The organism is Proteus sp. GOKU (assembly GCF_015475555.1).
GTDB lineage: Bacteria > Pseudomonadota > Gammaproteobacteria > Enterobacterales > Enterobacteriaceae > Proteus > Proteus mirabilis_B.
This window is the reverse complement of the sequence record NZ_CP034105.1, coordinates 2364530-2422200: the sequence shown is the minus strand read 5'-3', so window position 1 is coordinate 2422200 and position 57671 is coordinate 2364530. Positions and strand designations below refer to the sequence as shown.

At 38.0% G+C, this 57671-nt stretch carries 51 protein-coding genes (1 of these 51 cut by a window edge); 25 read left to right on the top strand and 26 right to left on the bottom strand.

Going from position 1 to position 57671, the window contains the following annotated elements; all coding sequences use genetic code 11:
* Both EHE21_RS11325 and EHE21_RS11320 read right to left on the bottom strand, forming a co-directional pair.
* A protein-coding gene (locus EHE21_RS11325; RefSeq protein ID WP_194950733.1) for an MdtB/MuxB family multidrug efflux RND transporter permease subunit crosses the window boundary here: on the bottom strand, positions 1–528 show its 5' portion. It extends 2604 nt beyond the left edge of the window; only the first 528 of its 3132 coding nucleotides appear in the window; it begins with the start codon at positions 526–528; its stop codon lies off the left edge, out of view.
* The gene (locus tag EHE21_RS11320; protein WP_088495282.1) at positions 528–1763 is read right to left on the bottom strand and encodes an MdtA/MuxA family multidrug efflux RND transporter periplasmic adaptor subunit; all 1236 of its coding nucleotides are present in this window, start codon (positions 1761–1763) and stop codon (positions 528–530) included. Before EHE21_RS11320 ends, EHE21_RS11325 begins: the two co-directional genes overlap by 1 nt.
* Before the next feature lie 561 nt (positions 1764–2324).
* Here EHE21_RS11320 and dtpA point away from each other — a divergent pair.
* Positions 2325–3791 (top strand): dipeptide/tripeptide permease DtpA, encoded by a 1467-nt coding sequence (gene dtpA / locus EHE21_RS11315; RefSeq protein WP_161711437.1) that lies wholly within the window; start codon positions 2325–2327, stop codon positions 3789–3791.
* Between the two features lie 131 nt (positions 3792–3922).
* On the top strand, positions 3923–4552 hold the full coding sequence (locus tag EHE21_RS11310) for a DNA-binding protein (RefSeq protein WP_161711438.1): 630 nt from the start codon (positions 3923–3925) through the stop codon (positions 4550–4552).
* Between the two features lie 23 nt (positions 4553–4575).
* On the opposite strand, the gene EHE21_RS11305 is transcribed toward EHE21_RS11310, so the two are convergent.
* Together EHE21_RS11305 and EHE21_RS11300 are read right to left on the bottom strand one after the other, a co-directional pair.
* On the bottom strand, positions 4576–5226 hold the full coding sequence (locus tag EHE21_RS11305) for an RES family NAD+ phosphorylase (RefSeq protein ID WP_228766672.1): 651 nt from the start codon (positions 5224–5226) through the stop codon (positions 4576–4578).
* Positions 5227–5457: 231 nt separating this feature from the next.
* On the bottom strand, positions 5458–6831 hold the full coding sequence (locus tag EHE21_RS11300; protein WP_088495286.1) for an MFS transporter: 1374 nt from the start codon (positions 6829–6831) through the stop codon (positions 5458–5460).
* A 772-nt stretch (positions 6832–7603) separates the two neighbouring features.
* On the opposite strand from EHE21_RS11300, the gene EHE21_RS11295 reads away from it, so the two are divergent.
* The gene (locus EHE21_RS11295) at positions 7604–7825 is read left to right on the top strand and encodes a hypothetical protein (protein WP_194950731.1); all 222 of its coding nucleotides are present in this window, start codon (positions 7604–7606) and stop codon (positions 7823–7825) included.
* 68 nt (positions 7826–7893) lie between these two features.
* On the opposite strand, the gene mgtE is transcribed toward EHE21_RS11295, so the two are convergent.
* The 6 genes from mgtE to purM all read right to left on the bottom strand — a co-directional run bounded on the left by mgtE (position 7894) and on the right by purM (position 15635).
* Entirely contained in the window at positions 7894–9357 is a 1464-nt protein-coding gene (mgtE, locus tag EHE21_RS11290) for a magnesium transporter (protein WP_088495288.1), read from the bottom strand.
* Between the two features lie 232 nt (positions 9358–9589).
* Positions 9590–11122, bottom strand: coding sequence for an exopolyphosphatase (ppx, locus tag EHE21_RS11285; protein ID WP_194950730.1), 1533 nt, complete (start codon positions 11120–11122; stop codon positions 9590–9592).
* A 4-nt stretch (positions 11123–11126) separates the two neighbouring features.
* Positions 11127–13208 (bottom strand): polyphosphate kinase 1, encoded by a 2082-nt coding sequence (gene ppk1, locus EHE21_RS11280; RefSeq protein ID WP_075671908.1) that lies wholly within the window; start codon positions 13206–13208, stop codon positions 11127–11129.
* 46 nt (positions 13209–13254) lie between these two features.
* The gene (gene speG / locus EHE21_RS11275; RefSeq protein ID WP_088495291.1) at positions 13255–13845 is read right to left on the bottom strand and encodes a spermidine N1-acetyltransferase; all 591 of its coding nucleotides are present in this window, start codon (positions 13843–13845) and stop codon (positions 13255–13257) included.
* Positions 13846–13951: 106 nt separating this feature from the next.
* Positions 13952–14581 carry a phosphoribosylglycinamide formyltransferase gene (gene purN, locus EHE21_RS11270; RefSeq protein WP_194950729.1) on the bottom strand — a complete coding sequence of 210 codons (630 nt, stop codon included), beginning with the start codon at positions 14579–14581 and terminating at the stop codon, positions 13952–13954.
* A 13-nt stretch (positions 14582–14594) separates the two neighbouring features.
* Positions 14595–15635 carry a phosphoribosylformylglycinamidine cyclo-ligase gene (gene purM, locus EHE21_RS11265; protein ID WP_194950728.1) on the bottom strand — a complete coding sequence of 347 codons (1041 nt, stop codon included), beginning with the start codon at positions 15633–15635 and terminating at the stop codon, positions 14595–14597.
* A gap of 231 nt (positions 15636–15866) precedes the next feature.
* On the opposite strand from purM, the gene upp reads away from it, so the two are divergent.
* From upp to hda, 4 genes are all read left to right on the top strand, one after another.
* Positions 15867–16493, top strand: coding sequence for a uracil phosphoribosyltransferase (gene upp / locus EHE21_RS11260; RefSeq protein WP_023581896.1), 627 nt, complete (start codon positions 15867–15869; stop codon positions 16491–16493).
* Between the two features lie 191 nt (positions 16494–16684).
* On the top strand, positions 16685–17986 hold the full coding sequence (gene uraA, locus EHE21_RS11255; protein WP_194950727.1) for a uracil permease: 1302 nt from the start codon (positions 16685–16687) through the stop codon (positions 17984–17986).
* Positions 17987–18272: 286 nt separating this feature from the next.
* Positions 18273–19478, top strand: a complete 1206-nt coding sequence (locus tag EHE21_RS11250; RefSeq protein WP_088495294.1) for a mechanosensitive ion channel family protein — start codon at positions 18273–18275, stop codon at positions 19476–19478.
* A gap of 222 nt (positions 19479–19700) precedes the next feature.
* A complete protein-coding gene (gene hda, locus EHE21_RS11245) occupies positions 19701–20408 on the top strand; it encodes a DnaA inactivator Hda (protein ID WP_006533048.1) in 708 nt (235 codons plus the stop codon).
* A gap of 210 nt (positions 20409–20618) precedes the next feature.
* On the opposite strand, the gene EHE21_RS11240 is transcribed toward hda, so the two are convergent.
* The 3 genes from EHE21_RS11240 to EHE21_RS11230 form a co-directional block, all read right to left on the bottom strand.
* Positions 20619–21869, bottom strand: a complete 1251-nt coding sequence (locus tag EHE21_RS11240; protein ID WP_088495295.1) for an MFS transporter — start codon at positions 21867–21869, stop codon at positions 20619–20621.
* Positions 21870–22561: 692 nt separating this feature from the next.
* Positions 22562–22918, bottom strand: coding sequence for an arsenate reductase (glutaredoxin) (arsC, locus tag EHE21_RS11235; RefSeq protein WP_194950726.1), 357 nt, complete (start codon positions 22916–22918; stop codon positions 22562–22564).
* A gap of 8 nt (positions 22919–22926) precedes the next feature.
* Entirely contained in the window at positions 22927–24399 is a 1473-nt protein-coding gene (locus EHE21_RS11230; protein WP_194950725.1) for a tetratricopeptide repeat protein, read from the bottom strand.
* Between the two features lie 154 nt (positions 24400–24553).
* Here EHE21_RS11230 and EHE21_RS11225 point away from each other — a divergent pair, with 154 nt between their 5' ends.
* Positions 24554–25630: an AI-2E family transporter gene (locus EHE21_RS11225; RefSeq protein ID WP_088495298.1), complete on the top strand. Its 1077-nt coding sequence runs from the start codon at positions 24554–24556 to the stop codon at positions 25628–25630.
* A 96-nt stretch (positions 25631–25726) separates the two neighbouring features.
* Here EHE21_RS11225 and bcp read toward each other — a convergent pair whose 3' ends face one another.
* Together bcp and EHE21_RS11215 are read right to left on the bottom strand one after the other, a co-directional pair.
* On the bottom strand, positions 25727–26197 hold the full coding sequence (gene bcp, locus EHE21_RS11220) for a thioredoxin-dependent thiol peroxidase (protein ID WP_088495299.1): 471 nt from the start codon (positions 26195–26197) through the stop codon (positions 25727–25729).
* 18 nt (positions 26198–26215) lie between these two features.
* The gene (locus EHE21_RS11215) at positions 26216–26773 is read right to left on the bottom strand and encodes a glycine cleavage system transcriptional repressor (protein ID WP_036912784.1); all 558 of its coding nucleotides are present in this window, start codon (positions 26771–26773) and stop codon (positions 26216–26218) included.
* 215 nt (positions 26774–26988) lie between these two features.
* On the opposite strand from EHE21_RS11215, the gene dapA reads away from it, so the two are divergent.
* From dapA to purC, 4 genes are all read left to right on the top strand, one after another.
* Positions 26989–27888, top strand: coding sequence for a 4-hydroxy-tetrahydrodipicolinate synthase (gene dapA / locus EHE21_RS11210; RefSeq protein ID WP_023581903.1), 900 nt, complete (start codon positions 26989–26991; stop codon positions 27886–27888).
* A 16-nt stretch (positions 27889–27904) separates the two neighbouring features.
* Positions 27905–28951 (top strand): outer membrane protein assembly factor BamC, encoded by a 1047-nt coding sequence (gene bamC, locus EHE21_RS11205; RefSeq protein WP_194950724.1) that lies wholly within the window; start codon positions 27905–27907, stop codon positions 28949–28951.
* A gap of 287 nt (positions 28952–29238) precedes the next feature.
* Positions 29239–29829 carry a phosphatase PAP2 family protein gene (locus EHE21_RS11200; protein WP_088495302.1) on the top strand — a complete coding sequence of 197 codons (591 nt, stop codon included), beginning with the start codon at positions 29239–29241 and terminating at the stop codon, positions 29827–29829.
* 525 nt (positions 29830–30354) lie between these two features.
* Entirely contained in the window at positions 30355–31068 is a 714-nt protein-coding gene (gene purC / locus EHE21_RS11195) for a phosphoribosylaminoimidazolesuccinocarboxamide synthase (RefSeq protein ID WP_088495303.1), read from the top strand.
* Positions 31069–31223: 155 nt separating this feature from the next.
* Here the strand turns inward: purC and EHE21_RS11190 are convergent, their stop codons facing one another.
* Both EHE21_RS11190 and EHE21_RS11185 read right to left on the bottom strand, forming a co-directional pair.
* A complete protein-coding gene (locus EHE21_RS11190) occupies positions 31224–31835 on the bottom strand; it encodes a glutathione S-transferase family protein (RefSeq protein WP_194950723.1) in 612 nt (203 codons plus the stop codon).
* 92 nt (positions 31836–31927) lie between these two features.
* Positions 31928–32626 carry a helix-turn-helix transcriptional regulator gene (locus EHE21_RS11185; RefSeq protein ID WP_194950722.1) on the bottom strand — a complete coding sequence of 233 codons (699 nt, stop codon included), beginning with the start codon at positions 32624–32626 and terminating at the stop codon, positions 31928–31930.
* Between the two features lie 224 nt (positions 32627–32850).
* Here EHE21_RS11185 and EHE21_RS11180 point away from each other — a divergent pair, with 224 nt between their 5' ends.
* The 3 genes from EHE21_RS11180 (at position 32851) to EHE21_RS11170 (ending at position 36300) form a co-directional block, all read left to right on the top strand.
* A complete protein-coding gene (locus EHE21_RS11180; protein WP_194950721.1) occupies positions 32851–33735 on the top strand; it encodes a neutral zinc metallopeptidase in 885 nt (294 codons plus the stop codon).
* A 61-nt stretch (positions 33736–33796) separates the two neighbouring features.
* Entirely contained in the window at positions 33797–34249 is a 453-nt protein-coding gene (locus EHE21_RS11175) for a DUF441 domain-containing protein (protein ID WP_006533030.1), read from the top strand.
* Between the two features lie 2 nt (positions 34250–34251).
* Positions 34252–36300, top strand: a complete 2049-nt coding sequence (locus tag EHE21_RS11170) for a tRNA(Met) cytidine acetyltransferase TmcA (RefSeq protein WP_194950720.1) — start codon at positions 34252–34254, stop codon at positions 36298–36300.
* On the opposite strand, the gene EHE21_RS11165 is transcribed toward EHE21_RS11170, so the two are convergent.
* Positions 36263–36472 carry a YpfN family protein gene (locus tag EHE21_RS11165; protein ID WP_075671870.1) on the bottom strand — a complete coding sequence of 70 codons (210 nt, stop codon included), beginning with the start codon at positions 36470–36472 and terminating at the stop codon, positions 36263–36265. The two genes, EHE21_RS11170 and EHE21_RS11165, sit on opposite strands and share 38 nt — an antisense overlap.
* A 97-nt stretch (positions 36473–36569) precedes the next feature.
* On the opposite strand from EHE21_RS11165, the gene EHE21_RS11160 reads away from it, so the two are divergent.
* The gene (locus EHE21_RS11160) at positions 36570–36953 is read left to right on the top strand and encodes a DUF454 family protein (protein ID WP_109393975.1); all 384 of its coding nucleotides are present in this window, start codon (positions 36570–36572) and stop codon (positions 36951–36953) included.
* A gap of 2 nt (positions 36954–36955) precedes the next feature.
* On the opposite strand, the gene EHE21_RS11155 is transcribed toward EHE21_RS11160, so the two are convergent.
* The 3 genes from EHE21_RS11155 to EHE21_RS11145 are packed head-to-tail and all read right to left on the bottom strand — an operon-like array spanning position 36956 to position 39128.
* Positions 36956–37624 carry a M15 family metallopeptidase gene (locus EHE21_RS11155; protein WP_194950719.1) on the bottom strand — a complete coding sequence of 223 codons (669 nt, stop codon included), beginning with the start codon at positions 37622–37624 and terminating at the stop codon, positions 36956–36958.
* Positions 37621–38751: a succinyl-diaminopimelate desuccinylase gene (gene dapE, locus EHE21_RS11150; RefSeq protein ID WP_088495310.1), complete on the bottom strand. Its 1131-nt coding sequence runs from the start codon at positions 38749–38751 to the stop codon at positions 37621–37623. The genes EHE21_RS11155 and dapE overlap by 4 nt, the downstream gene beginning before the upstream one ends.
* 5 nt (positions 38752–38756) lie before the next feature.
* Positions 38757–39128 carry an ArsC family reductase gene (locus tag EHE21_RS11145; protein WP_194950718.1) on the bottom strand — a complete coding sequence of 124 codons (372 nt, stop codon included), beginning with the start codon at positions 39126–39128 and terminating at the stop codon, positions 38757–38759.
* 206 nt (positions 39129–39334) lie between these two features.
* Between EHE21_RS11145 and EHE21_RS11140 the strand changes: the two genes are divergently transcribed.
* Positions 39335–39895 carry a hypothetical protein gene (locus EHE21_RS11140; RefSeq protein ID WP_088495312.1) on the top strand — a complete coding sequence of 187 codons (561 nt, stop codon included), beginning with the start codon at positions 39335–39337 and terminating at the stop codon, positions 39893–39895.
* Between the two features lie 79 nt (positions 39896–39974).
* Here the strand turns inward: EHE21_RS11140 and EHE21_RS11135 are convergent, their stop codons facing one another.
* The gene (locus tag EHE21_RS11135; protein WP_069368881.1) at positions 39975–40598 is read right to left on the bottom strand and encodes a response regulator; all 624 of its coding nucleotides are present in this window, start codon (positions 40596–40598) and stop codon (positions 39975–39977) included.
* A 556-nt stretch (positions 40599–41154) separates the two neighbouring features.
* Here EHE21_RS11135 and maeB point away from each other — a divergent pair.
* The 5 genes from maeB to EHE21_RS11110 all read left to right on the top strand — a co-directional run bounded on the left by maeB (position 41155) and on the right by EHE21_RS11110 (position 49923).
* Positions 41155–43437, top strand: a complete 2283-nt coding sequence (gene maeB, locus EHE21_RS11130; RefSeq protein ID WP_194950717.1) for an NADP-dependent oxaloacetate-decarboxylating malate dehydrogenase — start codon at positions 41155–41157, stop codon at positions 43435–43437.
* A 182-nt stretch (positions 43438–43619) separates the two neighbouring features.
* Positions 43620–44489: a ChaN family lipoprotein gene (locus tag EHE21_RS11125; protein WP_194950716.1), complete on the top strand. Its 870-nt coding sequence runs from the start codon at positions 43620–43622 to the stop codon at positions 44487–44489.
* Positions 44490–44534: 45 nt separating this feature from the next.
* The gene (locus tag EHE21_RS11120) at positions 44535–45317 is read left to right on the top strand and encodes an energy transducer TonB family protein (RefSeq protein ID WP_228766671.1); all 783 of its coding nucleotides are present in this window, start codon (positions 44535–44537) and stop codon (positions 45315–45317) included.
* A 27-nt stretch (positions 45318–45344) separates the two neighbouring features.
* Positions 45345–47513 (top strand): S9 family peptidase, encoded by a 2169-nt coding sequence (locus tag EHE21_RS11115; RefSeq protein WP_194950714.1) that lies wholly within the window; start codon positions 45345–45347, stop codon positions 47511–47513.
* A 166-nt stretch (positions 47514–47679) separates the two neighbouring features.
* Positions 47680–49923, top strand: coding sequence for a TonB-dependent receptor (locus EHE21_RS11110; protein ID WP_194950713.1), 2244 nt, complete (start codon positions 47680–47682; stop codon positions 49921–49923).
* A 105-nt stretch (positions 49924–50028) separates the two neighbouring features.
* Here EHE21_RS11110 and xseA read toward each other — a convergent pair whose 3' ends face one another.
* Entirely contained in the window at positions 50029–51411 is a 1383-nt protein-coding gene (gene xseA / locus EHE21_RS11105; protein ID WP_194950712.1) for an exodeoxyribonuclease VII large subunit, read from the bottom strand.
* A gap of 169 nt (positions 51412–51580) precedes the next feature.
* On the opposite strand from xseA, the gene guaB reads away from it, so the two are divergent.
* The 3 genes from guaB (at position 51581) to EHE21_RS11090 (ending at position 56141) form a co-directional block, all read left to right on the top strand.
* Positions 51581–53047, top strand: coding sequence for an IMP dehydrogenase (gene guaB / locus EHE21_RS11100; RefSeq protein WP_194950711.1), 1467 nt, complete (start codon positions 51581–51583; stop codon positions 53045–53047).
* 101 nt (positions 53048–53148) lie between these two features.
* The gene (gene guaA, locus EHE21_RS11095; RefSeq protein WP_194950710.1) at positions 53149–54726 is read left to right on the top strand and encodes a glutamine-hydrolyzing GMP synthase; all 1578 of its coding nucleotides are present in this window, start codon (positions 53149–53151) and stop codon (positions 54724–54726) included.
* A gap of 218 nt (positions 54727–54944) precedes the next feature.
* Complete coding sequence (locus EHE21_RS11090) at positions 54945–56141, top strand: tyrosine-type recombinase/integrase (protein ID WP_194950709.1); 1197 nt, start codon at positions 54945–54947, stop codon at positions 56139–56141.
* Between the two features lie 195 nt (positions 56142–56336).
* On the opposite strand, the gene EHE21_RS11085 is transcribed toward EHE21_RS11090, so the two are convergent.
* Genes EHE21_RS11085 through EHE21_RS11075 form a run of 3 tightly spaced genes read right to left on the bottom strand, consistent with a single transcriptional unit; the run spans position 56337 to position 57648 of the window.
* Positions 56337–56534 (bottom strand): hypothetical protein, encoded by a 198-nt coding sequence (locus EHE21_RS11085; protein ID WP_036936127.1) that lies wholly within the window; start codon positions 56532–56534, stop codon positions 56337–56339.
* A 2-nt stretch (positions 56535–56536) separates the two neighbouring features.
* A complete protein-coding gene (locus EHE21_RS11080; RefSeq protein ID WP_194950708.1) occupies positions 56537–57178 on the bottom strand; it encodes an MT-A70 family methyltransferase in 642 nt (213 codons plus the stop codon).
* Positions 57175–57648, bottom strand: coding sequence for a class I SAM-dependent methyltransferase (locus tag EHE21_RS11075; protein WP_194950707.1), 474 nt, complete (start codon positions 57646–57648; stop codon positions 57175–57177). The genes EHE21_RS11080 and EHE21_RS11075 overlap by 4 nt, the downstream gene beginning before the upstream one ends.
* Positions 57649–57671: the final 23 nt, after the last annotated feature.

Below are 57671 nucleotides of genomic sequence, written 5' to 3'. Positions count from 1 at the left end.
TGAAATCTTTTGCGAGATACGAGTTTCAACCATATCTTGCAACTGTGTCATCGGTAATGTTGAGCTAGTCACCGCTAAGGTTAGAATAGGCGGATCTGCTGGGTTTACTTTGCTGTAAATTGGTGGATAAGGTAAATCGGATGGCAGCAGATTAGTCGCCGCATTTATCGCAGCTTGTACCTCTTGCTCTGCAACATCTAATGGTAATGTTAATTGGAACATCAGTGTGATCACCGAAGCCCCACCAGAGCTTTGTGACGACATCCGTTTTAACCCAGACATCTGTCCAAATTGACGTTCTAGTGGAGCAGTAACCGCTGATGTCATTACATCAGGGCTTGCTCCGGGATAGAGAGTAACGACCTGAATCGTCGGATAATCAACTTCAGGTAATGCAGAAACGGGCAGCATACGATAGCCGACAATCCCGGCTAAGAGTATGGCGACCATAAAAAGGGTTGTTGCAACAGGGCGTAGAATAAATAAGCGAGATGGCCCCCCGCCTGTACCGTGTGTTTTTTCGGTCATTACGCTTTCTCCGCAACAACACGGTTATTTTCTTTCGTCTTTGGCGCTGTTGGTGTCACGATATCGACTTTCGCACCCTGAGTTAATCTATCCACACCATCGGTGACAACACGTTGATCTGCCGATAAACCGGAAGCTATCACGACTTTTTCCGCATTTTGTAAGGCAACTTCAACACGTAATTTACTCACTTTATTTTCGCTATCCACCACCCAAACAAAGTGACCTTCATTACCCATTTGTAGCGCTGCATTTGGAATAACAACGGCTTTCTCTAATGTGGTGACATAAAGACGAACATTGACAAATTGGTTAGGAAATAACGTCGTCTCTTGCTGAGGGAAGCGCGCTTTTAATTTAATGGTGCCAGTTGTTGCATCAATTTGGTTATCAACACTAAATAATTTTCCTTTAGCTAATTCAAATTGATTATTTCTATCTAATGCGGTGACAGGTAAATCTGCATTATTTTTACGTGCTTGAATAACATTCGCTAGATCTTGTTCTGGCAATGTAAAAAGTACATCAACAGGGTCCATTTGATTGATAACGACGATAGGCGTAGATGAACCACCAGAAATATAATTACCGATATCAACTTGTTTTAAACCCACTTGACCTGAAATAGGTGCTGTGATTTTGCTGTAAGTGAGTTGCAGTTGTGCATTACTGATAGAGGCTTCATCAATACGAATGCTCGCTTCAGACTGTTTTACTAAAGCTTGCTGATTATCTAGCTCTTGTTGTGAGACTAAATTGGTTTTTGCTAATTTCTGATAACGGGCTAAATCAAGACGCGCATTAGCTAATGTAGCCTGATCTTTTGCAAGCTGTCCTTTAGCTTGAGCTAATTGAACTTCAAATGGACGAGAGTCAATTTCAGCTAATAAATCACCTTTCTGAACGTGTTGTCCTTCCGTGAAATGTAATGCCATTAATTGACCTTCAACGCGGCTAGTAACCGTTACGCTGTTTGTGGCTTTTACTGTACCTAAAGCAGATAAAAATTGTGGCACATCTTCTTGTATTGATGTTGCAACTTGAACTGGAGGTAAAGGCGGGCGACGAGATCCAGATGTACCTCGACTTTGTGAGTTTGTTGCTTGAGCCTCTTTATTTTCAGGCGACGCTGTTTTTGCTGCATTAAATTGCCAATAGGCGTAACCACCTGCGATTACGACGATTAAAGCGATAATGAGAGAAACTCTTTTTTTAGCATTTTTGTTTTTATTCATTACTTTTGTGATCCCACTGGCAACTAGCTAATCAGAAATACTGAAATGAAAATTTGGAATGGTGACATTCTACCTGTTTCTTCACAGTTAAAAATGGAGGAAATATGGAAATTAAGTCAAGGAATGTGTTTTATTGGCGTTATTTTAATCAATTAAAACAAATTGCTACTGGCATTATTTTATCGTTGTTATTCAATAAGGGATAATTTGGCAAAATAGGGTAAGCAGTAGCGTAGCTTAATTGTTTATATAGGGATAATTAAGTAGAAAATAATTTATTGATTATCAGTGAGTTATTTTGTTTGCTGTTTTTTTAATCGCATAACTATTTTGTACAAATGCCTGTAACTATGATAAAACGCAATAGTTAGTTATAATTCTTAGATAATTATGCTTTCCAGTGATAGAATGCCAACCTTGTTTTTCTCTGCGTTGAACTCTTTTCAAAGAATAACAATCCAGTATGAAATTCACCGAGCTTTAACTCTGTCTTAAATAAAGAAATTTTTGTAAAAAATTAGCCTAAATATAAAGGCATAATAGAATAATTAGAGGTTTTTAGTGTCAACTGCAAACACACCTGATGATGGACAAAAACCGAGCCTGAATGCGTTTAAACAGCCTCGTGCGTTTTATCTCATCTTCTCAATAGAATTATGGGAACGTTTCGGCTATTACGGTCTGCAAGGGATCATGGCCGTTTACTTGGTTAAAATGCTGGGCATGGGTGAAGCAGAAGCTATCACTGTTTTTGCTGCATTTACCGCATTAGTTTATGGCTTTGTTGCTATCGGTGGATGGCTTGGGGATAAAATCCTTGGTACTAAAAGGGTTATTATTCTTGGGGCAATCGTACTCGCAATTGGTTATGCAATGGTGGCATTCTCAGATCACGATAAAGACGTGATTTATTGGGGACTTGCAACGATTGCAGTAGGTAATGGTTTATTTAAAGCCAACCCATCTTCATTATTAGCAACATGTTATGAGAAAGACGATCCGCAATTAGACGGTGCATTTACGATGTACTATATGTCTATCAACGTAGGTTCGTTCTTATCTATGTTAGCAACACCGTGGTTAGCCGCTAATTATGGTTGGGATGTTGCGTTTGCATTAAGCGTTGTAGGTATGCTGATCACCTTAGCAAACTTTATGGTTTGTCGTGGTTGGATCAAAGATAAAGGTTCTAAACCTGACTTTGAACCGCTTAATTATTCAAAATTATTATTAACGCTGGTGGGTATCGTTGCATTAACTGCACTATCTACTTGGCTGTTACACAATAATGAAGTGGCAAGCTGGTCTTTAGCCATCATCTCATTAGGTATCATCCTGATTTTTGCGCGCGAAACCTTTATGATGAAAGGTGCTGCACGTCGCAAGATGATTGTTGCTTTCTTATTAATGGTTGAAGCCGTGGTCTTCTTTGTTCTTTACGATCAAATGCCAACGTCTTTAAACTTCTTCGCAATCCATAACGTAGAACACTCTCTGTTAGGTTTTAGCGTTGAACCAGAACAATTCCAATCACTTAATCCATTCTGGATCATGTTAGCAAGCCCACTGTTAGCGGCTGTGTATAACTTTATGGGTGATAAACTGCCAATGCCATATAAGTTTACCGTAGGGATGTTCCTAAGTGCGACTGCATTCTTAGTGTTACCACTGGGTGCAAGCATGGCAAATGAAGCCGGTATTGTGTCTTCATGGTGGTTAGTTGCAAGTTATGGTTTCCAAAGTATCGGTGAGCTGATGATTTCAGGACTTGGTCTTGCAATGGTTGCTCAACTTGTACCACAGCGTTTAATGGGCTTTATCATGGGCGCTTGGTTCTTAACTTCGGCAGCCGCAGCAATTATTGCAGGTAAAGTGGCAAGTTTAATGGCAGTACCAGAAGATGTGCAAAGTGCTCATGCTTCATTAGAAATTTATAGCAGTGTCTTCTTGCAAATCGGTATTGTAACAGGTGTTATCGCAGTTCTAATGCTGATCACAGCACCTATGCTGAGCAAAATGACACAGTAATTTTTGCCATTAAAAAAACAGGTTCTTAAGAAGAATAAAGGATGCCATAAGGCATCCTTTATTGTATGTAAATCGTACTTGTTTTTTACACTTTACTCATCATATAATCAGCAAAGAGTAAAGGAGGCGTTATGAATACCACAATACAAAAAAGCTCACCTCAAGCGTTATCAATAGAGAGAATGGCTGTTCTTAAAAGAATGGCTAATTTAACTCAAGAGTTAGTTGAAACATTAGCAGAGAAAAAAAGTTTAACTAATGCATTAGAAATGACAGATAACGAACTCGCTAGGCTTATTTTTGAAACACAGCTGGAGCGTGCCAGTGAGATATCGCCAAGGGAACAACGCCAAATTGCTCGTTTAAATGAAGGGGCTATTAAGTTTTCAGAGCAATTAAAAGCATTAGGCGGAACATGTCGAGCTAGCCAAGCCGCCGAAATTTTAGGTGTCAAACGCCAGACAATTAATAACCGCCTGAAAGCAAATAAACTATTAGCTGTTAAAGTAGGAGGCGAGTATCGATTACCCATATTTCAGTTTAATGGTAACCAGTTGATTGATGGTTTAGATGAAATCTTAGTTTTACTGGGTGATATGAGCTCGACCACCAAAGTCTCTTTTTTAACAAGCATGTATTTTTTTGATGATGACAAAAATCTTAATGTCATAGATGCATTAAAAAAATATGGACGAATGAGTGAGCAAATGCAGGAACTTATTCATCAAGCTAACCTTTTTGGTAAACACGTTGCTCTTTAATAAACAGCCCAGTATTGGGCTGTTTATTCGTCGATATTAATATCAAATTGCAATGTTTCTGTAATGATCTCAATTCCTGAAATATCATCATATAACCAATTTTGTGGGAAGTTTTCCTTTCTATTATCACTATAAGTATCAATAGAACAATGTGATAGCTCTACTAAAGGAGCAAGGCGCTCTTTCTTCGCCCAAAAAGCAGTACACATGCCCAAATAGTGCCTTGAGGGATATGTTATACCATCATAATCGAGCTCTGGTGTATTCGCTGCCCAGTCAACAATAGATTGAGTAAGGTTATAATGCTTGCCCGTCATTTTGTCGGCGGTGATATGCAGTATGCCTTGTAGTCTTGATATATCGATAAGCTTTGTTTTACGTGTAGTACTTAGTGTATATATCTGTGCTTTTTTTAAATCACTAGATCCAATAATAAAGTTTTTTCTGTTTTGATAAAGGCGTCCTAAAGATTCAGCAATTGCAATAACAGCATAATCAGCGGTATAGCAAATACCTGTTCTTGCTGTTGGATCATTATAACGACCCATTTCCAATACATTGCTTGGCGCAGAGTAATGTATACCTGATGAGTAAGACTTCCATTGCCAGCGTTTTTGTTGAATTTTTCTTTGTGTTTTACAAGGAATGTAACCTTGCAACTCAAGTATATTCAATTTCTTGTGGAGTCCTTTTCTGTTTTGATATGCCATCAGCTTTCAAATATTCCCTATTAAGAAAATAAAACGTTTGAATAGGGTAGAGTTCAATCAAAACCTTTTCAAGGTTTTGATTTTCAAAGTAATAAAATTCAGAAAAACTGCAAAACACAAAAAAATACCGCCCTTTTTAAGGGCGGTATTATATAAGGGGATACTTATAGAACATATTTATACATTGATAAAGGCTTAACCAATCACTTTATCAATCTGCAATGCAACATCTTTCTCTCTTGTTGTGGGTTTTACTGCCGCCCAACCTTTATACGCTAAAGGTAAGAAAGCGACTGCAATAGCTAATAATGATACGCCAGCGACATAATAGGCACCCGCCATTGCGGTTTTTTCTAACCATATACCTGTTAACATTGGCGTTAATCCACCGAATAAGGCATAAGCCATATTGTAAGCAAAAGACAAGCCAGAAAAACGAATTGATGGTGGAAATGCTCTTGTGCTAACAATCGGTGTAGTTGCAATCGCTCCTACAAAAAAGCCCATCAAACCATAGTTAAACGCTAACTGAAAACCTGTCATCGCGGCATCTAAACTGCCATAGAAATGGAATGCAGTAACAATCAAACCACCCCATGATAATGTCATTGACGCGCGCGTTCCTAATTTGTCACCAATCCAACCCCAGAATATACAACCTAAGGTTAACGTTAATGTTGCAACACAGTTCGCTTCTAATGACGTTGTTCTATCAATTTTATAGATCCCTTCAACAATAACGCCCGGTGTCATTAAAATGGTGACAACGATAGCCGTTGATAAAGACCATGTTAACGCAGCAGTAATTAAACACGCTTGTTTGTGGTTCTTAATAACTGAAACGACTGGCATTTCTTGTGCTAACGCTTTTTTCGCCGCCATCTCTTTAAAGATAGGGGTTTCTTGTAAAAAACGACGTAAGTAAACAGAGATTAAGCCAAATACGCCCCCTAAGATAAAGGGAATACGCCATGCAAAATCATTCACTTCTTGGCCGGTATAGCTACGTTGAACGATAATCGCAACGATGGAACCTAATAAAATACCGCCTGTAATACCTGAGGTTAATGTTCCTACACCTAATCCATAACGTTGTTTTGGCGTGTGCTCTGCGATAAATACCCAAGCACCCGGCATTTCACCACCAATGGCTGCGCCTTGCATAATACGCATTAATAACAACAACAATGGTGCTGCAACGCCAATGCTGGCATAAGTTGGTAATAAACCAATAACTAATGTTGGTACAGCCATTAAGAAGATACTTAAGGTAAACATACGTTTACGGCCAATAATATCTCCGTAGTGTGCCATAATAATGCCACCCAGAGGGCGAGCAAGATAACCGGCTGCAAAAATACCTAATGTTTGCATTTGTGCAATAAAGGCGTTATCACCAGGAAAGAACAAGTGGCTCAATGTTTTCGTAAAGAACACGAAGATCACGAAATCATAGAACTCCAAAGTTCCCCCTAGTGAGGATAAACCCAACGTTTTATAGTCGTTGCGGTTCAATGGTCTTGCCGTAGGTTGACTCAACGGCTGAGTGGAGTGTGATTGTGATGTCATAATAACAACCTATAATAATCATCGTGATAAAAATAATAAGTAATAAGTTCACAATTAAATTCTTTTTAAATTAGCGAATAAAATAGGGTGCAAATAAATAACAGCAAAAGGTTATTTAAAGACTATTTATGCGAGAAAGAATAATGTTGTGATGATGGTTTAAGTTATAACAGGAAGCTCTTAATAATGTAAATAGATGAAATTAAAACAACAGTATGAACTGGTTTTTTGGGGTTTTTTTAGATTATCTTGTTTTTGTTGTTGTTATTTTGTTTGTTTAAATATCGATATTTTAATAATTTACAACATAAAATAAAAATATTAAATGACTTACAAATAAGTAAGAACTCTGTATTTTTAAATAAAAAATGTTTAATGCTGAATATATTTATTCTAATTTAAATAACCGTAAATATAATAAATTAAGAGATACGTTAATTTATTATTTTCCAGAAATAAAGTTATTATTAGATAATTAAGAAAGCTAACAGTATTAATAATGAAAGATATGATCTGATAGAAAATGAATTATTAGAATATTCTACTGTATGTTAAATTCCCATCAATTGAAATTAAATTTCACTATTTATTTATTTGTTGAAATCAAAATCCAATAAAATTTACAATGATAACTTTATTTTTGTGTTTTTATGCATAATGTGGTTTTTCTTTGTTTTGCCATTAAATTAAAAATAAAAACAAAAAGAGGCATCAAAAAAACTATTCTTGGTTATAATTACATCAGGAAGTCAATTGATATGTCGGAGGATTTATGGTCTCTATCTCAATGAGTGCTGTTCTCTTAGCTGCAATTGTTCTGTTTGCATCACTTTCTATCGTCGCATTAGGTGGTAGTTTGGTATTAAAAACCATGCTTAATAACACCAATCAAAATGACAGCTATTTACTAAGTGCCTCTGTTAAAAAGACTTTTATTACTTCATTGATTATCGCATTGTTGCTTGTCTATTATTACCTTTCAACAACGGCTTAATTATTTATCGATATAAAAAACGCCACTGTATTTTATTAGCAGTGGCGTTAGTGTTATTGAGGCTTTTCTTAGACTAAGAAGATAGTTGCTAAACCTAAGAAGATAAAGAAACCACCGGTATCTGTAATTGCGGTTATCATAACGCTTGAACCAATTGCAGGATCTTTACCTAATTTAATCATTGTCATTGGGATCAATACACCCATCATGGCAGCCATTAAGAGGTTTAATACCATCGCCATTGTCATTACCGCACCCATAGCAAGGTCGCCATAGAGGAGGTAAGTGACAATTCCCATTATTCCCCCCCAAACAACGCCGTTAATAAAGGCAACACCAAGCTCTCTTAAAATTAAGAAAGAAAAGCTTCCGGTTTGAATTTGGTGTAGCGCTAATGCGCGAACAATCATTGTGATGGTCTGATTACCTGTATTTCCCCCAATACCCGCAACAATCGGCATCAATGTGGCGAGGGCGACTAATTGGGAAATGGTATCTTCAAAGACACCGATAACACGAGAGGCAACGAAAGCAGTACATAAGTTGATAGCCAGCCAAGTCCAACGTGTTTTAACAGCTTGACCGACGGGTGCGAAGACGTCTTCTTCTGGGCTCAAACCACCCATACGACGAATATTGGTATCGCTCTCTTCATGCATGTTATCAACGATATCTTCAACGGTTAATCGCCCCATTAGAAGACCGTTACTATCAACAACAGCTGCAGAAATTAAGTCATAACGTTCGAACGCGCCCGCTGCATCTTCACCTTTTTCTTCTGGCATAAAGCTAACAGTGTCTGTTTTCATTACATCAGAGACAAGCTTATCAGGAGATTGGGTTAAAACGGTGGTTAATGGAAGCTCGCCCAATAGATGATTTTTATTATCAATAACGAAAATTTTATCCGTTGCTTCAGGAATAGAGCCTCGTTGGCGTAAATAGCGCTGTACCGTTTTTAATGTGACATTGCCTCGCACAGTGACGAACTCAAAATCCATCATCTGACCGACACTGTCTTTTGGATATTGAAGAACTTCTCTTATTCTATTACGCAGGCTTGGTTCTAAATAGGTAAGAAGACGACGCATCGTATCGCGAGGTAAGTGCTCTGCGATATATGCTTGCTCATCCACATGTAATGTGGCGACCGATCGTAATAACTCACGGTCAGTCATATCTTTAATTAAGCTGTCCCAAACGGCGACAGAAGCTTCGACTAAAACAGCACCACGTTCATTATTATCAACCAAATGCCACAGGGCTAGACGTTCGTCATAGGGAAGGGCTTCAAGAATATCTGCAATATCTGCCGCGTGTAGATCTTGTAGTAATTCTCTAACAGTGGTGATTTTTTCATGAAGTTCATGGTGGCTCAGCCTATCATTTTCACTTGCTTCACCTAAAACGGTTTCAACAAAATGATCATCTTCGAGAAAGATGCTCAAAATTTGCTGACGCAGGTGTGCCACTTTTTGTGAATACGGATTGATGGCAGCCGCAGTATCATTGTTGATAGCTGTTTGAGACATGTTATTCCTTTTTAATTCTTACGAGGGAGATAACCATTGACACTAATTATTCCATTTTAGGATGATTATCGGTCTTCTCCGTATAAAAAATATGAATCTTGAACAATATTGCGTTGGTGATGTTCATATTATGGTCACAAATCAAACCTATGTTGTTATGTGATAGTTGTTGTATGATAGATGCAACAAAAGACGCATTGACTAGCGTCTTTTTCTGTATAATATCATATTGTTAAGCAGATTCCTCTTTTATATCCAGTTTCCAACCTGGAACCGACTGCCAATGCTCTTGTTCTTTTTCTAAATCCAATTCCATCAATGTGTTATCGGAAAGATATTTTTTAGGAAAATAAAGCGTCCAATGATTTTCATCTGTAACTAAACGCAAAGATGCGGGTTTTGTCGTCGATTGTCGCTGATTATTAAGTAAAGTTGCTAATCTTAGTATTTGTACGAGTGGGAAATACTGTTTCTTTTTATAAAGATTAAATTTTGGCAACTCATCTAACTTGATCCCTTTTCGGTGATAGCGAACTAGGGTTGTTAATAACAGTTGTTGTTCTTGATTAAAACCGGGTAAATCAGTATTTGAAAGAATATAGGCAGAATGACGATGTAACCCGCTTAAATTAATGCTTAATCCCACCTCATGTAACATGACAGCCCAGATTAAAATAGCTTCTAAATCAGGACGAACTAATTTAGGATTTTGCTGTGCCCACTGAGCGTAGAGAGACTGCATTGTTTCAAGAACACGTTTTGCTTGCTCTCTATCGATATTATAGTGCTCTGCAAGGCTTTTTGCTGTGCGTTGACGAATATCTTGATGGCGAAATCTGCCTTCCATTTCATAAAGTACACCTTCGCGTAATGCACCATCAGATAGGTGTAGAGCTTTTAATCCTAAAGAATCAAAAATCCCGCATAAAATTGCCAAACCCGGTACAAAAACATGTTTACGCTCATCGGATAATCCCGGTAGGGCGATATCTTTAAATTTCTTAAATCGTAAAACTTGTTTGGTGAGCATAAGCAGGCGCTCGGGTGTGATAACACCGTCTTTTTCACCAAACTCAACTAAGATCTCATAAGCGGCTTTAATCGTTCCTGAAGCCCCTAACGCCACATCCCAGCCAGTCATTTTGTATTGCCATGCAATTTTTTCCATTTTACGCGCGGCTTTTTCTCGTGCTTTACGAAAAGCGGATTCGCTGATTTTTTGTTCTGGGAAAAATTGACGGCTAAAACTGACACAACCCATGCGTTGGCTTTCGATTAAGATTGGTTCAAAATTTTCACCAATAACCAATTCTGTTGAGCCACCACCGATATCAATAACGAGCTTTCGACCTTTTTCAGATTGAGTGTGTTCAACACCCATAAAAATAAGTCGAGCTTCTTCGTGTCCCGAAATAATTTCGATAGGATAAGGAATAACTTCTTTGGCGCGTTGAAGAAAGACTTTCGCATTAGTGGCGACACGCAAAGTATGCGTTCCCACGACGGTGACATTTTCCGCAGGAAAGCCCTGTAACCTTTCAGCAAAAAGAGAAAGGGCTGAAAGCCCACGTAACATAGCCTCTTCGCTTAATTCGTTATCATCATCAAGCCCATCAGCAAGATAAACTCGCTGTTTTAAACGGCTTAATACTTGTAATGCGCCATTAACAACCCGCGCAATAATCATATGAAAACTATTAGAACCGAGGTCAATAGCCGCAATTTCTAAAGGACGTGGTGAAGAGTCATCTTGTGATAAAGGCATAGAATTACGCTCGTGGATCGGGTTGTTCTAACAATTTAATGTACTCATAGACAGCAAGCTGGGAACGGATCTTACGTTTATTTCCACGAGGAACATAGCTATTTGTTAAATCTTTATCGATATAACGTGCTTTTACGGTGTCATTAAATTGAATATCCAGAATATCAAGAACGCGCTGTTTAAGTTGAGGATCAAGCAAAGCCACTGCAACTTCAATACGATAATCAAGATTTCGCGTCATCCAATCCGCAGAAGAGAGAAAGATTTTTTCATCGCCTTTATTAGTAAACACATAGACACGATCGTGTTCTAAAAATCGGTCAACAATGCTGGTTACCTGAATATTTTCACTAAATCCCGGTTGATTAGGGACTAAAGAACACATTCCGCGTACTAATAATCGTACTTTTACGCCAGCTTCTGACGCGTCATAAAGGCGATTAACGAGCTCTTCATCAACTAAGTTATTCACTTTTAGTGTGATCCCTGCGGGATGTCCGGCTTGGGCACTGTGAATTTCGTTTGTGATTAATTGATTTAACAGAATACGCGAGTTTTGTGGTGAAACCATTAAATGTTCAAAAGTCACTGGACGATAAGGATTTTCAATAAAACTAAAGACGCGGCGCACTTCATTAGTAATTTCGGTATTCGCCGTTAATAATGAATAGTCAGTATAAAGACGCGCTGTTTTTTCGTTAAAGTTCCCGGTACCAATATGAGCATAGCGAATAATTTCACCATTTTCTAAACGTGAAATGATAAATAACTTCGCGTGAATTTTCAGACCTGGGGCTGAGAAAATAACGTGTACACCTGCTTCTGTCAGGCGTTTTGCCCAGTGAATATTTGCTGCTTCATCAAAGCGAGCTTGTAACTCAACGACAACAGTGACACGTTTGCCGTTATGCGCAGCGTGGATCATCGAATCAATGATCCGAGAATCTTTAGCAACACGGTAAATATTGATTTTTATTGAGATAACACTTGGGTCGAAAGAGGCTTGGCGCAACAATTCCAGCACATGCTCAAAGGTATGATAAGGATAATAGAGTAAGACATCGCGCTCACGTATTGCATCAAAGCCATTACGGAAATTATCAAACCACACATGGCGTAAGCGTGGGATCACTTTATTTAAAAGAAATTTACTCCCTTCATTTGGGAAGTTAATAAAATCTTTAAAATTATGATAACGACCACCAGCTATTACGGAGTCATTATTCGATAAACCTAATTTACTGCGCAGTAGTGCCACCATTTCATCAGGCATATCTCGCTGATAAACAAAACGGACGGGTTCTGCGGTAAGGCGCTGTTTTAATGTCGATGACATCATTTCAAGTAAACTAGATTCCATTTCTGTCGCGAGATCGTACTCGGCATCTCGCGTCATTTTCATGGAGTAAGCACTTAATGAATCATAATCAAAAAAGCCTTTAAATACCTCATCAAGACAGTAGCGTAAAATATTATCCAATAAAATCATGGATTTTTTCTTACTACGTCCTTGATCTGTCGGCAGAATAACAAAACGGGGTACTTTATCTGATGGAATTTCTAGCAGGGCGTAATGAATAATTTGCCCTTGCACAATTTCAACCGCTAAATAGGTATAGTCATCTTTAAGAAACTCAACTAAGTCTGTTTCAGGATTAATCAAAATAGGCGTGATGTGTTTTCTTAAATTTTGACGGAAGTATTGGCGTAACCAGATTTGTTGATTAGGTGAGATTTGGCGTTCGTTAATTAAAAATATTTGATTTCGCGCCATTTCAAGTAACAAATCATTATATAAGGCATCAAACTCTTGGTCAGCTTTAGCCACTTTTGACTGAATTTTCTTTATAAGATGGCGAGCATGACTTGATGCAGAGCGTGAACCACGCTCTTCATTAATTAAAATACGGCGTTTTACATCGGCAAAACGAACCTTGTAGAACTCATCAAGATTATTTGAATAGATCCCCAGAAACCTGACTCTTTCAATTAACGGGTTTCGTTTATCAGCCGCCTCTTGTAATACACGTTCGTTAAACGCAAGCCAACTGATCTCTTTATCAATATAGAGTCGTTCCTGGGACATCTGAACTCCAACAAGGGTTAAAGTTAAAACTTAATATCTGAATAAATCAGACGTGTTGCTTAATGGTCGCACCCGGCTTAACAAAATTTTCGGGTTTCGCCTCTTTGGCTTTTTGTTCAAAATAAGGCGCTTGGAAAGTACACATTCTAATCGCAGAACGGTAGGCACCGTTAACAAAAAACTCATCTATTAAATCACCTTCTTTTTTAAAGCCAAGCTTTTCATAAATATGAATCGCTTTAGCATTCTCTTTATCGACGATCAAATAGAGTTTGTATAAATTAAGTACAGAGAAAGCATAATCCATCGCCAATTTTGCGGCTCGCGCAGCATATCCGTGGCCTTGATGTGCAGGTGCGATGATGATTTGGAATTCAGCACGACGGTGAACATAATCAATTTCAACCAACTCGACAAGCCCAACTTTAGTGCCGTCACTTTCGGCAATAAAACGGCGCTCGCTTTGGTCGTGAATATGTTTTTCATAAAGGTCGCTTAACTCGATAAAAGCCTCATAAGGCTCTTCAAACCAATAGCGCATAACGCTGGCATTATTATCAAGTTGATGGACAAAAGAGAGATCTTCTCGTTCGAGAGGACGTAATTTTATAGGTGGAACTTTCTTACCACCGGACATAAGCACCTCGGTGAATGCATTGAATAAAAAGAGAAAAGGGTGACACAAAAAAAGTCACGCAAGCTACAGTGTAGCACAATGTGACTTTTTATCTTAAACGAAATAGTTAACCAAGATTGTCGAAAAGCGCAATATCATCGAGAAAGGCTTGATTATTCTGCATTTTTAATCGCTCGTCAGCTAACCAACCGATCGCTAATGGATAAATACGATACTCTTCAGTTTGTATTCTTGCTTGTAATGATTGTTCAGTATCATCTGGCAAAACAGGAATACGCGCCTGAATAATCATGGGACCACCATCAAGCTCTTCTGTAACAAAATGGACGGTAACGCCATGAAAAGAGTCTTTATTCGCTAAAACTTGGCGATGAGTGTGTAATCCGGGATATTTAGGAAGTAAAGAAGGATGAATATTTAATAATTTATGCTGATAATGAGTGACAAAATCAGGCGATAAAATACGCATAAAACCAGCTAGAACCACAATATCGGGCTGATAAGCATCGATTTTTTCAATTAACGCTTTATCGTAATCCGCTCTGTCATTGTATAGAGTCGGATCAACAAAATAAGCTGGAATATTAGCAAGTTTTGCTCGTTCAAGACCGTATGCATCGGCTTTATTACTTAAGACAGCAACCACATTACCTGTGATTTTATTTGCCCTACAGGCGTCGATAACCGCCTGTAGGTTGCTGCCGTTTCCTGAGATAAGGACGACAATATTTTTCATTCACATGCTTTCATTAGTTAATAATAACTTGTGCTTCACCAGCTGCTTGTGGCGCAACTTCACCAATTAACCATGCGTTTTCACCACATTCAGCCAGATGCGCTAATGTTTTTTCAACGTCATTTGGGTTAACGGCAATTAACAATCCAACGCCACAGTTAAAGGTGCGATACATTTCATGTGTGCTGACTTGTCCGGCATCTTGTAGCCATTTGAAAACCAGTGGCCATTCCCAACTTTTACTTTCAATACGCGCTTGCGTGTTTTCAGGTAATACGCGAGGAATATTTTCCCAGAATCCGCCACCTGTAATATGTGCCACAGCATGGATATCTACATTTTCAATTAATGAAAGCAGTGACTTCACATAAATACGAGTAGGGGCTAATAGGTGATCGGCTAATGATTTATCGCCTAATGATGTGCTTTCAGCTTGTGTATTGCTAACTTCAAGAATTTTTCTGACTAATGAATAGCCATTAGAATGAGGACCACTTGATGCTAAAGCGATTAGCGCATCGCCAGCTTTAACTTTGCTACCATCGATAATTTCTGATTTTTCAACCACACCGACACAAAAGCCTGCGATATCATAATCGTTACCGTGGTACATTCCTGGCATTTCAGCAGTTTCACCGCCAACTAACGCACAACCAGATTGCTTACAACCTTCTGCAATACCTGTTACTACGCGTGCTGCGGTATCGACATCTAATTTTCCTGTGGCATAGTAGTCAAGGAAGAAAAGGGGTTCTGCACCTTGAACAATCAAATCGTTGACACACATTGCGACTAAATCAATACCGATGTCATCATGGCGATTTAAATCCATCGCAAGGCGAAGTTTAGTTCCTACGCCATCTGTGCCTGAAACTAAAATAGGTTCACGGTATTTAGATGGAATTGCACAAAGTGCGCCAAAACCACCTAAACCCCCCATAACTTCAGGACGGCGGGTTTCTTTTACTACACCTTTGATACGATCGACTAAAGCATTACCTGCATCAATATCGACACCGGCATCTTTATAGCTGAGAGAGGATTTGTTAGTCACGTAGAGCCCTCACGGCAAGTTGCTGTTAAGAAAAAATGTGTGCGGACGCTATTCTAACAGGCAAAGCAAACGTTTGCGAGGATCTTCTTTATAGGTCACAATTATTCATGTTGGTGTGGTTAAAAGCTGTGCGTTTGATCAATATCAATAGAAAAACGATGGAATGTTGGCAAAAAAGCGGTATAATCTCGCGATTTTTTTGTCAGGCTGCGTCGTACATTAGGAGAAATTATGAAGATCGTTGAGGTAAAACACCCACTCATTCAACATAAATTGGGGCTGATGCGAGATCATGATATAAGCACTAAACGCTTTCGTGAACTGGCTTCAGAAGTTTCCAGTCTACTGACGTATGAAGCTACCGCCGATTTAGAAACAGAGACGGTAACAATAGAAGGTTGGTGTGGTTCGGTAGAGATAGAACAGATTAAAGGAAAAAAAATCACAGTAGTTCCTATCCTCCGTGCAGGTATCGGGATGATGGATGGAGTATTAGAAAATATTCCTAGTGCCCGAATCAGTGTAGTTGGCGTTTACCGCGATGAAGAAACATTAAAACCTGTCCCTTACTTCCAGAAATTAGCATCCAATATTGAAGAGCGTATGGCTCTTGTTGTTGACCCTATGTTAGCAACAGGCGGCTCTATGATTGCCACAATTGATTTATTAAAAAATGCGGGCTGTACTTCAATTAAAGTATTAGTACTGGTTGCTGCTCCAGAAGGTATTAAGGCATTAGAAGAAGCTCATCCAGATGTGGAGTTATATACTGCATCTATTGATAGTCATCTTAATGAGCACGGGTACATCGTTCCAGGTCTTGGCGATGCTGGTGATAAGATATTTGGTACAAAATAATAATTAAGCCGACTTTGATAGTCGGCTTTTTTTTGGACCACTTATTTGTTCTATACTCTAAATATTTTAAGGTGCCGCTAGATGACTCGTTCGAGTGAGCGTAGTTAGCAACGCGGTGGCTTAAAGTAAGACGAGTATAAAGTTAAAAATACAAACCAATTTCACATTCATATTAAAGAGAGGTCGTAAGCATGACTCGTCGTGCAATCGGGGTAGAAGAGCGCCCACCATTATTACAAACAATTCCGTTGAGTCTTCAACATCTGTTTGCAATGTTTGGCGCCACCGTACTTGTGCCAATTTTATTTAAAGTTAATCCGGCAACAATATTGTTATTTAACGGGATCGGAACCCTGCTTTATCTCTTTATTTGTAAAGGACGCATTCCTGCTTATTTAGGTTCAAGTTTCGCGTTTATCTCACCCGTACTTTTACTATTACCTTTAGGGTATGAATTAGCACTCGGGGGATTCATCGTCTGTGGTGTGTTATTTTGTATCGTTGCAGGTATTGTTAAAATAGCAGGACGAGGCTGGATTAATGTGATGTTTCCGCCTGCGGCAATGGGCGCAATCGTTGCCGTCATCGGACTTGAATTAGCTGGAACTGCTGCGGGAATGGCAGGATTATTACCAAGTGCTGATGCACCGGTTGATACCCAAACACTGCTTATTTCTATGGTGACTTTAGGGGTGACAATCTTAGGCTCTGTGATGTTTAGAGGATTCCTTGCTATTATTCCTATCCTTATTGGGGTACTAGCAGGTTATGCACTCTCTTTCTTCTTGGGCGTTGTTGATATTACTCCAATTAAAGAAGCTAACTGGTTTGCACTACCGACATTCTATTCTCCGCGTTTTGAATGGAGTGCTATCTTTATTATCCTACCTGCTGCATTAGTGGTTATTGCAGAGCACGTTGGACACCTTGTTGTTACAGCAAATATTGTGCAACGCGATTTAATGAAAAACCCTGGCTTACATCGTTCTATGTTCGCAAACGGTTTCTCTACCATTATTTCGGGTTTCTTTGGCTCAACACCAAATACCACTTATGGTGAAAATATTGGTGTTATGGCTATCACTAAAGTTTACAGCTCATGGGTTATTGGTGGCGCGGCAATTCTCGCTATCTTATTATCTTGTGTCGGTAAACTCGCTGCGGCGATTGCTGCTGTGCCTGTTCCAGTGATGGGTGGAGTTTCACTACTACTTTACGGTGTTATTGGTGCATCAGGTATTCGTGTCTTGTTAGATTCAAAAGTGGATTATAACAAACCGCAAAACTTGATATTAACTGCAATTATTCTGATTGTTGGTGTGAGTGGTGCATCCATTCAGATTGGTGCGGCTGAATTAAAAGGCATGGCATTAGCAACTATCGTAGGTATTGTTTTAAGCTTAATCTTTAAATTAGTTAGTATTGTTCGCCCTGAAACAGAATTAGTGGATAACACTATCGAGTCTGTTAGTGGTACAGCAAACAAAAAGTAATCGATTAAGAAAATCTAAAGCAATATGCTGAAATTAATAAAAAGGTGGATGATCTCCACCTTTTTTATTGCGCTTTGTTTTTTGTGTCATATTAAAAACTAAGATTTTTGATGTTTTAAGTGTTTAAAACTTAGAAAAGCATGATTAATTCAATCATGATGTTTATTTAAATAAAATAAATGAGACAATGGGGGTCTGTTCTTATGCGAAATAGGCAATTTGTCTGTGGTTTGAGTGGTATTCGTTTTAAGGTTGGAAGCGTCTCAAAAAAGGTATAGCGTAATTTATGGAAAAGCTCATTGAAATTTATGATTTCATTACATCAAAGCAGATTTTTACCACAATATTTTTAGTTATTGTGTTGCTGGTGGTGTGGTTTCTCGCCAAAATGATTTTCCGCCGAATAGCAAAGCGTTTACTTTTTTTATTTACTGAACTTTCAGATGAAGAGACGATAGAAGATATAGCTAAAAAGAGTGCATCTATTGTTGCTGTTACACTCGTTCTCTATATTAATCAGCTATTACCGTCTTTTTCAGCTGAAATGAATATTATTTTTGAGACGGTTGCTCGCGCCTTTATCATTATCAATATTGCCTCATTGCTAAATAACGCGCTTGATATCTTCAATATTAGGCATGCCAAAAAAGCGTGGCATCGAAATAACTCTATCAAAGGCTATATTGAGATTGCCAAAATCGTGGTTTGGATTATCTCTTTTATCCTGATCATTGCGTTATTTACTGAACAATCACCACTTATTATTATCTCGAGCTTTGGTGCCATTGCTGCGGTATTAATGTTTGTTTTTCAGCATACACTTATCTCTTTTGTTGCCAATATTCTTATCTCTAACGGAAAAGTATTAAAGCTTTATGATTGGATTGAATTACCCAGTAGTAATATCAGTGGTGAGGTTATTGATATCGCATTACATACGATCACTGTACGTAATTGGGATAATACAATTTCGCGTATTCCAACCAAAGATTTTTTGACTGAAAAATATACAAACTGGCAACCGATGTTTTCATCAGGAGGGCGTCGGATCAAACGCAGTTTTTATATTGACCAATCTTCGATTTCATTTGCAACGCAAGAGTTAGTATTAGAATTAAAAAATACAGCACCGCTTCGTAAGAGCATAGAAACGATGCTAGAAGGAAAGGAAGAAGAGATTGGTGATATTAATGAGTGGTTAGAAACAAAAGGGGTGACAAACCTGCAATTGTTTCGTAAGTACATGCTAAATTGGATAAAAATGCGGGGTGATGTTCGACCTGATATGTATTTAGTGATCAGAACAATGCCACCTACACCGATGGGATTACCTGTAGAGTTATATTGTTTTACTCGCGCAACCACGTGGGTTGAATATGAAGAGACTCAATCTGAAATCTTTGAGTATATAAATGCATCAGCTAAATATTTTAAGCTCGATATTTATCAGCAACCTTCAGGTAATGATGTTGCGAAATTAAAATTTAGATAATAAAGACGATTAATTAAACAAGAAATGTTTTTTGATTTTGTACTAAACAATTTGTGATACAGCAAGACGATAAATAAATAAGTCATTAAGAGTATATAAAATAGACTTATCACGATAATCTTGCTGTTATCTTAATCAGTGCAATGTGCTTTTTTAATATTGATTCTGACCTTGTGAGAATTTGTGTTAGAATCACCACGTTTATTAAACTATTCAGGTGAGGTGCTTCTGAATACGCCGTCACAGCTATCATTACCACTATCTCTGCCCGATGATGAGACATTCGATAGCTTTTATGCAGGGGAAAACGCGTCGTTAGTCGCGGCAATTCGAACCGCCATTCATCAATCTCATGGCAGTTATATCTATTTCTGGTCTCGTGACGGAGGTGGAAAGAGCCATCTATTACATGCCGCTTGTGCTGAGCTTTCACTAAAAGGTGATGCTGTTGGGTATGTTCCTCTTGATAAACGAGCCTATTTTGTTCCCGATGTTCTTGAAGGTATGGAACACTTATCCTTAGTTTGTATTGATAATGTGCAATGTATTGCAGGTGATGAAGAGTGGGAACTCGCCTTATTTAATCTTTATAACCGCGTTTTAGAGCATGGACGAACCTGTTTATTAATTACAGGGGATAGACCGCCTCGCCAAATAGAACTACAACTTCCTGATTTAGCATCTCGCCTTGATTGGGGGCAAATCTACCGTCTGCAACCTTTAAGTGACGAAGAGAAAATTCAAGCGCTACAATTAAGAGCAAAACTTCGTGGATTTGAATTACCTGAAGATGTTGGTCGTTTTGTATTAAAACGTTTAGATAGAAAAATGCGCACCTTGTTTGAAATGCTTGATGAGCTTGATCACGCTTCTATTGTTGCTCAACGTAAACTTACCATCCCATTTGTGAAAGATATCCTCAAACTTTAAATTGCCTCACTCATCTTATTCGGTGGGGCTAATAATTTAAATCCTATCTCTATTTTCTAAATCTAATACCTATTGAAAGTAATAATTCGTTGTTATTCTTGAACCGTGATCGTTCTATTTTCTTAGATAAAAAAGAGATAAAAAAACCGCTTGTCTTTATACAAGGCAAGCGGCGAGAGACACAAACAATAAAGGAGGAGGGTTAAATAATTAGTTTGCTTCTACTACTTTGGCTTTCTTCTGAGGAACCAGTAAGAAAATCAGATAAAGTGCAGTGATTGCAACTGTGTAGCCTGTGAAGATTAACCAGAATGATTTCCAATCAACCGCGCCATTAGTGGTATATAAATCGATCACCCAGCCGCTTAACATTGCACCTAAATAAGTACCGAAACCGTTCACTAAGGTCATAAACATACCTTGTGCTGTTGAACGATATTGTAACGGGATCTCTTTTTCTAAGAACAGTGAACCAGAGATATTAAAGAAGTCGAATGCACAACCATACACAATCATTGATAACAATAAGACGATTTGACCTAATGATGTGTAGTCACCGTAAGCAAAGAAGCCGAAACGTAAGATCCAAGCAACCATACTAAATAAAACGATAGTTTCGATTCTTACACGTTTTAATAACAGTGGTAGGAATAGAATAAATACGACTTCTGAAATCTGTGAAATAGATAAGAACACTGAAGGATAACGTGCAAAGAATGAATCATCTGCATTTGGAGATTGTGCAATATCTTGCAGGAATGGCACACCAAATGTATTAGTAATTTGCAGTACAGATCCTAATAATGTTGCGAAGAATAAGAAAACAACGACATTTTTCTTTTTAAATACTTGCAAGATATTAGTGATACTAAATGCCACTTCTTCGGTTTTAGTTTCGTTTTTATCAGTTGCTTTAGTGGCAGGTAAGAACATTGCAAATACAGCTAAAACAATAGAGGCGATTGCTGCAACAAAGAGCTGGTGGTAGCTATTACCTAAACCTAAGAAGCTAATCACCCACATGGCGGCAATAAAGCCAACGGTGCCGTAAACACGAATTTTCGGGAAGTAATTATTAGGCTCTAAATGTTTTTGTTCTAACAGTTCGAAAATGATGCTGTTTGCCATTGAGATACTTGGCATAAAGAACAATAAATGTAATAGAGTTGCAAAGAAGAGCGTGGTTACTGTTGTCATTTGCGACATTAGCACTAATGCTAATGCGGAAAAAATATGCAGGGTAATAAACACTAATTTACGGTTATTTATTTTATCTGCAATAAATCCCATGATGACAGGTGCGATAAGTGAGGCAAGTCCAAGAGCACTGAAAATAAGCCCAACATCACTACCTTTAAAATGCAGCTCTCCAAAGAGATACGAGGCAAATGTTACAAGCCAAGATCCCCATATAAAGAACTGGAGGAATGAGACAAGTTTTAATCTAAGTACGATATTCATCTGTTTTCCTATTAGCCTAGCAATCACCCGACACCAATAATGGAGATTGGTTAGTTTTAATTGCCCATAATGTTGGCTCTAACGTTGTTTATTTCATATACATCTACAACTTCATTTCACACTGATTAATTGTCATCAAGTTAAAAAAACAACAATAAAAGAAGAGATAGAGTAAATAACAAATTGAAAGCTTATTGCTGTGTTGCAGTATTGTTTTAAATGTGTATTTCTTGTTAAATTCTTTCTTGGATGATAATGGAAAAATATTTTGGCGAGAATTTATAGTTTATCAATTCTGCTATCATATTTTCTGATGTCCATGATATGTAGGAATGCATTTGCGTAAAGAGACTTGAGTCACAATATAAATGAAACGCATGATTATTTTTTTCTCATAATCGTGAGTTTATGCGGTGTAGTGTGATCTCAATAAAAGTTTTCAAAAATGGCGATTTCTTACTCATAAAAAATATGAAATTGAGATGAAAATTTTTGAAAGCATAAAGCGATTGGTTTTTTTCTATTGTGGAAATAAGAAACACTTTGCTAATTGTAATGTTTACAATTTAACAACATTTAATGATTTATTTCTTATTTGAGAAAAGAGAGTAAACGGTTGCGGGATTAATAATGACGTAGATAGAGAGAAGCCCATATATAAGAATATAAATATAGGCTTTGAATTTTGAAGATTAATTAAACAGTTCTTTCACTTGCTCTGGAGGGCGGCCTAAACGGGCTTTATTACCTACAACCACAATAGGGCGTTCAATAAGTTTAGGGTTTTCATGCATTGCTTGAATTAATACATCTTGTGATGTTTCATCAGCCAGTTTTAGTGTTTTATAAATTTCTTCTTTTGTGCGCATTAATTCTCTTGCGTCATTAAAACCTAATGCGTTGAGCAGTGTTTTAAGTTCCTCAACAGAAGGTGCTGTATCTAGATAGTGAATAACATTAGGTGTTATTTGTATTTCTTCTAGTAAATGTAAGGTTTCACGGCTTTTTGAACAGCGTGGATTATGATAAATCGTCACTTTCTTGGTCATGTTGTCCCTTATTTAAATTGACTGTCTCTTTGCTGAATTTTTCTTAATTGGTCTATGCGAGCATCAAAGCGAGCTTGATCGTTACTGCCTAATTTGACTTGTCGGCTTGCATCACCTAAATAACGAATTGCCGTTTCAAAGTCACCTCTTAGGGCCAAATCTTCCGCATAAGCGGCTAATTCATGAGCTCTATCACCTTGTTTAGCTGAATTTTCTGCCATTAATTGCCAGCCGATAGGATCGTTTGGGTTATCAAAGGTATAACGATAAAGCAGGCGGTTTGCTTCGTTATATTGCTTATTATGTATATATGAGTTAGCTAAGTTGGCAATAAGGACATTGTTATTGGGTTTTTGCTTCAATGCCTGTTGTAATCTTGCAACCGCATCGCTTGCACGGTTTTGTTCTAAATCGATATCGGTCATGGCATCAATAAGCCAAATATTATTCGGCTCTCTTTCTAACATCGGAGTGAGCAGTTTTCTTGCGTCATCAAATTTACGATCACGAGAATAGATAAGTACTAGCGCATAATTTGCAGCTGACTTTTCAAGAGCTGTACCTTGCTTAAACTGATCAAGTATCGTTTGTAATGCATTCTCTGATGTTGGATTTTTCGTCAACATGGTTAATACACGCATTTTAGCAAACAGAAAATCAGCTGACTGTGGAACCTGTCGAGCAGGAAATTGACTTGCTCGACTTCTTGCATCGGATAAACGGCTATCTGGTAAGGGGTGCGTTAATAACATTTCAGGCGGTTTAGAGCTATATCGTACTTGGTCAGCAAGAATTTGCATAAAGTCCGGCATCCCTTTGGGATCAAATCCTGCACGATAGAGTGTCTGTATTCCGATACGGTCTGCTTCTTGCTCGTTCATTTGCGTGAACGTGATCATATTTTGCTGCATACCCGCCATACTACCTGTAAAGGTTGCAAGACCTGCATTCGGGTTTGCCATAAATATCAGAATAGAACCTAATACACCAGCAAGAGCAAGGGGCGTTGTTTTAGCCTGATCTTCAAGCATTCGTGCTAAATGTCGTTGAGTAACGTGTGTGATTTCGTGAGCCATAACAGAGGCTAATTCACTTTCTGTTCGGCTATATCGAAAGAGTGCGGAATGCAAAACAATGTTTCCCCCAAAATAAGCAAAGGCGTTAATATTGGGGTTGTTAACTAAATAAAAGTGAAAAGGAGTTTTGACTGAACTGGCGTTCGAAACGAGTTTTTGTCCTAAATTATTAATATAGTTAGAAAGTAATGGGTCAAAAACTAATGGTGCACTATTTCGCAGTTGGCGAGTATAGTAATCACCCATAGCGATTTCTTGATTGATGCTTAATGTTGAACCTGCGGTGGTTCCCATATCAGGTAAAGAGTCTTCAATATCAATCGCAGCCTGAGCAGGCACTACTGATGTTGATAGCAACGCAGAAACAAGAAGCGCGACTAATGGTTTTTTAAGTCTGAGTTTCATACAACTGTATCCTGATGGCTATCTTAACGAAAAATTAATAATTAATGATGTATGATAGCAAAACCTAACGTAAAATCTGTCAAAAGATTATTGCTTATGTAAATAAATACATACAGCTCTATTATTCTGATTATTATAAAGGATCTTTATTTTCATGCTGGACTTGCTTGTTCAATGGTACAAACGCCGATTTGCTGATCCACAAGTTATCGCCCTTGTGGTCATTTTGATTGCCGGCTTTTCAATTCTGTATTTTTTCAGTGGCATACTTGCTCCTTTATTAGTGGCAATTGTGCTTGCTTATCTTTTAGAGTGGCCAACTCATTTACTTGAGAAATTAGGGTGCGCCCGTATATGGGCAGTATCGATAATTCTGACACTCTTTATTGGTATTAGTGCCATTGTTATTTTGATTTTAGCGCCAACTGTGTGGCAGCAAGGGATGACACTGATTTCAGATATCCCAAATATGATCAATAAGTTCAATGCATTTGCGCATGAATTACCGGATCGTTTCCCTGCATTAATGGATGCGGGTATTGTTGATATGATGGCAGAAAACTTACGCAGTAAGTTCTCAACGGTGGCTGAATCTGTATTAAAAGTGTCTTTAGCTTCGCTAATCGGAATTATTACACTGTCGATTTATCTTATTCTTGTGCCTTTAATGACGTTCTTCTTACTTAAAGATAAGCAACAGATGCTTAATGCGGTTCGTCGTGTTTTACCAAAAAACAGAATATTGGCAGCTCAAGTTTGGATTGAAGTTAACCAGCAAATTACCAATTATATTCGGGGCAAAGTAACCGAAATGATAATTGTGGGTGTTTTCACTTATTTTGTATTTGCTTTCTTCGACTTGCGCTACTCTGTATTACTTGCTGTGATCGTCGGCGTTTCTGTTTTAGTTCCTTATGTTGGTGCTGTTTTAGCAACAATTCCAGTTATTGTGATTGCATTATCTCAGTGGGGATTAGGCTCTGATTTCTGGGCGTTATTTATCGCTTATCTTGTTGTTCAAGGATTGGATAGCAATTTATTAGTACCAATTTTGTACTCTGAAGCTGTAAATATGCACCCTTTAGTTATTATATTGTCGGTGATTATATTCGGTGGAATGTGGGGATTTTGGGGCGTATTCTTTGCGATACCATTAGCAACGCTGATAAAAGCAGTATTGCATGCATTACCCGATGAAATTGCGAATGAGCAACATACAAAGAAAAACTGAAGACAGCATTGAACGCATTAACAAAAAACAAATAAAAAGTAGATAAAAAAACAGACAGTGCAAACTGTCTGTTATCTTATCAATACTAAGCTTTTATTATGGATGCTGAGCGAGATATTCGAGAACGACTTGATGGTGATTACTGGTTTTAAAGTTATCAAATACGTGTTCGATAACACCATTTTTATCAATTAAGAATGTTGTACGATGAATACCATCGTAAGTTTTCCCCATAAATTGCTTTTCTCCCCAGATACCAAACTCTTCTGCAATCTTATGATCTTCATCCGAAAGCAACGTGAAATTTAGCATCTCTTTTTCAGCGAAACGGGAAAGTTTTTCTGATTTATCTGTGCTGATGCCGAGTACTTCAACTTTAGCTTTTTTTAGTGCATCCATTTCATCACGTAAGCCACAAGCTTGAGTTGTACAACCCGGTGTCATTGCTTTAGGGTAAAAATAAACGAGCACACGTTGGCCAGCGAAATCAGATAAATTAATTGTTTCTCCATCTTGGTCGGGCAGACTGAATTGAGGCGCCTTTTCACCGGCTTTTAATGGGTTCATTAGGTCATTCTCCATTTTTTACTGTTTCATCATCAGACTATTTACGATACTTATTGTGCCTTGAGCGTTCAGCTCTGTACATAATTGATTAAATTTCTCATTAATAACAAGACCATGATCATCTAATGGATTATGCGCCGTAATTTGTATTTCTAAACGGGCAGGTGAGCCATCTTCTGACGGGTGTGTTTTAGAGATTAATTCAGCAAGATTAAAATTATGTTGGCTAAATAGATTAGTAAAGCGTTCTACAATACCGGGTGCATCTTCAATATCAACTTTTGCTGCGATTGTTGAAGGATAGGTGATCGGCGCACCATTGGTGGTTCTTTTCATTACGGTCAATAAATCCAGTTCCGCACTTTTAATGGGCAGCAACGCTTCTAATTGTGCGATAGCGTTCCAGCCACCTGAAAGTAGCATGATAAACGTAAACTCTTGACCAAACATCGCAAGTCGGCTGTCCTCGATATTACATCCGCATTGGCTGACTAATTGTGTAATGGTATCAACAATACCAGGACGGTCAGCACCTAATGCAGTAATGACGAGAAAATGTTTATCAGGTATGGGCAAAATAAGGTTCCTTTTGACTTTCAGTATATTCTTAACAGGTAAACACAAATTTCGATTTCTGCCAAGATCCCTTGCTCACTATCTTCAATTATTATATCTCTTTAATTCATATCAAAGAATATTAGCAAATTTCATTAGAAACCTAGAGTTAAGTAGTTTTCAATAGAGCAACGAATGAGTACCATTGAGTATACGTCTATCTCGGAGCAATGATTATGGTGAATAACGAATTTAATTTTACAGGCAGTATGGTGGCATTGGTTACACCAATGGACGCAAAAGGCAATGTTGACCGGGTTAGTTTACGTAAATTAGTTGACTATCATGTTAATGCAGGCAGTGCCGCAATAGTTTCTGTTGGTACAACAGGAGAATCTGCAACATTAAGTCATGACGAGCATGTTGATGTTGTTCTGATGACATTAGATATGGCTGATGGGCGTATTCCTGTGATTGCTGGTACGGGTGCTAATGCAACATCTGAAGCAGTCTGGTTCACACAACAGTTTGAAAATAAAGGTATTGCAGGTTGTTTAAGTGTTACACCTTATTATAATAAACCTTCACAAGAAGGGTTATATCAGCACTTTAAAGCGATTTCTGAAAGCACAGCATTACCACAAATCCTGTATAATGTGCCGGGTCGCACTGGATGCGATTTATTGCCTGTAACAGTTGCACGTTTAGCCAAGTTGGATAATATTGTGGCAATTAAAGAGGCGACAGGGAACTTAAGTCGTGTTAGTCAAATCCAAGAGTTGGTTAATGATGATAGTTTTATCTTATTAAGTGGCGATGACGCATCATCATTAGACTTTATGCAACTTGGCGGTCATGGTGTTATTTCGGTTACTGCTAACGTTGCAGCGTCAGAGATGGTAGAATTATGTCGATTAGCAAATGCGGGTGAGTTTGCAAAAGCACGTGAACTTAATCGACGTCTGATGGACTTACATCATCAGTTATTTGTTGAACCTAATCCAATCCCAGCTAAATGGGCGTGTCAACGTATTGGATTGATTGAAGACGCCACATTGCGCTTACCTATGACTCCGTTGACATCATCAGGTCAGCAAATTGTTGAGAAAGCGCTGTTAACAGCGGGAATACTGTAAAACTTAGGGAATTTTAATGGCAACACTATTGCATAAATCAAAGATTATGAAAGTCGCGGGTCTGTCGCTGGTGGTTTTACTGGCAGCCTGTTCAAGTGATCAGCGCTATAAACGTCAGGTCAGTGGTGATGAGTCTTATTTAGAGACGGCAGGGCTAAAGAATTTAGCAATTCCGGCGGGTATGGTGTTGCCTTTGCAAAATGGGGAATATGACATTCCAACCCCTAAAAAAACTGAACCTGTTGGTTTAGCGCTTGATATTCGCCCACCAACTCAAGCACTGAATCTGTTAAGTGGTTCACGCAGTGAAAATAATGCAGATAACAGTCGTTTGTTATTACCAAATTCACCTGAAAATACAACACTATATGAGCAAATTAGCTCTATCTTAAAAGAGAAAGGTGTTGCGATTGCCAAAAGTGATGCAGGGCAAAAAGAGATCCACACTGATTGGATCACATGGTTACGTGCAGATGAAAACGTACCTTTCCAAACACGTCAGCGTTTAGTGATTGCTCAGTCAGGTAATGTTATTTCGTTAACAGTGACTAATGAAGGTTTACGCCAAGGCGAAACTGAGATGACTGATCCGGCTGAGGTGAAGCGTTACAATATTTTAATGCTTAACGAATTGGTTGATGGCTTAAACCGTATGCGTAATTTAAGCGAAAATACGGCAAGCAGTAGCTTACAAGGTATTATCGATGTCCAAAGTGGCAGTGATAATGCGGGCCTTCCAGTGATTATCGTTCGTGCACCATTTGATGTAGTTTGGGATAGATTACCAATCGCATTAGAAAGTGTTGGTATGAAGATGGGTGATCGCACACGTTCTAAAGGTTCAATTGAAGTAACCTATAAAGGAATGAGCAGTGCGAACTGGAGTGCGTTAGGTGTTGATAGACCAACTGTTGAAGAAGCGGATTATAAATTACAAGTCGGCGATTTAAATAACCGCAGTAGTTTACAATTTATCAGTGATAAAGGTAAACCATTAACACAATCACAAAATGATCAAATGGTTGCTGCACTGAAAGCTGCTTTTAGTAAGCCTGTTAAATAAGTATTATTTTTTAAAAATATGAGAAGCCGTACAATAAATATTGTGCGGCTTTTTTATGATCTTAACTTAATTGTATTAATCTAAATTGAAATTTATTTATAAAAATACAATCGAGATTGCTGGATTTAACATCATTAATTGAATGCTCTTTTAATGATAAGGTTTAATTTAAAATTATTAATAATATTAATCTTAATGCAATACGATTAAATTTATGCAATATTGCGTCAATTCTTATTCTTAAATAAAAATAACAAAGCATTCTCTGACTATATGAAGGGGTATTTATGAGTGCAGGTGATATGATTATTCACTTGATATTAAGTGGGATACTTATTGTAGGTGTTTATCAATTTTATTTTTTTACTCAACGATATACATTGAGAGAAGTGAAAGTTATTAACTCACCGATTGATGAAAAAATTCCTTTCTGGCCATGGTGGTCATGGATCTATAGCTTTTTATATTATCCTGCAATTTTATACCTCAACTGGATCATTCAAGACTCAAGACAATTCATTATGATTGTTTTTAGTTATATTGTTTTGTTAGTCATGCAAATGTTTTTCTTTGTTGTGTTCCCTGTTGCAACTCCAGCACATTGGCGCACATTAAACCCAGGAAAAACAGCGTCAGAGAAATTTCTTAAGTTTGTTCAGTATTTTGATGATTCCTCAAACTGCTTCCCTAGTATGCACGTTTCCGTTGCAACACTCACCGCATGTCTTGCTTATGCAACCTTAGGGCCTTGGGTTTTCTTATTCCCATTATTTATCGCATTATCTTGCATGTTTACGAAACAACATTACTTAATTGATTTACCTGCAGGTGCTTTATTAGGCTGGTTTGCTTATGAGATCTACTGTTACATTATTTAATTAAAACATGATGTTATTAAGAGATAACATAAGTCTTTTTAAATATAAAAATAGATTAGAGATAAATCATTAAAACGCGTTGATGCTAATACTGATAACCAGATTAAATTTCAATAAAAAGAAATTAATCTGGTTTTTTATTATTGATTACTCAAAATAAATGTAATATGAAACAGAACTAATGATTATTAAGAATATTATCTGAAAATAGAAATAATGCAGTGATATAATCTATAATTATTCTTATTCTGACTTTTTATATTTTATATATTCTGATTTTACCAAACGATCTTTTTATTGATGATTATAACTTTCGTTATGAGTGTGATTGTTCAATAGAATTAATTGAAATATGATTTCTAATAACAGAGATTATTTTTAATAATAAAACGTTGTGAACTTCAGATTAAAGGCGAGATTTTTTAGTGATAGTACTCACGTTTTAAAAGCTTTTTTGTCTGATCTAGAGTAGAGTATGGGAAGCAAATTTCTTGTTAAACCTATCACATCTTTGGAGTGTGTCAGATGCAGAAAAAAGCTGAGTTGTATCGTGGAAAAGCCAAAACGGTCTATGCCACTGAATCTTCTGATTTTCTTATCCTTGAATTCAGAAATGATACATCAGCGTTAGATGGCCAACGTATTGAACAGTTTGATCGTAAAGGCATGGTAAATAATAAATTTAACCATTTCATTATGAATAAACTGGAAGAAGCGGGTATCCCAACGCAGATGGAACGTTTGCTTTCTGATAATGAAGTGCTAGTAAAAAAACTCGATATGGTACCTGTTGAATGTGTTATCCGTAATCGTGCAGCGGGATCATTAGTCAAACGTTTAGGTATCGAAGAAGGTACACTTTTAAACCCACCAATCTTTGATTTATTCTTAAAAGATGATGCTCGTCATGATCCTATGGTCAATGAATCTTACTGTGAAACCTTTGGTTGGGTGTCTAAAGAAAACCTCGCAGAAATGAAACGTTTGAGCTATAAAGCAAACGATGTCCTTAGCGAACTCTTTGATAAAGCAGGACTTATTTTAGTCGATTTTAAACTTGAGTTTGGTCTATTTCATGGCAAAGTGGTATTAGGTGATGAATTCTCTCCTGATGGAAGCCGTCTATGGGATAAAAATACCTTAGATAAAATGGATAAAGACCGTTTCCGTCAAAGCTTAGGCGGATTAATTGAAGCATACGAAGAAGTTGCACGTCGAATCGGTGTTTCTTTAGACTAAATACGCAAACGATTACGTCAAGTTTAATAAGATGTAATTAGAAAAGGTCAGCTTAAAGCTGACCTTTTGTCTTAAATGGGGCGTATTAAATGGAATGTATAAAACAAGCAACTATGGAGATAGCTTGATTGAATTACATTTAATAATAAGAAAATTTATCGTAATTCTAAACTTTCTAATAATTGTTTAAACTCTTTATTAAGCGCAAGGCTATCAATATATTGATTAATCAGTGGGGTAGGTTGAATAAGTGCATACTTGCACATAAATATAAGGAAATAACCCACATACACATCAACGGCAGTCAGATTTTTACCACAAAGGTAAGGTTTAGCGCTGGCTAAGCCCGTCTCTAAGCAATGAAAAGCGCGTTCAAAAGAACCAAAACCAGATGATTTTTGCTGCTCTTCATTAAGTTCAATACCAAGCTCTTTTATAGTAAATGCAGATTCGATAGGGCCTGCGGTAAAAAAGAACCAACGATAATAAGCAGCGCGTTCGGGTGAATTAAGGGCGGGAGCAAATCCTTTCTCAATAAATTTATCTGCTAAATAAGCACAAATTGCCGCCGTCTCTGTAACGACGACTTCACCATCCACTAATGCAGGAACTTTTGCCATCGGATTAATAGCAAGATATTCAGGAGTACGCATTGGTGCGCCATATTCTAATTCAACACGCTGATAAGGCACATCTAATATTTTTAAGAAAAGCTCAGCAGTGTTACCGCGAGACATTGCATTAGTATAAAGAATAAGTTCACCCATAATGTTTCCTTACTGTGTTGATTAATATGATATTATTTAGATTAGAACAGCTAAACGAAGAACAGTAAGGAAGATATTACGCAAACCATGTGTCAATTTCTGTCAGGAGTCTCTTTCAAGATCTCTTTTTTCCAGCGTGAGAATAAATAGCTTTTAGGGTAAGGCAAATTATCACTTAATACTTCATAAGAGATAATTCTATCAAGCCTAAAATGACGATAACTTTGGCGTAATTCACACCATGCGGCAATAACTTGAGAATCTTGAAAATAACCCACAGCAATAGGCCAAATAATCCGAGTGCTTAATTGCTTTTGAGCATCCTGATAATCTATTTTGGCTTTCTTTTCTTCGCGTAAACTAAAACGCATATCTTTGGCAATGGTGTGATCAACTTCAATAATTCTGTTAGTGGGAACAAACAAGGTGTTTTGTTCAAGTAAGGTTTGGTGCTGAGTTGTTACTACGGCATTGATTTTATTAATTGCCCGTAATGCAGAATGACTTAATTCTTTATCTGTATGACTTTCTACCCAACGTAAACCTAAAATAAGCGCTTCAAGTTCATTAATATCAAAGGTTAATGGTGGCAGGAGTAAACCTGATTTTAGTTGATAACCTATACCAGCTTCACCCGTGATTTCAGCACCTTGGTTACGCAAAGATTCAATATCACGATAAATAGATCTGACACTAATTTCCAATTTATCTGCCAGCGCTTCTGCCGTTATTGGATAGCGATTTTCTTTTAAAATCTGCAATAAAGTGAGTAAACGTTGAGTTCGAGTCATTAAATTATCTATTTATTAGTGAAGAAAAAACACAAGGGTAAGAAATAAGAATTCTATTATGAAATGACTAGGATGTGTTGAGTTATTTTCTCTAACAGTCTCTATTATCTTGTTCTCAAAAAATAGGGAATAGAGAATGCAATTTTTTGTTATTATCTCAAATCAAGTGATAAATTTGTTCATAATAAAGCTAAAGTGGTCTATTTAAACAGTGGGGATAAGTTATGCGTTGGAATGATCGCCGAAGAAGTGACAATGTTGAAGATAGAAGAGGGCAATCTTCCTCCGCATCAGGTGGTGGTAATCTTCCATTAGGATTAATTGCACTTTTATTACGCACTAAATACGGGTTTGTGGTTATTATTGTTTTAGTGATAGCCAGTTTTATGGGGTTTGACTTTAACTCATTAACAGGTGAAACCAACCAAGCACCACAACGCAACGAACAACAAAGTGCCCTTTATAATGAAGCCGCAGATTTTAGTAGCGTCGTTTTAGCCAGTACAGAAGATTTTTGGCAAACTATTTTTGCACAAGCGGGCAAAAAATATAGCTATCCAAAACTTGTGTTATATACCAATAGCACTACGACACAATGTGGCACTGGTACAAAAATAATGGGACCTTTTTATTGCCCAGCGGATAGAAAAATTTATCTCGATCTCTCTTTTTATAATGAAATGAAACATAGCCTAGGTGGCGGCGGTGAGTTTGCTCAAGGTTATGTGATTTCGCATGAAGTAGGGCACCATGTTCAGCATTTATTAGGTATTACTAATCAAATGCGTGAAAAACAACAAATGGCACGCTCAAAAGCAGAAGCGAATCGTTTATCTGTAAAATTAGAACTGCAAGCAGACTGTTTTGCTGGAATGTGGGGACATTTTATTGCAGGTGAAGGCCGTATTGATGAAAGCGATTTATTAACGGCGATAAAAACGGCGCAAGCGATCGGTGACGACAGATTACAGAAACAGCAACAGGGCTATGCCGTGCCTGATAGCTTTACACATGGCACCGCAGAACAACGAAAGACTTGGTTTATGCGTGGCTATAACAGTGGCAATATCAAATCTTGTGATACATTTGCTTCTTCGTCTTTGAACTAATACCATTCGTCGGTAAATAAAAGACAATTAACGCTATAAAGAGAAAGGCTTAGGAACAAACATGAGTAACGTTGATCCCTCACTATTAATTTTGCTGGTTCTCGCCGGGCTTGGCATTATTAGTCATAATATGACTGTAACGTTAGCAATGCTTGCTTTGCTAGTGATTAAAATCACGCCTCTAAATCAATATTTTCCTGTTGTTGAAAAATATGGCATGACCATCGGGATCTTAATTCTGACCATTGGGGTAATGACACCCATTGCAACAGGGCGTATTTCAGGGCAAGAAGTTCTTAACTCATTTTTAAACTGGAAATCACTGTTAGCGATTGCAATAGGTATCGCGGTTTCTTGGTTAGGCGCACGAGGTGTTTCTTTAATGAATAACCAGCCTTCAACAGTTGCTGGTTTATTAGTGGGAACCGTCATTGGTGTCGCACTTTTCCGAGGTGTGCCTGTTGGACCATTAATTGCAGCAGGTATTCTTTCGTTGTTAATCGGTAAATCCTAGCTGTGTCATTTTCTCATTTACATCAATATCAGCAAAAATTAGCGCAATTAGGGCAACGTCAGTTATTGCTATTAGCAGGTGATCCTGCATGGCAAGTGACGCAGATCCAGCAAATTACTCAATTATGCCAAGGCGATTGGATCACAATTTCTTCCAATCAATCTAATGCTGTTTTGCCTGAACACGCTATTCGTCTGTTAGGACGTGAGTTTCTGCATGCTGTTTTTGATGCCAATGAGGGATTTAATACTGATGCTTTAGCCATGTTAACAGGCACATTAAAAGCAGGTAGTTTATTGATTTTATGTCTACCTGATATTGAAAATTGGGATAGTTATATCGATAACGATAGTCAGCGCTGGAATGATGCTCAAGGTGTGCTTTCAACACCAAATTTTATGGCGTGGCTAAAAAACATCACTTTGAGTGATGAGCAAGTGATCATATGGCAACAATCAGCGTCATTTCAATTACCTACATTGATTGAAAAAACTAAACCTTGGGCGCTTCCACAAGGTAAACCGACCGCAGAACAGCAAGCGATTTTAGATAGTTTACTCTTATCGACATCCGGTGTTTGGAGTGTTATTGCACCAAGAGGCAGAGGAAAGTCAGCGCTGGCGGGAATGTTTATCGAACAGTATCAAGGAAGTGTACTGGTATGTGCACCAGCTAAAAATAGTACAGATATTTTATCTTCACATACCAATAAAGCTATTTCATTTTATTCTCCTGATAATTTATTAGCGCTATGCATAAATAACGAAATTCAAAGTGATTGGTTGATTATTGATGAGGCAGCTTCTCTACCTATTGCACAACTAGAAGCGTTGTGTGGTTATTTTCCTAATGTATTAATGACAACCACAGTACAAGGCTATGAAGGAACAGGGCGCGGTTTTATGCTGAAGTTAGGAGATAACATTCCTAATTTACGTACCTATCAATTACAAATGCCCATTCGTTGGGCTAAAGATTGCCCACTAGAAAATTGGCTTAATCAGTTGTTATTGCTTGATGAGCCTGAGTACGATTTTGATTGTCAGCAACAAGGTGAAGTCGATGCTCAGCAGCTTCAAGGAAATTGGCACAATAACATTTCACAACTACATGATTTTTATCAATTACTTACTAGTGCACATTATCGGACAACACCACTTGATCTACGACGTTTACTTGATGGTCAAAAGCAACGTTATTGGTCAGCATCAATCAATAAAAAAATCGTAGGTGCTGTGTGGTGTATTGAAGAAGGTGGGCTATCTGTCGAGCTAGCTCATGATGTTTGGCTAGGCACTCGTAGGCCTAGAGGCAATTTAGTTGCTCAATCATTAGTGACTTATGGTTTAACACCCGATGCAATGTGTTTAAATTCATTGCGTATTAGCCGTATTGCTGTTTTGCCTCAATATCGACGTCAAAAAATTGCAGCAACTTTAATTTCTAATATTGTAAAAGAGAGCCAAGAACAGGCTATTGATTATCTTTCTGTAAGCTTTGGTTACACCGAAGTGTTAGCGCAATTTTGGATGCAATGTGGCTTTCAAATAGTGCGATTAGGAGTACATAAAGAGGCGAGCAGTGGATGTTATGCCGCAATGGCGATTTATCCATTAACAGAAAAAGGCAAACAGTTATTGCACTCTTCTTTACGTGCTTTTGCTTTGCAATATCCGCAGATACAACAGCAAACAAACCTCTGTTTAGCAGATAAGTTAATACCAAGTCATATTGCTACACCACAAGACGATTGGTTAATGATGGCGGGCTTTGCATTTGCCCATCGTCCAGCCCTTACTGTTTATGAGAGTGTTGCTAACTTTTTGGTAGGTTATGAGCAACACTATCCGTTACTAGTGGCTTTTTTTGTAGACAATAAATCAGTTGAGCAGTGTGTGGCTGAGTTTTCTTTATCAGGAAAAAAAGCCTTAACTAAGCAATTAAGAGAGCAATGCGCACAATTAATGGCTGAAAAAGATGCTCAGTTAACATCGCGTTATCAACAGTGGTTAGCTACTTATTCTCATCCTTCTTGTTTTGATTTTGTTTAGGCCAATCATCTTCATCATCCCATTTATCATTAAAATCACGATGTGGCGGTAACTTTCGCTTATTTTTAAGAAATTGCTTGGGATCGATTTTGTTCATATCTTTAATAGCGTTAATAATAATTCCTACTAAAAGAATTAAAATTACCCACCAATAGTCAGCAAGCCAGTGCATAAATAAGCCTTATATTTTAAAATTGTTGTTGAGAATGAGGATCTTTTTTATTTACTCTATAAAATAACGCAATAAGCATGAGTTGGAAAAGCACAGCATGAAACGGATATTATTGATTATAGCAGGTTGGTTATGTGTGGGATTAGCCACATTGGGGGTTATTTTACCTGTATTACCCACAACACCTTTCTTATTACTTGCCGCATGGTGTTTTTCTCGTTCGTCAAAGCGCTTCCATTATTGGTTACTTTATCGCTCTTGGTTTGGTCCTTATTTACGATATTGGCAAACTTATCGCGCTATGCCTAAAGGGGCGAAACCTAAAGCTATCTTAGTGATCTTAATTACCTTTGCGATTTCACTGTGGTTAGTGTCTATGCTTTGGGTCAGAATATTATTGCTGATAATCTTAGTGTGTTTGTTGATATTTATGTGGAGACTTCCTGTTAACGATCAACAAGAAGCTCCATGTGAAAAATAATGTTATTCAGGCAAAACAATGTAACGTGCAAATATTTCGTCAAGATTAGCTAATAGCCACTGTTTACCATAAATATCCTCTTCTTCTAACACCGATTTTAGAATATCAGGTGTGTAAGCAAGAGACGCTTCATGAGAAAGGGGCCAATAACTGATATGCCAAGGCTCGTAAGCAATATCGCTCTCTTTATGAGTAAAAGGGCGATAAAAGTCATACGCTGACATATTTTCCGTTAACCATTCATTAAGCTCTGCAAAATAGCCACCTTCTTCGTATTCCCAAGGTTCTAATTGTAATGATTGACCCTCAGGTAAGCGAAACGGATCATAAATATCAATCTCAGTGCCCCAATGGTGACGACTTGCACCGGGCAAGGCTGACCATTTTAAAATAGCAATACAGCGTTCACCTTCTGATAATGCATGAATATCCATAGGCTGGCTTTGTGCATCTAAAACAGGGCGACTGCCTTCAAACTTCCCATTCCATATCGCTAATTGACGATTAAAATCACGAAAAGAGCTGGCTGGCATTAATTTAAAGCCTGCTTTTGTGGCTTGTTGTTGTAACGCTAAAAAAGCCTTAGTGGCATTAAACTGTAAGCGATGCTGACCGGATAAAGTGACTAAATGGTCGGTAGAACGGCCTGTTAACATTAAAGGCGTTATCATAAAATAAGTTGCTCCATAACCCGCTGATAAATACGGCTAAGCTGTTGTAAATCTGCTGCATTAACGCACTCATTAACTTTATGAATTGTTGCATTAATTGGACCTAATTCGACAACTTGTGCTCCCATTTGGGCAATAAATCGGCCATCAGAAGTGCCTCCGCTGGTGGAGAGTTCTGGCTCTAAATTGGTGTAATGTTTAACGGAATAACGTACTGCTTCAAGTAACTTGCCTTGCCCAGTAATAAAAGGCTGACCCGATAACGACCATTCTAATTGGTAGCGAAGTTGGTGCTTTTGTAATAGAGCTTCTGTACGTTGACGAATTTCTTCATCTGTAATAGCGGTACTAAAACGGAAATTAAATTGAATAAACAGCTCACCGGGGATCACATTATTACTGCCTGTACCAGCATGAATATTGGCAATTTGCATTGTGGTGGCCGGGAAAAATTCGTTGCCTTCATCCCAAACAGTATTAACAAGATCTTGGATAAAAGGAGAGGCAAGATGAATAGGATTTTCTGCAAGGTGAGGGTAAGCGACATGACCTTGCACACCTTGAATAATTAAATTTGCTGTTATTGAGCCTCGACGACCGTTTTTTACCATATCACCTAAATGATGTTGGCTTGAAGGTTCACCCACAAGGCAATAATCAAGGCGTTCGCCACGCGACATCAAAGATTGTACGACCTTAACCGTACCATCTGCGGCTTTAGCTTCTTCATCTGATGTAATTAAAAAAGCGAGTCGCCCACGGTGTTCAGGATAAGAGCGAACAAAGCGCTCAGCTGCTACGATCATGGCGGCAAGCGAGCCTTTCATATCTGCCGCCCCGCGCCCATATAACATACCATCACGAATAGACGGTTCAAAAGGCGGGTTATCCCACAAATTAGGATCACCAGTTGGTACAACATCAGTATGACCAGCAAAAGCTAGCGTTTCACCTTCACCACCACGACAAGCCCAGAGATTCTCAGTTTCACCAAAAGGCATTCTTTCAATAGTAAAACCAAGAGGGGCAAGCCTATCAATGATCAATTGCTGACAACCTTGATCATCAGGGCTGATTGATGGACGCGAAATGAGTTGTTGTGCAAGCTCAATAACAGGACAGGACATAAAAATTAGGCTCCTGTAAAGGTCGAATAATCATTGGTATCAAAACCAACAATAAAACGGTTGTCAGATGACGCAAGAATAGGGCGTTTAATAATGGCAGGTTTATCTAACATAAGTGAAATCGCCGAGGTAACATCAGTGATTGCGTTCTTTTCTTCATCGGATAATTGACGCCAAGTTGTTCCTCTTTTATTCACAAGTGTCTGCCAATCTAAATTTTCTGTAAAGGTGCGTAATAATGCTTCCGTCAAACCCTCTTTGCGGTAATCATGAAATGCGTAAGGAATATGATTATCATCTAACCATTTACGCGCTTTTTTGATGGTATCGCAATTTTTTATGCCGTACATGGTATATGTCAGGTTTGTCGTGGACATGATATTTTCCTTATATGACAATACGTAATATTAGTATTGATGTGAATGAGTGTTATACAATTCCAAAATAACAGCTTTTGTTGTAGTGAAAAATCCTATTTACATTATAAAATATATCGGATATTAAACTGTCACGTTAGTGTAACGAATTGTGTAGCGTAGAGTAATACAAATACGAATAAAGATTTCCGTTGGTAAAAGAAAATATGAAAAGTATTTCACTGAGTCTTATATTGCTTTTACTCTCTTCTTTTAGCTGGGCTGATGAAGAAAAAGACAGTCCAAAAGTTGATGAGTATAAAATAGCCTTAGAGGCCTTTTTTAACAGTGATTATTTATTGTGTTTGGGCGAAGGGAAATGGCCTGTGTACAGCAATGAAGATGATGCACCCTGGGTATTAGAAAGAATGCATGCATTAGTTGAAGCTGGATTGATTGAACAAACCGCAAATGGAGAAGAGTGGGTGTTTAATCTTAGTGAAAAAGGGCGTAAAGCTTGGCAACCTTATCAAGATTTCTGCTATGGCCATCTTTTCATTAGTCAGATAAAAGAAATTCAGCCAATAGACTCAGGTAAAAGTAAAATTTATTTCTATTATGGAGTGAGAGGTATTCCTTCATGGGCAACCAATGAAGAAATACAATCCGCTTTTAGCGAACTTGATATTGTGATTAATGGAATAAATCGAGAGTTGTATCAGTTAAATATCGAAAAATTACCAGATAACCATTTTAAAGTATTGAGCTATCCTGTACCTATCGAGTAATAAATGACTTGATACAGACTTAAATGAAATACTGAAACGATATATCTTATTACCCCGACCCAGTGTCGGGGTAAAACGTTTAGTACTGATGCTTAATAAGAATAAGACTGGCAGCTAAACGAGAAGTGACTTGCAGTTTCTTTAAAATATTACGAATGTGAACTTTCACTGTTTCTTCAGAAATAAATAAATTCTCAGCAATTTGCTTATTTTTCATTCCAGCAGACACTTCATGAAGAACATCCAATTCTCTTTTAGTCAACGCTGAAAGTGGATCAGAATAGTTTTGCCTAAGCTGAATATATTGCCATACTCGCTCACTGTAAACCGGATGCCCAACAGCCGCTTTACGCAAACTAAGTAATAGCATGTCTAGCTCACATTCTTTTAAAAGATAACCGTTTGCGCCTGCATCCAACGCAGCGTAAACATCATTACGCGAATCAGAAACGGATAAAACAAGAACATAAGATGTTAAACCAGAACGACGAAGTGTTCGAATAATATCAATACCTGAACGCCCTTGTAGATTTAAATCCATCATAATTAAATCTGGATTTAACTGTTTTGCAGCGGTTACAGCCTCTTGAGCATTGCCACTTTCGCTTACTACGACAAAATCCTTGTCTTTTTCTAACAATAGCCGTAATCCATATCTCATGATAGGGTGATCATCCACTATCATAATTGAGTAGCTAGGCATAACCCCTCTCCCTAAAAAAAAATAATAATGTGCGTAATCTTTCCAATAGCAGAAAATAAAAAAGTAAATTCCAAATGAGGAATAAAAATTAGAATCAGACATCTTATTAAAACAATAAGAAAATAAAATTGACGGTTGGCAATATTACACCAATTATTGTTACGGGTAAAAAAGAAAATAACCAAAAAGACTAACAAAACATCTAATTCTATAAAATCTTTATAGTTACAATGAGTTGTACAGAGGTAAGACTATTTTAAAAATAATCAACAAGTGAAAATAGTTATTGTTTTTTTAAACTATATAAAAAATTTAATTATTTTAAATGTTAATTTAATATCTGGTAAATAATAAACAAATATTGTCTTTTTTCTGTTCGAGTTTATTACACAGATGAAATTAAATAGCGTTAATAATATACCTATAACTAGGTATTAATTGTTTATAATGAATCTAGTTTACTAATTTGAAAAAAGTGTCGGAGCCGTCATGATTTAACGCTCCATTACCATTATACTAACGAAGCCCTTACCCTATTGATACAAAGGATATGAAGATGGAAGACAAATTAAAACAAAGCGCTCTAGATTTTCATGAATTTCCCGTACCTGGCAAAATCACAGTAACACCGACAAAACCACTCACAACTCAACGTGATTTAGCATTAGCTTATTCACCGGGTGTCGCCGCTCCTTGTTTAGAAATTGCAGCAGATCCTCTTGCCGCTTATCGCTACACAGCCAAAGGCAACCTTGTCGCGGTGATTTCAAATGGTACTGCGGTACTTGGACTTGGAAATATCGGTGCCTTAGCAGGTAAGCCTGTGATGGAAGGTAAAGGCGTTTTGTTTAAGAAGTTTTCTGGCGTTGATGTTTTTGACATCGAAGTTAATGAGACAGATCCTGATAAACTTGTTGATATTATTGCGTCATTAGAGCCAACATTTGGTGGTATTAACCTCGAAGACATTAAAGCACCAGAGTGTTTCTATATTGAGAAAAAACTGCGTGAGAAAATGAACATTCCTGTATTCCATGATGATCAGCATGGTACAGCGATTATTTCTACAGCAGCCATTCTCAATGGCTTACGTATTATTAAAAAAGAGATCAGCAAAGTAAAATTAGTGGTATCAGGAGCTGGTGCTGCATCTATTGCTTGTATGAACTTATTGGTTGCTTTAGGGCTAACACGTGAAAACATCACTGTATGTGACTCTAAAGGGGTTATCTACCGCGGTCGTGAAGCCAATATGGCAGAAACTAAAGCGGCTTATGCGATTGAAGATAACGGTACTCGTACATTAGATGATGTTATTAATAATGCCGACATCTTCTTAGGTTGTTCAGGGCCGGGCGTATTAACGCAAGAAATGGTCAAAAAAATGGCACGCGATCCACTTATTCTCGCGCTTGCCAATCCAGAGCCTGAAATTTTACCACCGCAAGCAAAAGCAGTACGTTCAGATGCGATTATCTGCACAGGACGTTCTGACTACCCAAATCAGGTTAATAACGTATTGTGTTTCCCATTCATCTTCCGTGGTGCATTAGACGTTGGTGCGACGGCAATTAATGAGGAGATGAAACTTGCTTGTGTTCATGCTATTGCAGAATTGGCATTGGCAGAACAAAACGAAGAAGTTGCTTCTGCCTATGGTGATCAGGAGCTCTCTTTTGGTCCTGAATACATTATTCCAAAACCATTTGATCCACGTTTGATTGTGAAAATTGCGCCAGCAGTTGCAAAAGCAGCGATGGATTCAGGTGTTGCAACACGCCCAATTGAAGACTTCTCTGCTTATATCGAACACCTTAATGAGTTTGTTTATAAAACGAACTTATTTATGAAACCTATTTTCTCTCAAGCGAAAAAAGAGAAAAAACGCATTGTGTTAGCAGAAGGGGAAGAAAATCGCGTACTGCATGCAACACAAGAGCTAGTAACATTAGGATTAGCGACACCAATCTTAATTGGTCGCCCTAGTGTGATTGAAATGCGTATTCAGAAATTGGGTTTACATATTAAAGCGGGTAAAGACTTTGAAGTGGTGAATAATGAAAACGATCCACGTTTCAAAGAGTACTGGCAAGAATATCACCAAATCATGAAACGTCGCGGTGTATCACAAGAGCAAGCTCGCCGTGCAATGATTGGTAATCCAACACTGATTGGTGCCATTATGGTTCGCCGAGGTGAAGCAGATGGCCTGATTTGCGGTACTGTAGGTAGCTATTCTGAACATTTTGAAATCTACAAAAATGTGTTTGGCTTACGTGAAGGGATGGAAACGGCTGGAGCAATGAATGCACTGTTATTGCCAAGTGGTAACACCTTTATTACGGACACTTACGTCAATGAAGATCCAACCGCAGAACAACTAGCAGATATTACGATTATGGCTGCTGATACTATCCGTCGCTTTGGTATTGAGCCAAAAGCAGCGTTGGTTTCTCGTTCAAGCTTTGGCTCATTTGATAGTCCATCTTCAATCAAACTCAGAAAAGCATTAGAGATAATCAAACAACGCGCACCTGAATTAGAAATTGATGGTGAAATGCATGCAGATGCGGCATTAGTAGAATCTATTCGTCGTGACGTGATGCCAGATAGCCCATTAAAAGGCTCTGCAAACCTATTAGTTATGCCAACAATGGAAGCCGCACGTATTAGCTATAACTTATTACGTGTAACGAGTTCTGATGGTGTAACAGTAGGGCCAGTATTAATGGGTGTTGCTAAACCAGCTCACATTTTGACACCAATTGCGTCAGTACGTCGTATCGTGAATATGGTGGCATTAGCTGTTGTTGAAGCTCAGGCACAATCTCAAAACTAATTGTCTCTAATTAGATAGTTCCATCCATAAAGCGCCTTTTATCAGGCGCTTTTTTTGTGTTTCTAAAATAGGTACAAAAGCATTAAATGAAAATTAATATAAGAATGATATTGATAATTATTAGCAATAATATTAACCTATTCGCCCAACTAAAATAAGTATATATAACTAATAGGATGATTATGTTTTTCTCAATATCAAAAAGGATCTTGCTACTAGTTTCATTTATTAGTCTTTCAGCATGTCATTCGATAGAAAAACAACCGGCATCAACTGTAGATCTGGCAATTATTCAGTCGGCAAACATCATTGATACTCAGACTGGGCAATCCATCACGGCAGATACACTGCTAACACGGTTAGCAAGCCAATCACGTGTGATTATTGGTGAAAAACATGACAATGCTTATCATCATGATATTGAATATTGGTTGATGACAGAGCTGCCTAAAAAACGCCCTCAAGGTGCGGTTTTACTTGAGATGCTAACACCAAGCCAACAATCATTAGTTGATAACACAAAGAAACGTTATTCAGGCTCTGAATACTTACGTGATGAGAGATTAATGGCTGCATTGAAATGGAATTCAGGCTGGCCTTGGAAATGGTATGGCAACATTGTTAAAGCAGGGTTGAGTGCTGATTATCCTTTGTTAGCCGCCAATATTGATCGCAGTGAAATATCTAGTGCGTATAAAAATCCTCCTATTATTGATGGTGTGCATTCAACTGATACATCCGTTCGCCAACTCATTCAAAAAACAATCGAGCTTTCTCATGGTGGTGAGCTTGATAAAACTCAAGCAGAAAAAATGACAGTTATTCAGCAATTGCGTGATCGTGCAATGGCTAAAAGTTTATTAGATGCTCCGACACCCGCACTTTTAATTGCTGGCTCTTTTCATGCGACAAAAGTAATGGGTGTGCCTTTACACGTTGCTGATTTAGCACCGAATGAAAGCGTGACAGTCGTGATAATGGCAGAAGAGGGAAGTGATGTTACTTCAGTTCATGCCGATTATCTTTGGATAACACCTGTCGCATTACCTTAATTTCTTGATAACACGAATATGCTTATTTCTTCTTGTATGGATCAAATGCCAAAATTTCAGCTTTGTAGTTCTAAAGCTTTAATTTTGGCTATCGGTGTACATGCTATTTTTGTCATGGCTTATTTTTATTTCAATAAAGAGAATACGGTATTTATACAAGAGCCTGAATTAGCTGTAATGATGAGCTTAAGTGAAAACGTACAAGCACTCAGCGATGAAAAACAGGTTGTAGGCGTCGATCAACAACTTGCGGTAGCGAGCCAAAAAAAGGTAGAGCAAGATGTTGCTGAAAAACAGCCTGATCTTATTGTGAATGAAAATGCAGACATCTTGCTAGAAAAACCGAAAAAAAGAGTCAATGTAGAGCAAACAGCTAAAGTGACACCGATTACCTCTCCAGTAAAGCCAGCACCCACTATTAGTGAAAATGTGTCTAGCCAATCAGCGCCTTCAAGTAGTCGCTCGGCGGCGAGACAACAATCTAATGATGTTAGTGCAAATTATGACAGCGATTCAGATAGCTCAGAAAGCGCGTTAGCATTATGGCAAGCTAAAACTAAAGGGCACCTTAATCGCTATAAAGCCTATCCTGAAGAAGCAAAAAGCAAAGGTAGAACCGGTATTTCTAAAGTGCGCTTTTTTGTTGATGAACAAGGTTATGTCATCTCTAGTGAATTAATTCTCAGTAGTGGCGTGCGCTCTTTAGACAGAGAAGCACAAAGAGTACTCAAACGTGCGGAGCCCTTACCTATACCACCAGTAGAGTTACTGACGAAAGGTAAAATAATGGTTGAAATGCCAATTGAGTTTTCTACACTAACGTTCTAACGACAGGTCAAAAGGAAATAAAACGTTATGTTAATCGCAACAAAAAAACGGATGACGTTGAAATTAACGAGTGCGATCATGGCATTGTTAATTTCAGCAACACCTGCATTGGCTCAAAATCAGAAGGACTCCCTAGTGATGCCACCAAAAGCGAACAAAGTACCTCATGTGATGACAGATCATGGAGATACGCGCACAGATAATTATTATTGGCTACGAGATGATTCACGCAAAGATCCTAAAGTGCTTGATTATCTGAATGCTGAAAATGCTTATACCGAATCAGTGATGAAAGAAGGTAAAGCCCTTGAAGAAACACTCTTCAATGAAATGGTCAGCCGTATGGCTCAAAACGATGAGTCTGTGCCTTATATTTATAATGGCTATACTTATCGTACTATTTATCAAGAAGGTAAAGATTTTCCAATTTATCAGCGCAAGCCAGTTAATAGCGAAGGTGAGTGGGAAGTCCTTGTTGATGGAAACGAACGTGCTAAAGGGCATGAGTTCTATCAATTAGGTGATTTGACCATTAGCCCAGATAACAAACGTATTGCTATTGCGGAAGATAAGGAAGGGCGCAGAAACTATAATGTTGCCTATAAAGATTTATCGGATAACACATGGAAAGAGAATGTGTTAACCAATATTTCAGCAAACTTAGTGTGGGCAAATGATAGCAAAACACTATTTTATGTTGATAAAGATCCGCAAACACTATTGCCTTATCAAATTTATCGCCATCAATATGGCACTGATCGTAAACAAGATGTCAAAATCTTCGAAGAAAATGATGATCGCTTTTATACATGGATGGGTAAAAGCAAATCTGAAGACTACATTTTGGTCTCTATTGAAAGTTCAACCACCTCAGAGTCTCGTTTAATTGACGCGAATGCACCAGAAAAACCGATGGTTATTTTTTCTGCACGTCAAGAAGGACGTGAATATGATATCGACCATTTTAATGGCGAATTCTATATTCGTTCGAATCATGAGAGTGAATTGTTTGGTCTTTATAAAACAGCCTCAATTGATAAGCCTTGGGAAACCGTCATTGCGCCACAAAAAGATGTCGATTTAGAAGGTTTTGATCTCTTTAATCGCTGGTTGGTTGTTGAAGAAAGAAAACAAGGTTTAGTGTCATTACGTCAAATTGATTGGAAAACAGGTCAATCAACCAATGTTACGTTTGACGATCCTGTTTATATGGCATGGTTAGGATTTAACCCTCAAGCAGATAGTGAAGAGCTTCGCTTTGGTTATACTTCTATGACCACACCATCTTCAACTTATCAATGGAATATGCAAACGCACCAAAAGCAACTGCTTAAACAGCAAGAGGTAAAAGGCTTTGAACGCGATCTGTATGAAAGTGAACGTACTTGGGTAAAAGCACAAGACGGTGTTGAAGTTCCAGTATCATTGGTTTATCGCAAAGACTTATTTAAGAAAGGTGAAAACCCTATCTTAATTTATGGTTATGGCTCTTACGGTAGTAGCATTGACCCTTCATTTAGCTCACCTCGTTTAAGTTTGTTAGACCGAGGCTTTGTCTATGCGATTGTACATGTGCGTGGCGGTGGTGAATTAGGTAAGCGTTGGTATAACCAAGGTAAAATGGAACATAAAGTTAATACTTTCACCGACTTTATTGATGCCACTAAATACCTAATTGCCAATGGTTACGGAGCACCTAAACACGTTTACGCTATGGGCGGCAGTGCGGGTGGTTTATTAATGGGCGCTGTTGTGAATATGGCACCAGAATTATACCGTGGTGTTGTATCTCAAGTTCCATTTGTGGATGTTGTGACAACCATGCTTGATGCTTCAATTCCTTTAACAACAGGGGAATATGAAGAGTGGGGAAATCCTGCGGATAAAGACGTTTATTTCCGTCTAAAATCATATAGCCCATACGACAATGTCGTTGCTAAAGCCTATCCTCATTTACTCGTCACAACGGGATTACATGATTCACAAGTGCAATATTGGGAGCCTGCAAAATGGGTTGCTAAATTGCGTGAATTAAAAACAGATAATAACCTACTATTACTTGATACTAATATGAGTGCAGGACATGGTGGTAAATCAGGACGTTTTAATCGCTTACGCGATACGGCAAAAGAATATGCCTTTATTCTGATGTTAGAACAACCTGAAGTCTATTTTAAAGCTCAAAATATAAAATAGAATAATCTGTAATAATAAATAAGTTTAATAAAATTAGCCTGTCTCTCTTTAAGAGAGACAGCGCTATTATTTAAATCGAATATAACAATAATAATATTTTCTAGTTTAATTACTTTATATAAAGCAACGTGAGCCTATTTAAATAAAAATAAAGAATAGGTTTATTATGAAATTTACAAGGAAAATACTTAGCACTCTTATTTTATTTTCGAGTGTTAATCATCCTGTCATCGCATCTGAAGCGGATAAAGCGGTTCAATTTAGTAGCTTAAAAGTTTCATCAGCACAAAAAGAAACACCAGAACAGAAAGCATTAGGAAAACCGGGCGCTTATAGTTCTATTGGTGAAATTAATAATCTCGAATCTGTTGAACAAGCATTACGATCAACACCGGGTACGTATACTCAAATGGATGTAAGCCAACCTGGTGTTAGTGTTAATATTCGCGGACTTAGTGGTTTTGGGCGCGTTAATATGATGGTAGATGGTGTTACACAAACTATGTATAGCACATCACCCAGTCAATATGCGCATGGCGCACAACCTTACAATCAATTTAATACCATGATTGATCCGAATTTTATTATTAAAATCGATATTTCTCGTGGTCAACAAGATGGTGAAAACAGTATTAATGCCCTAGCAGGAAGTGCTAATTTTAAAACCATTGGTGTTGAAGATATTTTATTTGAAAACCACTCTTGGGGGATAAGAAGTAAAGCGGCTGGTGGTACGAATGGCTTAGGTTATAATGGTATGGTTGCGGTGGCAGGCCAACGTTCATTATTTAATGATAATGGTACAGTGGGGGCGATGCTTGCGTTAAGTGGACACAAAATAGAGTCTTCTTATAAAAATGGTGCTGGTTTTAATAGTGAAGAATTTTCGACAAGCAAAGAATTTAATCAAAGGCCACACTCAGAACTCACTAAAATAAATATAAAGCCGAATGATTCTCATGAATTAGAATTAAGCGGTCGTTTTTATAACAACAATTTTAATCGTCGCAAAATAGATGCTAAAGATTATTATGCAAAATATCGCTATACACCGTTAAATGATTTATTTGATGGTGAAATTCTGCTTAGCCACAGCCAAGCCTCACAAAAATTTGAGGGTGATTCTCTTGTGAGTTTACGAGAAGCGAATGCCAAAAATATATCAGACTCACTAGTGGCGAAAAATACCAGTCGCTTTAATTACGGTGAATTGGATATGGCATTAACACTTGGCTCAAAATTAATGTCAACAGAATACAAACGTAGTGTTATTGCACCTTCTACTGATCCGTGGCAATCACAAAATATGGTTGAATATAATTCCTTTGCGCCTCAAGGAAAAAATGATTTAACCAGCTTCTTCTCACAAATGAAATTTGAATACGATATTTATACTCTCGACCTAAATTTAAATTATGTCGATTATCATATTAAAGGGCGAAAACCTGCTTGCGATCCACGCGCAGCTTGCTTCCCTGAAGGTGAATGGAATGTCAATCGCCATGATAGAAATTGGGATCCGGGAATGTTACTTTCTGCTGAAATTATTCCTGAATTTCAACCATTTGTCAGTTATGCACAAACGATGAGAGCACCCACATCACAAGAGATTTTCTTTGCCAATGAAGGTGGTGCTTCAATGAATCCATTTTTAAAAAGTGAAAAGGCCGATACTGTTCAATTGGGTTTCAATAGCTATCGTCCTGATTTAATTATTGAAGGTGACAGCTTACGATTTAAAGGGTTGTGGTACCACACAAAAATTAAAGATTACATTTCTAGTGATTCTTATTTTGTTTGTAAAGGTGGTGTGCGTTGTAAAAATGACGGCTCTTTAACGGATGAAGATTATGCGGGAATTGAATATGATGGCAATATTTTCCTGTATACCAATAGCCTTGAGCCTGTAACTTTGCGGGGTTATGAACTTCAAGCAAATTATGATGCAGGGGTATTTTATACAAACCTTTCTTATAGCGATCAGCGTACATCTCAACCAACTTCGATTGCCAGTACAGACTTTGGTCAAACACCTGCCTCTGAATTACCTAAGTATTATGCCACTATTGATACTGGTGTTCGCTTCTTTGATGACCAGTCATTAGAACTAGGTACAGTGATCCAAATAACAGGGAAATCGCGTAAATCTTCACCTGAAGGTGTTGATTTTGATACGGGTAAAGTCCCTATGGTGCAACAAGATAATATCCCGACAGTTATTGATCTTTATAGTAATTACAAAATTAATAAAAATATTTCTTTGAAATTTGCAGTGCATAATTTAATGAATAAAAACTATTCTAATGCGCTTGATAGAAGTAATTCAGCGCCAATGATGCAAGATCCGGGAAGTAATACTCAAACTGCCCGAGGTCGAAGCTACTTATTTGCAGGAGAAGTACGCTTTTAATGTAACGTAATGATTATCTTAAAGTATAAATAATAAAAACGGCATCAATATTATTCTGATGCCGTTTTCCTTTTGTATTTATATTGACCTATATTTGATAGGAGGTTAATCATCATTTTTAGAGGTGGTCTTACGTTTAGCTCTTATCTTTTGCGTTTTAACCACTTCACTGGTGATCCAACCATCTTCAACACGCGTTTTTAGCGGATCACCTACTTTCACCTGTTTGGTATTTTTCAGCACTTCTCCAGACTCTGTTTCACTAATACTGTAACCGCGAGAAAGTGTTGCGAGAGGACTCACACTTTCTAAACGAGAACAGCTAATCGCGAATTGTTCACGTTGACGAGATAGCTGTTGTGAAATACTTTCTCGCATACGGTAAATCAACAGCTGTTGTTGGCGAAGTAATGCTTGAATTTGGGAACTAGGCTCTTGGTAAGTAAGGCGTTTTTGTAGTTGTGTTTGTTGATGTTGCTTGGTTTGTAATAACCGTTGAAAACTAGCAACTAAACGCTGTTGTGTTGAAGCTAATACATTTTGCTGACGAGCAAGACGTAAATGAGGATGCTGTTGCTGTAAACGATGATGAAGCTGTGTTATTGCACGTAATTTTTTCGCCAAATAGTAATCCATCGCCATTTCAAGGCGTTGTTGCTGTGATTGCAATTGGCGCAATAGCTCAAGTTTGTTACGACTAATAAGTTCTGCTGCAGCTGAAGGGGTTGGGGCTCTAAGGTCGGCAATAAAATCAGCAATAGTGACATCAGTTTCATGACCAACAGCACTTACAATCGGAATTTCACTGGCAAAAATAGCACGAGCAACGCGTTCATCATTAAATGCCCAGAGATCTTCTAACGAACCACCGCCACGACCAACAATTAAAACATCACATTCTTTACGGCGGTTAGCCAGTTCGATGGCATGAACAATCTGCATAGGCGCTTCAGCACCTTGAACGGCAGTTGGATAGATAAGAACAGGCAAAGAGGGATCACGACGACGAAGAATATTTAAAATGTCGTGTAGTGCTGCTCCTGTTGATGAAGTGATAACACCAATTTGTTTAGCGGGTGATGGCAGGGGTTTTTTATGAATAGCATCAAATAAACCTTCTGCACTGAGTTTTTGTTTTAATAGCTCAAACTGTTGTTGTAAAAGCCCGTCACCAGCAGGTTGCATACTCTCAACAATCAATTGGTAATCACCTCTTGGCTCATACAATGTAATTGTTGCACGCACTAAAACTTGCTGACCATGCTGAGGGCGAAAAGTAACTTTAGTATTTTGCCCACGAAACATCGCCGCTCTAATTTGGGCATTGGTATCTTTTAACGTAAAATACCAATGACCAGAAGAGGGTTGAGTAAAATTGGAAATTTCAGCGCTGATCCAAATGCGACCCATTTCCATTTCTAATAACTGGCGAACGGTCTTATTTAGACGGCTAACAGTAAAAATATTATTGTTTATCGGTAGTGTCATGTGAGCCAGATCAAATTTTAAAACAAAGACTTAATTGATTGATACTACCTAAGTTAGTGGCAGGATCAATAAAAATTTTGAAAAAAAGCTAGAAGCAACCGATTACGGTGTGTATAATTCCGCGGCAATATTTTCTATTTCCTAAAAGCCGCCTTGGTGAGATATTGCTATGTTACGAATTAAAAAAGAAGCACTTACATTTGATGATGTTTTGTTAGTTCCTGCACACTCCACTGTTCTTCCTAATACTGCCGACTTGTCTACTCAACTGACTGAAACAATCCGCCTAAATGTTCCTATGCTTTCTGCTGCAATGGATACTGTGACTGAAGCGCCTTTAGCTATCGCATTAGCTCAAGAAGGTGGAATTGGTTTTATCCACAAAAACATGTCTATCGAACGTCAAACTGAAGAAGTTCGTCGTGTGAAAAAACATGAAAGTGGTGTTGTCACTGATCCTATCACCGTAACACCAGAAACTTCTTTACGTGAAGTTCAAGCAATGACTGAACGCAATGGCTTTGCGGGTTACCCTGTTGTGACTAATGACAACGAATTAGTAGGTATTATTACTGGTCGTGATGTTCGTTTTGTTACTGATTTAGACCAACCTGTTACTGCGGTAATGACACCAAAAGAGCGCTTAGTGACTGTACAAGAAGGCGAAGCACGAGATGTTGTTATGCAAAGAATGCATGAAAAACGTGTAGAGAAAGCCTTAGTGGTTGATAACAACTTCCACCTGAAAGGTATGATCACTGTAAAAGACTTCAAGAAAGCAGAACGTAAACCAAATGCTTGTAAAGACGAACATGGTCGTTTACGTGTTGGTGCTGCTGTTGGGGCGGGTGCAGGTAATGAAGAGCGTGTCGCTGCATTAGTTGCTGCTGGTGTTGACGTTTTACTTATTGACTCATCTCACGGTCACTCTGAAGGTGTATTACAGCGTATTCGTGATACTCGTGCATTATATCCAAATCTACCTATTATTGGTGGCAACGTTGCAACCGCAGAAGGCGCATTAGCACTAGCAGATGCAGGTGTGAGCGCAGTTAAAGTAGGTATTGGCCCAGGCTCAATTTGTACAACACGTATCGTAACGGGTGTTGGTGTACCACAAATTACTGCTATTGCAGATGCTGTTGAAGCGCTGAAAGATCGCAACATTCCTGTTATTGCAGATGGTGGTATCCGTTTCTCTGGCGATATTGCAAAAGCATTAGCAGCAGGTGCAGCGTGCGTTATGGTTGGTTCAATGTTTGCAGGTACTGAAGAATCTCCGGGCGAAATCGAACTGTTCCAAGGTCGTTCTTATAAATCTTATCGTGGCATGGGTTCATTAGGTGCGATGTCTAAAGGCTCATCAGATCGTTACTTCCAAACCGACAATGCAGCAGACAAATTAGTACCAGAAGGTATCGAAGGCCGTGTTGCTTATAAAGGTTTATTGAAAACTATCGTGCATCAACAAATGGGTGGTTTACGCTCGTGCATGGGCTTAACAGGCTGCGCAACAATTAAAGAGTTGAATACCAAAGCTGAATTTGTTCGTATCAGTGGTGCAGGTATTCAAGAAAGCCACGTCCATGATGTAACCATCACGAAAGAATCGCCTAACTATCGCTTAGGTATGTAATTTATTCCGAGAAAGGCTTGTTTTAGTTATTACCGTGTTTTAATTATAAATTGGCAAGCCTTTCAACTTTATGACTTTATCTGTTTTGGAATTCACCACAAATGACAGCAAATATCCATAATCATCGCATTCTTATCCTTGATTTCGGTTCACAGTATACGCAGCTTATTGCTCGTCGTATCCGTGAAATCGGCGTTTATTGTGAACTCTGGGCATGGGATGTTACAGAAGAACAAATTCGTGAATTTAATCCTAATGGTATTATTCTGTCTGGTGGCCCTGAAAGTACTACTGAAGACAACAGCCCTCGCGCACCAGAATACGTATTCAATGCAGGCGTTCCTGTATTAGGAATTTGTTATGGTATGCAAACGATGTCGATGCAATTAGGTGGCGACGTCGAAGTTTCTGGTGAGCGTGAATTTGGTTATTCACAAGTTGAAATTCGTGAAACTTGTGCACTATTCCGTGATATTCAAGATTCAGTTAGCGAAGATGGTAAACCATTATTAGATGTATGGATGAGCCACGGCGACAAAGTAACTGCTATTCCATCAGACTTTGTAACAGTAGCAAGCACTGAAACTTGCCCATTTGCTATTATGGCGAATGAAGAAAAACGTTTTTATGGTGTTCAATTCCACCCTGAAGTTACACATACCCATCAAGGTTTAGCGATTTTAAAACGTTTTGTTTTAGATATCTGTGGTTGTGATGCGCTGTGGACTTCTGCTGCAATTATTGAAGACACTGTTGCTCGTTTAAAAGAGCAAATTGGTGATGATCACGTTATTTTAGCGTTATCAGGCGGTGTTGACTCATCAGTAACTGCATTATTGTTAAACCGTGCAATTGGTAAGCGTTTAACATGTGTATTTGTTGATAACGGCTTATTGCGTCTGAATGAAGCAGAACAAGTCATGGAAATGTTTAAAGGTAAATTTGACCTAAATATTATCCATGTTGAAGCGGAAGAGCGTTTCTTAACTGCGTTAAAAGGCGAGAACGATCCTGAGAAAAAACGCAAAATCATTGGTCATACATTCATTGAAATCTTTGATGAAGAAGCTGTTAAACAGCCACAAGTTAAATGGTTAGCACAAGGTACTATCTATCCTGATGTGATTGAGTCTGCTGCATCTGCAACAGGTAAAGCTCATGTGATTAAATCGCACCATAACGTAGGTGGTTTACCAGACGATATGAAACTGGGCTTAGTTGAGCCATTAAAAGAACTGTTTAAAGATGAAGTGCGTAAGATTGGTTTAGAGTTAGGATTACCATACAACATGCTTTATCGTCACCCATTCCCGGGTCCAGGTTTAGGGGTTCGCGTATTAGGTGAGATCAAGAAAGAATACTGTGATTTATTACGTCGCGCTGATGCTATCTTTATCGAAGAACTGCATAAAGCTGATTTATATAATAAAGTAAGCCAAGCATTTACCGTGTTCTTACCTGTACGTTCAGTGGGTGTTATGGGCGACGGTCGTAAATATGACTGGGTTGTTTCATTACGTGCAGTTGAAACTGTGGATTTTATGACAGCGCATTGGGCACATCTACCATATGACTTCTTAGGTCGCGTTTCTAACCGTATTATCAATGAAGTTAGTGGTATTTCCCGTGTTGTTTATGATATCAGCGGTAAACCACCAGCAACGATTGAGTGGGAATAAAATACCGTTTATCAGCAATAGTTGATAAAGGTTAAAAAAACAAGAGCCATCAGTAAGTTACTGGTGGCTTTTTTGTTTTCTATGGTTGGTGATGGTTGACAAGAACCGAAAAAAATGACGGTATATGTGACGGTATCAAAATATAAATTATAAAATTAAGACACTGATACCGTCATGAATTTGCTGTCATTTGACGGTATCAGCATTGAGGTTATAGCATGCTGACCGATACAAAACTAAGAAGTTTAAAGCCACAAGACAAGCTTTATAAAGTGTCTGATCGAGATGGTTTATACGTTGCAGTGACAAAAAGTGGTGTTATTTCATTTAGATATGATTATCGTTTTAATGGAAGGAGAGAAACGGTTACTTTTGGTCGATACAGTGCTGACGGTATCACGCTTGCAGAAGCAAGAGCTGAATTAATTGAAGCAAAAAGGCTGCTAAGCGCAGGCATATCGCCAGCTTCAAAGAAACGTGACGGTATTGAGAGTAAAAAAATAGGGACGGTATTCAAAGACTATACCGTCAATTTCCTTAATGATGCCCAATATGCTGACTCTACAAGGGCCATGAAAGAAGCAATTATTGAAAAAGAAATCTATCCTGTATTCGGCAAGCTTCAGCTAGAAGAGATCACCACACCAAGGCTTAGAGCTTTGTGTGAAAAGATAAAGGATAGAGGCGCAAAAGCGACCGCATTACAAGTACGTGAGATTGTTGGATCTGTTTTTACTTATGCCATAGATAGAGGTTATGAAATTACTAACCCAGCAGATGCAATAAAGGCATCTTCGATAGGGACTTTTCAGGCACGAGAAAGGGCAATGTCACCGAAAGAAATCGGTATCTTATTTCGTGAACTAGAAAACTATAGTTGTTATCCAACCTTAAAATTGGCCGTTAAATTTGTCTTGCTAACATTAGTCAGAAAGTCTGAGTTTATTCACGCTACATGGGATGAAATAGACTTTAAAAATAGACAATGGGTGATCCCTAAAGGGCGAATGAAGGGGAGAAAAGAGCATGTTATTTATCTCTCTGATCAAGCAATGGATATCCTAACTGGTATGAAAGTTTGTGCGATGGGAAGTGATTACTTAATGCCTGGTCGATATGATATTAAAAAGCCACTTTCTAATGCTGCATTGAATAACGTGATTGATGGCACCGTAAAACGTATCAATGAAAAAGGTATTGAGTTCGAACCAGTTACCGTTCACGATTTACGACGCACAGCAAGCACGCTATTGCACGAAGCAGGTTATAACTCAGATTGGATAGAGAAATGTTTAGCACACGTTCAAAATGGCGTTAGAGCCGTTTACAACAAAGCTGAATATGCTGAACAGCGTAGGAAGATGTTACAAGAGTGGGCTGATATGGTGGATGAATGGATAAAAGAGAAAGATTAACGCTCGGTCATTCTTCGCCAAGTGTTTTATAAGCAAGTAGTGACGATAGGTAAAGCACACCGACAATAGGCCAGATTGTTGAGTAAAACAGTCTGGCCACAATATCTTTTATATTGTCGCTTTCGTGCTTAGATTCTGAAAACAGGTATCCAGCAAGCCATAAGTACACAGCTAATAATGTGAGTAAAATAATCATTAGCCGTTTTTCCTTTTGTACTGAGCGTGATCATCCCCACACTCTTTAGAGCAGTAAGCGCTGTTCTCTGTTACAGGCTCTTCACGACACCAGATACAAAATCCAGTTAAGCTTTTGGCCGGTGGCTCTCTGTTTGCTAATGCGGTGTTGATTTGTAGAGCCGTTAAGTCATTAGCATCATCTGCGATATCAGGCATATTTATTCCTTACAAATAAAATGAGAATTGATAAGTTCGATACTGTTGTTAGGACATTGATTGCCCCATGCATCCCAACCTTGTGACATGTTACGAGCGAATAGCTCAATGCGATTTACATCACCGTACAACTGTTCAAGACGGTTTTTTACTTCCCACGGTTTTTCGCTATGCTCACCTAAACAACTAAATACGATTTGCTTAACGCTAGCACTAATGCGCTGTAATCCATTGCCTCGAGTAGCGATTAAAACATCTTCACTATTGGCTCTGGTGTAGTTACCTCCATTCATTTTTGTTTCAGCATCTAATAGTTCAAACAGGTCGTGATAATTAAATAACTCGCTGTTTTTAATAGCTTTATCAATTCGTTGCCATGCTAAAGGGTTAAACTTAACCCATGTAAAAGCTTTCATTGTGCGGACTTTAAAGCCCCAAGCTTCAGCTAATTTAATAGCCTCGAGTACAAAATTACCTGTATACCACATGGCAAGAACTGCGTTATCAGATGCAATAGAGTGAATAGGGATATGAGTTAAATTGAAGAGGGATGTTGTTGGATAATGATTTTTAGCAGCACCGTTTGAAACTTTATTTTTGTAATCCCACGGAGGATCACAATATATAAGGTCATATTTTTTCATTCGTTCCCTTTATAAAATGCTATCCAGTGTGTTTTATCGTTTTTCCCTACACGCTGAACGGCAGTTGGTTTTTCATTGGTTAAAGCTAATATTTGTTTAACGGATATTTGAGTTTCATTCCACTTAAACAATAAGGTTCCATTTGGCTTTAACACACGAAATGCTTCAGTAAATCCTTTTTTTAAATCTTCTTTCCATGAGTCTTTATTTAACGAACCGTATTTTTTAAACATCCAGCTATTTTTGCCAACTCTAATTAAATGAGGTGGATCAAATAGCACTTGATAAAATGTATTATTAGGAAATGGAAGATTTTTAAAATCAGAAATAATATCTGGTGTTATATTTAAAATTCTTCCATCACATAAAATATGTTCTTCTGCTCTAATATCATTAAATAAAACTCGGTCGTCTTGTTTATCAAAATAAAACATACGAGAGCCACAGCACATATCAAGTATTGGCTTCATTGTATCCTCTGAATTTTAGGTAT

What these genes read in the sequence shown, in the direction of transcription:
- EHE21_RS11320 (WP_088495282.1), bottom strand. Translation starts at nt 1,763, where the DNA reads ATGAATAAAAACAAAAATGCTAAAAAAAGAGTTTCTCTCATTATCGCT.
- EHE21_RS11310 (WP_161711438.1), top strand. Translation starts at nt 3,923, where the DNA reads ATGAATACCACAATACAAAAAAGCTCACCTCAAGCGTTATCAATAGAG.
- EHE21_RS11300 (WP_088495286.1), bottom strand. Translation starts at nt 6,831, where the DNA reads ATGACATCACAATCACACTCCACTCAGCCGTTGAGTCAACCTACGGCA.
- EHE21_RS11295 (WP_194950731.1), top strand. Translation starts at nt 7,604, where the DNA reads ATGGTCTCTATCTCAATGAGTGCTGTTCTCTTAGCTGCAATTGTTCTG.
- mgtE (WP_088495288.1), bottom strand. Translation starts at nt 9,357, where the DNA reads ATGTCTCAAACAGCTATCAACAATGATACTGCGGCTGCCATCAATCCG.
- ppx (WP_194950730.1), bottom strand. Translation starts at nt 11,122, where the DNA reads ATGCCTTTATCACAAGATGACTCTTCACCACGTCCTTTAGAAATTGCG.
- ppk1 (WP_075671908.1), bottom strand. Translation starts at nt 13,208, where the DNA reads ATGTCCCAGGAACGACTCTATATTGATAAAGAGATCAGTTGGCTTGCG.
- speG (WP_088495291.1), bottom strand. Translation starts at nt 13,845, where the DNA reads ATGTCCGGTGGTAAGAAAGTTCCACCTATAAAATTACGTCCTCTCGAA.
- purN (WP_194950729.1), bottom strand. Translation starts at nt 14,581, where the DNA reads ATGAAAAATATTGTCGTCCTTATCTCAGGAAACGGCAGCAACCTACAG.
- upp (WP_023581896.1), top strand. Translation starts at nt 15,867, where the DNA reads ATGAAGATCGTTGAGGTAAAACACCCACTCATTCAACATAAATTGGGG.
- uraA (WP_194950727.1), top strand. Translation starts at nt 16,685, where the DNA reads ATGACTCGTCGTGCAATCGGGGTAGAAGAGCGCCCACCATTATTACAA.
- EHE21_RS11250 (WP_088495294.1), top strand. Translation starts at nt 18,273, where the DNA reads ATGGAAAAGCTCATTGAAATTTATGATTTCATTACATCAAAGCAGATT.
- EHE21_RS11240 (WP_088495295.1), bottom strand. Translation starts at nt 21,869, where the DNA reads ATGAATATCGTACTTAGATTAAAACTTGTCTCATTCCTCCAGTTCTTT.
- arsC (WP_194950726.1), bottom strand. Translation starts at nt 22,918, where the DNA reads ATGACCAAGAAAGTGACGATTTATCATAATCCACGCTGTTCAAAAAGC.
- EHE21_RS11230 (WP_194950725.1), bottom strand. Translation starts at nt 24,399, where the DNA reads ATGAAACTCAGACTTAAAAAACCATTAGTCGCGCTTCTTGTTTCTGCG.
- EHE21_RS11225 (WP_088495298.1), top strand. Translation starts at nt 24,554, where the DNA reads ATGCTGGACTTGCTTGTTCAATGGTACAAACGCCGATTTGCTGATCCA.
- bcp (WP_088495299.1), bottom strand. Translation starts at nt 26,197, where the DNA reads ATGAACCCATTAAAAGCCGGTGAAAAGGCGCCTCAATTCAGTCTGCCC.
- dapA (WP_023581903.1), top strand. Translation starts at nt 26,989, where the DNA reads ATGGTGAATAACGAATTTAATTTTACAGGCAGTATGGTGGCATTGGTT.
- bamC (WP_194950724.1), top strand. Translation starts at nt 27,905, where the DNA reads ATGGCAACACTATTGCATAAATCAAAGATTATGAAAGTCGCGGGTCTG.
- EHE21_RS11200 (WP_088495302.1), top strand. Translation starts at nt 29,239, where the DNA reads ATGAGTGCAGGTGATATGATTATTCACTTGATATTAAGTGGGATACTT.
- purC (WP_088495303.1), top strand. Translation starts at nt 30,355, where the DNA reads ATGCAGAAAAAAGCTGAGTTGTATCGTGGAAAAGCCAAAACGGTCTAT.
- EHE21_RS11190 (WP_194950723.1), bottom strand. Translation starts at nt 31,835, where the DNA reads ATGGGTGAACTTATTCTTTATACTAATGCAATGTCTCGCGGTAACACT.
- EHE21_RS11185 (WP_194950722.1), bottom strand. Translation starts at nt 32,626, where the DNA reads ATGACTCGAACTCAACGTTTACTCACTTTATTGCAGATTTTAAAAGAA.
- EHE21_RS11180 (WP_194950721.1), top strand. Translation starts at nt 32,851, where the DNA reads ATGCGTTGGAATGATCGCCGAAGAAGTGACAATGTTGAAGATAGAAGA.
- EHE21_RS11175 (WP_006533030.1), top strand. Translation starts at nt 33,797, where the DNA reads ATGAGTAACGTTGATCCCTCACTATTAATTTTGCTGGTTCTCGCCGGG.
- EHE21_RS11165 (WP_075671870.1), bottom strand. Translation starts at nt 36,472, where the DNA reads ATGCACTGGCTTGCTGACTATTGGTGGGTAATTTTAATTCTTTTAGTA.
- EHE21_RS11160 (WP_109393975.1), top strand. Translation starts at nt 36,570, where the DNA reads ATGAAACGGATATTATTGATTATAGCAGGTTGGTTATGTGTGGGATTA.
- EHE21_RS11155 (WP_194950719.1), bottom strand. Translation starts at nt 37,624, where the DNA reads ATGATAACGCCTTTAATGTTAACAGGCCGTTCTACCGACCATTTAGTC.
- dapE (WP_088495310.1), bottom strand. Translation starts at nt 38,751, where the DNA reads ATGTCCTGTCCTGTTATTGAGCTTGCACAACAACTCATTTCGCGTCCA.
- EHE21_RS11145 (WP_194950718.1), bottom strand. Translation starts at nt 39,128, where the DNA reads ATGTCCACGACAAACCTGACATATACCATGTACGGCATAAAAAATTGC.
- EHE21_RS11140 (WP_088495312.1), top strand. Translation starts at nt 39,335, where the DNA reads ATGAAAAGTATTTCACTGAGTCTTATATTGCTTTTACTCTCTTCTTTT.
- EHE21_RS11135 (WP_069368881.1), bottom strand. Translation starts at nt 40,598, where the DNA reads ATGCCTAGCTACTCAATTATGATAGTGGATGATCACCCTATCATGAGA.
- maeB (WP_194950717.1), top strand. Translation starts at nt 41,155, where the DNA reads ATGGAAGACAAATTAAAACAAAGCGCTCTAGATTTTCATGAATTTCCC.
- EHE21_RS11125 (WP_194950716.1), top strand. Translation starts at nt 43,620, where the DNA reads ATGTTTTTCTCAATATCAAAAAGGATCTTGCTACTAGTTTCATTTATT.
- EHE21_RS11120 (WP_228766671.1), top strand. Translation starts at nt 44,535, where the DNA reads ATGCCAAAATTTCAGCTTTGTAGTTCTAAAGCTTTAATTTTGGCTATC.
- EHE21_RS11115 (WP_194950714.1), top strand. Translation starts at nt 45,345, where the DNA reads ATGTTAATCGCAACAAAAAAACGGATGACGTTGAAATTAACGAGTGCG.
- EHE21_RS11110 (WP_194950713.1), top strand. Translation starts at nt 47,680, where the DNA reads ATGAAATTTACAAGGAAAATACTTAGCACTCTTATTTTATTTTCGAGT.
- xseA (WP_194950712.1), bottom strand. Translation starts at nt 51,411, where the DNA reads ATGACACTACCGATAAACAATAATATTTTTACTGTTAGCCGTCTAAAT.
- guaB (WP_194950711.1), top strand. Translation starts at nt 51,581, where the DNA reads ATGTTACGAATTAAAAAAGAAGCACTTACATTTGATGATGTTTTGTTA.
- guaA (WP_194950710.1), top strand. Translation starts at nt 53,149, where the DNA reads ATGACAGCAAATATCCATAATCATCGCATTCTTATCCTTGATTTCGGT.
- EHE21_RS11090 (WP_194950709.1), top strand. Translation starts at nt 54,945, where the DNA reads ATGCTGACCGATACAAAACTAAGAAGTTTAAAGCCACAAGACAAGCTT.
- EHE21_RS11085 (WP_036936127.1), bottom strand. Translation starts at nt 56,534, where the DNA reads ATGCCTGATATCGCAGATGATGCTAATGACTTAACGGCTCTACAAATC.
- EHE21_RS11080 (WP_194950708.1), bottom strand. Translation starts at nt 57,178, where the DNA reads ATGAAAAAATATGACCTTATATATTGTGATCCTCCGTGGGATTACAAA.
- EHE21_RS11075 (WP_194950707.1), bottom strand. Translation starts at nt 57,648, where the DNA reads ATGAAGCCAATACTTGATATGTGCTGTGGCTCTCGTATGTTTTATTTT.